General features: G+C 46.6%; 53 protein-coding genes and 4 pseudogenes (2 of these 57 running past the window's edge). 23 read left to right on the top strand and 34 right to left on the bottom strand.

All coding sequences use genetic code 11. The annotated features are described in order from the left end of the window. Both rstB and rstA read right to left on the bottom strand, forming a co-directional pair. Positions 1 to 1296, bottom strand: partial view of a two-component system sensor histidine kinase RstB gene (gene rstB / locus HA49_RS04490; RefSeq protein WP_038020725.1) — the 5' portion only. It extends 24 nt beyond the left edge of the window; 1296 of the gene's 1320 nt are visible here — the first part of the coding sequence; it begins with the start codon at positions 1294 to 1296; the stop codon falls past the left edge of the window. Continuing rightward, positions 1293 to 2024, bottom strand: coding sequence for a two-component system response regulator RstA (gene rstA, locus HA49_RS04485; protein ID WP_038020927.1), 732 nt, complete (start codon positions 2022 to 2024; stop codon positions 1293 to 1295). Before rstA ends, rstB begins: the two co-directional genes overlap by 4 nt. A gap of 168 nt (positions 2025 to 2192) precedes the next feature. On the opposite strand from rstA, the gene HA49_RS04480 reads away from it, so the two are divergent. Then, a complete protein-coding gene (locus HA49_RS04480) occupies positions 2193 to 2600 on the top strand; it encodes a hypothetical protein (RefSeq protein ID WP_038020724.1) in 408 nt (135 codons plus the stop codon). 24 nt (positions 2601 to 2624) lie between these two features. On the opposite strand, the pseudogene HA49_RS04475 reads toward HA49_RS04480, so the two are convergent. From HA49_RS04475 to HA49_RS04460, 4 genes and pseudogenes are all read right to left on the bottom strand, one after another. After that, a pseudogene (locus tag HA49_RS04475) lies at positions 2625 to 4018 on the bottom strand (basic amino acid/polyamine antiporter). 217 nt (positions 4019 to 4235) lie between these two features. Next, positions 4236 to 5189: a DUF1471 family protein YdgH gene (ydgH, locus tag HA49_RS04470; protein WP_038020721.1), complete on the bottom strand. Its 954-nt coding sequence runs from the start codon at positions 5187 to 5189 to the stop codon at positions 4236 to 4238. A gap of 280 nt (positions 5190 to 5469) precedes the next feature. Continuing rightward, the gene (uspE, locus tag HA49_RS04465; protein WP_038020719.1) at positions 5470 to 6426 is read right to left on the bottom strand and encodes a universal stress protein UspE; all 957 of its coding nucleotides are present in this window, start codon (positions 6424 to 6426) and stop codon (positions 5470 to 5472) included. Between the two features lie 124 nt (positions 6427 to 6550). After that, on the bottom strand, positions 6551 to 7306 hold the full coding sequence (locus HA49_RS04460; protein ID WP_038020718.1) for a fumarate/nitrate reduction transcriptional regulator Fnr: 756 nt from the start codon (positions 7304 to 7306) through the stop codon (positions 6551 to 6553). 340 nt (positions 7307 to 7646) lie between these two features. On the opposite strand from HA49_RS04460, the gene smrA reads away from it, so the two are divergent. From smrA to HA49_RS04445, 3 genes are all read left to right on the top strand, one after another. Beyond that, positions 7647 to 8207 (top strand): DNA endonuclease SmrA, encoded by a 561-nt coding sequence (gene smrA, locus HA49_RS04455; RefSeq protein WP_038020716.1) that lies wholly within the window; start codon positions 7647 to 7649, stop codon positions 8205 to 8207. Between the two features lie 140 nt (positions 8208 to 8347). After that, on the top strand, positions 8348 to 9271 hold the full coding sequence (locus HA49_RS04450; protein ID WP_038020715.1) for a LysR substrate-binding domain-containing protein: 924 nt from the start codon (positions 8348 to 8350) through the stop codon (positions 9269 to 9271). Between the two features lie 86 nt (positions 9272 to 9357). Further along, entirely contained in the window at positions 9358 to 9696 is a 339-nt protein-coding gene (locus tag HA49_RS04445; protein ID WP_038020714.1) for a YegP family protein, read from the top strand. Between the two features lie 37 nt (positions 9697 to 9733). Here HA49_RS04445 and HA49_RS04440 read toward each other — a convergent pair whose 3' ends face one another. The 3 genes from HA49_RS04440 to HA49_RS04430 form a co-directional block, all read right to left on the bottom strand. After that, positions 9734 to 10954 (bottom strand): sugar transporter, encoded by a 1221-nt coding sequence (locus HA49_RS04440; RefSeq protein ID WP_038020713.1) that lies wholly within the window; start codon positions 10952 to 10954, stop codon positions 9734 to 9736. Positions 10955 to 11068: 114 nt separating this feature from the next. After that, positions 11069 to 11626: a cytochrome b561 gene (gene cybB / locus HA49_RS04435; protein ID WP_038020711.1), complete on the bottom strand. Its 558-nt coding sequence runs from the start codon at positions 11624 to 11626 to the stop codon at positions 11069 to 11071. Positions 11627 to 11808: 182 nt separating this feature from the next. After that, entirely contained in the window at positions 11809 to 13071 is a 1263-nt protein-coding gene (locus HA49_RS04430; protein ID WP_038020710.1) for an MFS transporter, read from the bottom strand. A 92-nt stretch (positions 13072 to 13163) separates the two neighbouring features. Here HA49_RS04430 and HA49_RS04425 point away from each other — a divergent pair, with 92 nt between their 5' ends. The 3 genes from HA49_RS04425 to bioD all read left to right on the top strand — a co-directional run bounded on the left by HA49_RS04425 (position 13164) and on the right by bioD (position 16175). After that, positions 13164 to 14054 (top strand): LysR family transcriptional regulator, encoded by an 891-nt coding sequence (locus HA49_RS04425; RefSeq protein WP_038020709.1) that lies wholly within the window; start codon positions 13164 to 13166, stop codon positions 14052 to 14054. 117 nt (positions 14055 to 14171) lie between these two features. Beyond that, positions 14172 to 15395: a sugar metabolism global transcriptional regulator Mlc gene (gene mlc / locus HA49_RS04420; RefSeq protein ID WP_038020708.1), complete on the top strand. Its 1224-nt coding sequence runs from the start codon at positions 14172 to 14174 to the stop codon at positions 15393 to 15395. 99 nt (positions 15396 to 15494) lie between these two features. Then, a complete protein-coding gene (gene bioD / locus HA49_RS04415) occupies positions 15495 to 16175 on the top strand; it encodes a dethiobiotin synthase (RefSeq protein ID WP_038020707.1) in 681 nt (226 codons plus the stop codon). A gap of 51 nt (positions 16176 to 16226) precedes the next feature. Here the strand turns inward: bioD and HA49_RS04410 are convergent, their stop codons facing one another. From HA49_RS04410 to ydfG, 3 genes are all read right to left on the bottom strand, one after another. Continuing rightward, positions 16227 to 16487, bottom strand: coding sequence for a DUF1161 domain-containing protein (locus HA49_RS04410; protein ID WP_038020706.1), 261 nt, complete (start codon positions 16485 to 16487; stop codon positions 16227 to 16229). Between the two features lie 44 nt (positions 16488 to 16531). Further along, the gene (locus HA49_RS04405) at positions 16532 to 16876 is read right to left on the bottom strand and encodes a DUF1283 family protein (protein WP_038020705.1); all 345 of its coding nucleotides are present in this window, start codon (positions 16874 to 16876) and stop codon (positions 16532 to 16534) included. A gap of 137 nt (positions 16877 to 17013) precedes the next feature. Next, complete coding sequence (gene ydfG / locus HA49_RS04400; RefSeq protein WP_038020704.1) at positions 17014 to 17760, bottom strand: bifunctional NADP-dependent 3-hydroxy acid dehydrogenase/3-hydroxypropionate dehydrogenase YdfG; 747 nt, start codon at positions 17758 to 17760, stop codon at positions 17014 to 17016. Between the two features lie 513 nt (positions 17761 to 18273). Here ydfG and guaD point away from each other — a divergent pair. Further along, positions 18274 to 19596, top strand: coding sequence for a guanine deaminase (guaD, locus tag HA49_RS04395; protein ID WP_038020703.1), 1323 nt, complete (start codon positions 18274 to 18276; stop codon positions 19594 to 19596). A 90-nt stretch (positions 19597 to 19686) separates the two neighbouring features. Here the strand turns inward: guaD and hpxO are convergent, their stop codons facing one another. From hpxO to HA49_RS04365, 5 genes are all read right to left on the bottom strand, one after another. Then, complete coding sequence (hpxO, locus tag HA49_RS04390) at positions 19687 to 20844, bottom strand: FAD-dependent urate hydroxylase HpxO (protein ID WP_038020702.1); 1158 nt, start codon at positions 20842 to 20844, stop codon at positions 19687 to 19689. A 1111-nt stretch (positions 20845 to 21955) separates the two neighbouring features. Then, positions 21956 to 23173 (bottom strand): lactonase family protein, encoded by a 1218-nt coding sequence (locus HA49_RS04380; RefSeq protein WP_052752433.1) that lies wholly within the window; start codon positions 23171 to 23173, stop codon positions 21956 to 21958. A 373-nt stretch (positions 23174 to 23546) separates the two neighbouring features. After that, complete coding sequence (locus tag HA49_RS04375) at positions 23547 to 23840, bottom strand: hypothetical protein (RefSeq protein ID WP_038020701.1); 294 nt, start codon at positions 23838 to 23840, stop codon at positions 23547 to 23549. 778 nt (positions 23841 to 24618) lie between these two features. After that, positions 24619 to 25110 (bottom strand): M48 metallopeptidase family protein, encoded by a 492-nt coding sequence (locus HA49_RS04370; RefSeq protein WP_038020924.1) that lies wholly within the window; start codon positions 25108 to 25110, stop codon positions 24619 to 24621. 219 nt (positions 25111 to 25329) lie between these two features. Then, the gene (locus HA49_RS04365; RefSeq protein WP_038020699.1) at positions 25330 to 26286 is read right to left on the bottom strand and encodes a GlxA family transcriptional regulator; all 957 of its coding nucleotides are present in this window, start codon (positions 26284 to 26286) and stop codon (positions 25330 to 25332) included. 84 nt (positions 26287 to 26370) lie between these two features. Between HA49_RS04365 and HA49_RS04360 the strand changes: the two genes are divergently transcribed. After that, the gene (locus HA49_RS04360; protein WP_052752432.1) at positions 26371 to 27315 is read left to right on the top strand and encodes an alpha/beta hydrolase; all 945 of its coding nucleotides are present in this window, start codon (positions 26371 to 26373) and stop codon (positions 27313 to 27315) included. Between the two features lie 302 nt (positions 27316 to 27617). Next, the gene (locus HA49_RS04355; protein ID WP_038020698.1) at positions 27618 to 28631 is read left to right on the top strand and encodes an alpha/beta hydrolase; all 1014 of its coding nucleotides are present in this window, start codon (positions 27618 to 27620) and stop codon (positions 28629 to 28631) included. A gap of 377 nt (positions 28632 to 29008) precedes the next feature. On the opposite strand, the gene HA49_RS04350 is transcribed toward HA49_RS04355, so the two are convergent. Together HA49_RS04350 and HA49_RS04345 are read right to left on the bottom strand one after the other, a co-directional pair. Then, entirely contained in the window at positions 29009 to 29275 is a 267-nt protein-coding gene (locus HA49_RS04350; protein WP_038020697.1) for a DksA/TraR family C4-type zinc finger protein, read from the bottom strand. 337 nt (positions 29276 to 29612) lie between these two features. After that, positions 29613 to 30470, bottom strand: a complete 858-nt coding sequence (locus HA49_RS04345) for an oxidoreductase (RefSeq protein ID WP_038020696.1) — start codon at positions 30468 to 30470, stop codon at positions 29613 to 29615. A 95-nt stretch (positions 30471 to 30565) separates the two neighbouring features. Here HA49_RS04345 and HA49_RS04340 point away from each other — a divergent pair, with 95 nt between their 5' ends. The 3 genes and pseudogenes from HA49_RS04340 to HA49_RS04330 form a co-directional block, all read left to right on the top strand. Next, positions 30566 to 31489: a LysR substrate-binding domain-containing protein gene (locus HA49_RS04340; protein ID WP_038020695.1), complete on the top strand. Its 924-nt coding sequence runs from the start codon at positions 30566 to 30568 to the stop codon at positions 31487 to 31489. 103 nt (positions 31490 to 31592) lie between these two features. Next, a complete protein-coding gene (locus tag HA49_RS21405) occupies positions 31593 to 31892 on the top strand; it encodes a hypothetical protein (RefSeq protein ID WP_156994549.1) in 300 nt (99 codons plus the stop codon). Between the two features lie 347 nt (positions 31893 to 32239). Beyond that, positions 32240 to 33550 (top strand): annotated as a pseudogene (locus HA49_RS04330) (ISNCY family transposase); the annotation flags it as partial. 301 nt (positions 33551 to 33851) lie between these two features. Here HA49_RS04330 and HA49_RS04325 read toward each other — a convergent pair. The 4 genes from HA49_RS04325 to HA49_RS04310 all read right to left on the bottom strand — a co-directional run bounded on the left by HA49_RS04325 (position 33852) and on the right by HA49_RS04310 (position 36001). Continuing rightward, positions 33852 to 34280, bottom strand: coding sequence for a WapI family immunity protein (locus HA49_RS04325; RefSeq protein WP_038020692.1), 429 nt, complete (start codon positions 34278 to 34280; stop codon positions 33852 to 33854). Between the two features lie 8 nt (positions 34281 to 34288). Then, the gene (locus tag HA49_RS04320) at positions 34289 to 34963 is read right to left on the bottom strand and encodes a hypothetical protein (RefSeq protein ID WP_245610152.1); all 675 of its coding nucleotides are present in this window, start codon (positions 34961 to 34963) and stop codon (positions 34289 to 34291) included. Between the two features lie 292 nt (positions 34964 to 35255). Beyond that, positions 35256 to 35549 carry a DUF1493 family protein gene (locus HA49_RS04315; RefSeq protein WP_038020691.1) on the bottom strand — a complete coding sequence of 98 codons (294 nt, stop codon included), beginning with the start codon at positions 35547 to 35549 and terminating at the stop codon, positions 35256 to 35258. After that, positions 35543 to 36001: an STM2901 family protein gene (locus HA49_RS04310; RefSeq protein WP_038020690.1), complete on the bottom strand. Its 459-nt coding sequence runs from the start codon at positions 35999 to 36001 to the stop codon at positions 35543 to 35545. Before HA49_RS04310 ends, HA49_RS04315 begins: the two co-directional genes overlap by 7 nt. 507 nt (positions 36002 to 36508) lie before the next feature. On the opposite strand from HA49_RS04310, the gene HA49_RS04305 reads away from it, so the two are divergent. From HA49_RS04305 to HA49_RS21735, 4 genes and pseudogenes are all read left to right on the top strand, one after another. Next, on the top strand, positions 36509 to 37036 hold the full coding sequence (locus tag HA49_RS04305; RefSeq protein ID WP_245610151.1) for a DUF2946 domain-containing protein: 528 nt from the start codon (positions 36509 to 36511) through the stop codon (positions 37034 to 37036). A gap of 179 nt (positions 37037 to 37215) precedes the next feature. After that, positions 37216 to 39276, top strand: a complete 2061-nt coding sequence (locus HA49_RS04300; protein ID WP_038020689.1) for a TonB-dependent copper receptor — start codon at positions 37216 to 37218, stop codon at positions 39274 to 39276. 321 nt (positions 39277 to 39597) lie between these two features. After that, positions 39598 to 39753 (top strand): annotated as a pseudogene (locus HA49_RS22050) (hypothetical protein); the annotation flags it as partial. Between the two features lie 24 nt (positions 39754 to 39777). Further along, the gene (locus tag HA49_RS21735; RefSeq protein ID WP_072055911.1) at positions 39778 to 40023 is read left to right on the top strand and encodes a hypothetical protein; all 246 of its coding nucleotides are present in this window, start codon (positions 39778 to 39780) and stop codon (positions 40021 to 40023) included. A 125-nt stretch (positions 40024 to 40148) separates the two neighbouring features. Here HA49_RS21735 and HA49_RS04290 read toward each other — a convergent pair whose 3' ends face one another. The 8 genes and pseudogenes from HA49_RS04290 to HA49_RS04260 all read right to left on the bottom strand — a co-directional run bounded on the left by HA49_RS04290 (position 40149) and on the right by HA49_RS04260 (position 46346). Beyond that, positions 40149 to 40451: a DUF1493 family protein gene (locus tag HA49_RS04290; RefSeq protein ID WP_038020688.1), complete on the bottom strand. Its 303-nt coding sequence runs from the start codon at positions 40449 to 40451 to the stop codon at positions 40149 to 40151. Continuing rightward, positions 40445 to 40552, bottom strand: a pseudogene (locus HA49_RS22045) (STM2901 family protein); the annotation flags it as partial. The pseudogene HA49_RS22045 and the gene HA49_RS04290, both read right to left, overlap by 7 nt. Positions 40553 to 40661: 109 nt before the next feature. Then, positions 40662 to 40994 carry a DUF1493 family protein gene (locus tag HA49_RS04285; protein WP_046791671.1) on the bottom strand — a complete coding sequence of 111 codons (333 nt, stop codon included), beginning with the start codon at positions 40992 to 40994 and terminating at the stop codon, positions 40662 to 40664. Next, on the bottom strand, positions 40988 to 41446 hold the full coding sequence (locus HA49_RS04280) for an STM2901 family protein (protein ID WP_038020687.1): 459 nt from the start codon (positions 41444 to 41446) through the stop codon (positions 40988 to 40990). The genes HA49_RS04285 and HA49_RS04280 overlap by 7 nt, the downstream gene beginning before the upstream one ends. Positions 41447 to 41956: 510 nt before the next feature. Beyond that, positions 41957 to 42994, bottom strand: a complete 1038-nt coding sequence (locus HA49_RS04275) for a carbon-nitrogen hydrolase family protein (protein WP_046791670.1) — start codon at positions 42992 to 42994, stop codon at positions 41957 to 41959. A 16-nt stretch (positions 42995 to 43010) separates the two neighbouring features. Further along, positions 43011 to 44852, bottom strand: coding sequence for a solute symporter family protein (locus tag HA49_RS04270; protein ID WP_038020686.1), 1842 nt, complete (start codon positions 44850 to 44852; stop codon positions 43011 to 43013). A 6-nt stretch (positions 44853 to 44858) separates the two neighbouring features. Beyond that, positions 44859 to 45179, bottom strand: a complete 321-nt coding sequence (locus HA49_RS04265; protein ID WP_038020685.1) for a DUF485 domain-containing protein — start codon at positions 45177 to 45179, stop codon at positions 44859 to 44861. Positions 45180 to 45428: 249 nt separating this feature from the next. Then, positions 45429 to 46346 carry a LysR family transcriptional regulator gene (locus HA49_RS04260; RefSeq protein ID WP_038020684.1) on the bottom strand — a complete coding sequence of 306 codons (918 nt, stop codon included), beginning with the start codon at positions 46344 to 46346 and terminating at the stop codon, positions 45429 to 45431. Positions 46347 to 46613: 267 nt separating this feature from the next. Between HA49_RS04260 and HA49_RS04255 the strand changes: the two genes are divergently transcribed. The 5 genes from HA49_RS04255 to HA49_RS04235 all read left to right on the top strand — a co-directional run bounded on the left by HA49_RS04255 (position 46614) and on the right by HA49_RS04235 (position 54521). Beyond that, the gene (locus tag HA49_RS04255; RefSeq protein WP_084706365.1) at positions 46614 to 47726 is read left to right on the top strand and encodes an ABC transporter substrate-binding protein; all 1113 of its coding nucleotides are present in this window, start codon (positions 46614 to 46616) and stop codon (positions 47724 to 47726) included. A gap of 292 nt (positions 47727 to 48018) precedes the next feature. Then, positions 48019 to 49167, top strand: coding sequence for an efflux RND transporter periplasmic adaptor subunit (locus tag HA49_RS04250; RefSeq protein WP_038020683.1), 1149 nt, complete (start codon positions 48019 to 48021; stop codon positions 49165 to 49167). Positions 49168 to 49169: 2 nt separating this feature from the next. Next, positions 49170 to 52328 (top strand): efflux RND transporter permease subunit, encoded by a 3159-nt coding sequence (locus HA49_RS04245; RefSeq protein ID WP_038020682.1) that lies wholly within the window; start codon positions 49170 to 49172, stop codon positions 52326 to 52328. Position 52329: 1 nt separating this feature from the next. Further along, positions 52330 to 53757 (top strand): efflux transporter outer membrane subunit, encoded by a 1428-nt coding sequence (locus HA49_RS04240; RefSeq protein ID WP_038020681.1) that lies wholly within the window; start codon positions 52330 to 52332, stop codon positions 53755 to 53757. A 161-nt stretch (positions 53758 to 53918) separates the two neighbouring features. Further along, the gene (locus HA49_RS04235; RefSeq protein WP_046791669.1) at positions 53919 to 54521 is read left to right on the top strand and encodes a TetR/AcrR family transcriptional regulator; all 603 of its coding nucleotides are present in this window, start codon (positions 53919 to 53921) and stop codon (positions 54519 to 54521) included. On the opposite strand, the gene HA49_RS04230 is transcribed toward HA49_RS04235, so the two are convergent. Then, complete coding sequence (locus HA49_RS04230; protein WP_245610150.1) at positions 54475 to 55065, bottom strand: TetR/AcrR family transcriptional regulator; 591 nt, start codon at positions 55063 to 55065, stop codon at positions 54475 to 54477. The two genes, HA49_RS04235 and HA49_RS04230, sit on opposite strands and share 47 nt — an antisense overlap. Before the next feature lie 201 nt (positions 55066 to 55266). Continuing rightward, positions 55267 to 55575, bottom strand: a complete 309-nt coding sequence (locus tag HA49_RS04225; protein ID WP_038020680.1) for a hypothetical protein — start codon at positions 55573 to 55575, stop codon at positions 55267 to 55269. Between the two features lie 442 nt (positions 55576 to 56017). Between HA49_RS04225 and HA49_RS04220 the strand changes: the two genes are divergently transcribed. Next, entirely contained in the window at positions 56018 to 57505 is a 1488-nt protein-coding gene (locus HA49_RS04220) for a PhoPQ-activated protein PqaA family protein (RefSeq protein WP_084706363.1), read from the top strand. 154 nt (positions 57506 to 57659) lie between these two features. Here HA49_RS04220 and HA49_RS04215 read toward each other — a convergent pair whose 3' ends face one another. Further along, positions 57660 to 57671: the final stretch of a pyridoxal phosphate-dependent decarboxylase family protein gene (locus tag HA49_RS04215; protein ID WP_038020678.1), read on the bottom strand. The gene runs 1455 nt beyond the window's last position; 12 of the gene's 1467 nt are visible here — the last part of the coding sequence; the start codon falls outside the window, past its right edge; its stop codon occupies positions 57660 to 57662.

The raw sequence follows: 57671 nt of genomic DNA, 5'->3' as shown, positions 1-57671 counted from the left end.
AGAAAGATAAGCCGCGTCTGGCGATGTAATTGGCCAGCAGAATCGTACACTGGCACCACCCAACGGGCTACTGTCGATAGATACCGTACCGCGAAATGCCTGTGCAATGGAGTGAACAATAGCCAAACCCAGGCCGCATCCGCCAGTGGCCCGGTCGCGGCTTGGATCAAGCCTGACGAAAGGCTCAAACACATGTTCACGCTCTTCGGGAGGAATCCCGGGGCCGTCATCTTCAACCTGGAGTAATCCGGTATTACCGTCAAACCACAAACTGATGCGCATACGTTGTGAGGAATAACGTAATCCGTTGTTCACCAGATTATCCAGTACCCGTTCCATCAGACGTAAATCAGCGTAGCCACGGTTTTCCTGCTGGGGAATATCCAGTTCTATCTGATGATCAGGGTGCAAAGATCGGGCATCTTCAACCCGCTCAGCCAGCCAGTGCGCCAGGTCAAATTGCTGTAATTTCATATCCACCTTGGGACGGTCAAGGCGGGCATAGGTGAGCAATTCCTCGATTAATCCTTCCAACTGACTGATATCACGGTTTAGCGCTGCCGCCTCGCTTTCGCTCAGGTTATCACTCATCTCCAGCCGGTAACGAAGCCGTACCAGCGGGGTACGTAATTCATGGGCGATACCATCGATCAGCTGTTTTTTACTGGCAACCAGGACCTTAATATTCTCTGCCATCTGGTTAAAAGCAATTCCCAACCGGTAGAGACTGGAAGTGTTATCAAAATTAGTTCGTGAGTCCAGATTTCCCTGGCCGAAACGTTGTGCGGCACGTTCCAGTCTCTGCATCTCTTTCCAGTGAGGTCGCATCCAGATAAAGACCGGTAATGCCAGAGACATACCGATAAAGGCCAGTAAGGCAATATCCAGTAATCGCATCTGATGCAGATAAAACAGGTAAGGGATGGGGCCGACAGATAAGACATAATGGCTGCGTGGAATGTGTTGCAGGAAAGTGTACTGATCATCCAGCGCGACGATTTCGCCTGCCCGCAGGCGGCGCATTTCATCCGGAGGCAAATCAAAGCGATTCATAGGTTCAATATGTAACTTGAATGACAGATTCAAATCCAGATTATCGATAGTCTTGTTCCAGTCCCGCGGTGGGATCTCCCGTAGTTCACTGCGCATCAGATAGAGTGAACTGGCCATCAGGTCATTCATAGACTGGCGACCAGCACGTTCCGCTGTCATTTTATAGACCAGTCCGACCAGCAGCGTCATTACCAGAAAACAGGCAAATAATAACAGATAGAACTGGATAAACAGTTTCTTCATTCGGAGTGGGTATCCCAGGCCTGTGGCGCAAACAGATAGCCTTTGTTACGGATGGTTTTAATCCGGAAAGGTTCTGTCGCATTATCATGAAGTTTCTTACGTAACCGTGAGATAGCCACATCAATACTGCGATCCAACCCGTCATAACTCACACCACGCAATGTTTTCAGCAGCGCATCGCGGTTGAGTATCTGACCCGCATGGCTGGCTAGTTCCCAGAGCAGATCAAAATCAGCGGTAGATAATGGGATTTGTTCATCTGCCAGAGTCACTTCCCGGTTAAGCATATCAATGGTCAGTGTTCCAAAACGAATCAACCGTGCGGGCGCAGAACCAGACGGCTGTTGATCTTCACTGGTATTGCTTTGCATAGCCTGACGCAAATGAAGTCGTAAACGGGCTAACAGTACCGCCGGTGGCGTTGTTTTTAAAATATAGTCATTGGCCCCCATTTCCAATGCCAGAATATGGTTCATATCACTGTCAAGGGATGTCAGCAGGACAATAGGCCCGGACCAACGGGATCGTAGGTCACGGCAGAGCGTCATCCCGTCTTTGCCGGGAAGCATGATATCCAGCATCACCAGATCAGGATTTTCTTCTACAATACGCTGCTCAGCACGATCTCCGCGGGTTTCAACCACCACGTCAAAATCATGTTTTCCGAGGTAAGCAGCGATCAATTCGCCAACTTCAGGTTCATCTTCTACGTAAACAATTTTATTCATAATTAACAATAATTATTAATATTTAACAACGAAATTACCTGGCCCTTTAACAACGGCTACGTTATCACGAAAAAGGCATCTGTTGCTGGTATATCCCCTACTAAATATGTCATTATAATTCCCGGAAATATAAGTTTCCCAGGGATCATACCAACAGGGGGAGTTTGAGTGTCGGATGATAAACTGACTTCAGGCGCGGATAACCAGCGCATTTGCTTTAATTACAGTGATTATCTTTCAGCTTCCTGTAAGAAGCACTGGAGTTTTGTCGATGCGATCTATGGTGTGCTGCCTATTTTCGGGATGGTAACACGCAAATCTGCGCGCAGCAGCAATTCAGAGACCGAGGCCGAACTGTTCAAAGCAATGGCCTTGCAGATAATTTCGACGCAGGTCAGTGACGAAATTAATATTGCGCGGTTGATTTCTTTAGCCGAGCAACAAAAAATCGTTAGCTTTGAAATTCAGTTGCCATACCCTCTCTCCGAACTTCAGCTGGCCGGTATTCATGCCGAATACCGGAAGCCACTGACTCTCAGACAGTACGATGACTGTCTGAACATCGTACTTCCTTAAGCTTTTGGGTGTTACTGCTGACCCTCAGGTCAGCATCAGCCTGATCCCCGTAGTGACCGCCGCCAGCAGAATGATTACGATCATCACTGATTCTTTTCCTGTCAGTGGCAACGGTTGTGGGGCTGTGGCCCGTGCAACCATAAACAGCAACAGCCCCGGTGCATACAACATCAGCGACATTATCAGATTTTCAGGTCCGGATGCGTATAACAGCCATAGCCCGTACAAGGACGCGCCAGCTCCTGTCATCATTTCTTTTGAAAATTTTTGGTTTGCCGTTTTCATTAAAAACAACCCCACCAGCAAATAAGGGACCAACACCATCTCAGAGGCAATGCTCAACAAATTGTCATAATCGGCATGGGTGATACCGATAATAAGCAGACATAACTGGACACTGCCATTGGTCAGCCACAACGATGCCGCAGGAGCATCGTGACGGTTTTGCCGACAGATAATCCGCGGAAATGCATCGGTTTTTGCGGCAAGGAAAGGGATTTCTGCGGCCATGATCGTCCAGCTCAGATAGGCTCCGGATACCGACAATATCAGCCCCCCGACAATCACTACCTTTCCCCAGGGACCAATGATACCTTCCAGTAGTCCCGCCATTGAAGGGTTATGCATGCCTGCCAGTTGTTCACGGGGAACAATACCTAACGATAAAAGCGTGACCAGCAGATAGACCACCAAGGCTGCCAGTACGGCGGTTAAGGTTGCCCGACCCACGTCACGGCGTTGCCGTGCTCTGGCGGAAATCACAATTGCGCCTTCTACACCGATAAATACCCACAAGGTAATCAGCATGGTTTGTTTGATTTGATACCAAAGCGGGTGGCCCAGAGTCAGGCCACGAAAATCATCACTGAAATTAGCGAACCGAAAGGCCAGCAGTGCCACAACCATAAACAAACATAATGGCAGAAGTTTACCGAGGGTTGCCAGAATATTAATCATGGCAGCAGTTTGTACGCCACGCAGTACCAGGAAGTGGACCAGCCATAACAAAAACGAGGCTCCGGCAATGGCAGGCCAGGTGTTTCCGGACCCGAAAAAGTATGCCCCGGGGAATCGGTAAAAAAACTTAACGCTGAAAAAACAATCACCAGATAGGAGACATTGGCAATGACCGCGCACAGCCAATATCCCCAGGCAGAGCAAAAACCTGTGACTTCACCGAAACCTTCACGGGCATAGGTAAAAATTCCACCATCGAGATCAGGGCGCAGACGCGATAACAGCAGCATCGCGACGGCCAGGAAGAGTATTCCAACACCTGTAATTAGCCAGCCTGCTAACAATGCAGCAGGACCTGCAACTGCAGCCATATTCTGTGGCAGACTGAATACTCCCGCACCGAGCATCGAACTGAGTACCAGAGCGGTCAGTGCCGGTAGGCCTAATTTCTTTTCAGACATGTCGTTCCTGAGTATTACGTCAGCGGGTTAGCGCTGACTGGTACGTAAAACCAGCAGAAATTGCTGAGATAATAGATTCAGATGGGATTATCCACCAGAACAGCAGGGCGGAGATTCTACGGAGAGGCAGGGAGGAACGCAACGCGTAAAATGTGGAGGCAGGTCTTGCAATAAAGATCACGGATAACAGAACATTATCCGTGATCATCGCCGTGATTTATTTAAACAGTTCAGCCGTCACGGTCAGGTTACCACCACTCTGGTTTTGCCACTGACGGGTAATGTGGTAATACTTAGCACCTTTCGCTGCCGCCAGACGTCCGATGGCTTCAGACATTTCTGTAGGTGTTCCGAAGTGATCTGTGATTGTCACGGTTCCAAACGGGGTCATCTGAGCTGCGGTGATATCACTCAGTTCCTGCACCGATTTCCCGCCAGGCAACTGAACGGTATAGCGTTGACCCGTAGTATTTTGTGTCTCAAAGAAACGACCGACACTTCTGTCCGGGGCTTCTGAGGAAGCCACGCCCGGAATTTCTACTTTAGCAGCTGCGGCACCGCCGGCGGCCAGTGCTGCTTTGCCGGCTTCTGAATCAGCAGGGATAGCGTCCGGACTCTGAACACGGCGTTCTTTCGCATCTGCTTTATAAACGTAAGCAGTGATAAACTGGTTGCCACCATTATTGGTATCAATCTGACGAACGATGAAGAAAGAGGCTGCTCCTTTATCTTTCGCTGCACGGGAAATAGCATCAACCGCATCCGGCTGGCTTGGGAAATAACCGCTCACCGTGACGGTATCAAAGGGTTCTAACCGGTAAGCCACATTCTTTGGTAATTCATTCACACCATTGTAACTGCTGTAATGCACTTTTTTGGCCGCGGCAGGTGCGTCACTACGATACAGGTCGGCTGTTACCCGTGAGTTACCACTATTGCCGGTAGCATCGTTGACACCCTGAATATAAAAAGAGGCTGCCCCCAGTGCATCTGCGCGTTTTGATACAGCGTCACTGACATCAATGAGAGAATTAAAACGTCCAGTGATATTAATACGTTTAAAAGGCTGTAACTCCGCTGCCTTTTGTGGTGACAGCTCCTGGGCTGCAAATGCATTAACAGCAGTAACAGAAAAAAGAGCCGCTGCCAAAAGGGTGTACTTTAGCTTCATAAAAATTATCCTTCGCCTTGCTCAAAAGAGTACGAAACCGTCCCGGACGTTGATGTGTAACCTGTTTGGCTTCGATTATTACATGTAATAATTGTGCTGTCTCAGTCAATTTATGCATTTATCCTGGCAGAGATAAAAAAAGAAGATTCAAAAGATTGCTGAAATAAGATGACATTGCGATGAAGCCGAATGGAACCTACTTTGGCGGGATAAATGAGAGGCCGAATGATAAACTGGCCGCTGCTGCAGCCATTCCGGCAGCAGCAGGGCAGAGTGAAAATCAGGCTGAAGGTGTTTCTTCTTCACTTTCCAGTTCCGGAGCCACGAAATCATCCGGTTTAAACACCAGCAAATCACAACGTAAATGATCGATAACCTGTTCCGCAGTATTTCCCAAAAAAGCGGCTGACAATCCGGTTCGGCCAACCGTTCCCAGTACCACAACCCCCGCATCCAGGCTGCTTGCCAGCGAGGGGATCACTTCTTCAGGTTCGCCTTTATCGACATGAGTAAATTCATCTGCAATAGAGAACTTTTGACGCAGGGCTTTCATGGCAATCAGATGCTGGCCCCGGATAGCGTCATTGTAAGTTTGCGGGTCAAAGTCAGGAAGTTCGATTGCAATATTCACCGGAGTAAGCGGATAGGCTCCTACCAGATGAACTTCGGTATGATTAACCATATCGGCCAGTAACTGGCTCTCTCTGACCAGTTTCTGGTTTAGGGCATCATGCTGCGGTTCTTCGCTGGCAAGATTCACCGCCACCAGTGCTTTACCCCCCTCTGGCCATGGTTGATCTTTGACCATCCAGACAGGGCTCGGACACTTACGCAGAATATGCCAGTCGGTCGGCGTGAAAATCACTGACTCGAGTCGATCATACTGGTGAGCCATTTTCAGAACCAGATCATGCTTAAACTGCAAAACCTCCTGGATAATGGCTTCGTGTGGCCGGTTATGCCAGACCACTTTAATTTCAATATCGACGCCGGACTCGATATAGGCTTTTGCCTGTTGGCGGATCCATTCAGTGCGTTGATTGATCACCCCCTGACGCATGCTGGTTCGTTCGTCAGGAGACAGCAGGGTAGTCATCTCATACGAAAAGTCATAAATAGCGAGGAAGGCTTTTATCTTGCCGCCGATGCGTTGATTCAGATAAACCGCACGCCGCAGTGCTGGCTGGTCATCCTGTTCTGAGTCAATAGCTACCAGGACATTTTGATATCTGGACATAATGACATCTCCTTGCAAAAGACTTAATTGACTTAAAGATAGCCTAAGTTTTGTTGCGGGAGAAGAGAAGATATTAAAAGCAGAGCAGGGCGACGTCTGCCGCTCTGCTCTGTGTATCTAAGGGTCAGGAGTGGCAGGGAACTGTCTGTCCTGCCAGCTCGGTAAGCATCGGATGATTTTCGATGGTGATATATTTACCCTTCACTGCCAGCATGCCGCTTTTCTGAAAACGTCCCAGCAGACGACTGATGGTTTCAACGGTCAGCCCCAGATAGTTCCCGATATCCCCCCGGGTCATGGTCAGACGGAATTCACGCTGTGAGAAACCACGCTGAGCGAAGCGACGGGAAAGGTTCCAGATAAACGCAGCCAGTCGCTCTTCTGCACTCTTTTTCGAGAGTAACAGAATCATGTCCTGATCACTTTTAATTTCCCCGCTCATCAACCGCATCATCTGCTGACGAAGTGCCGGCATTTTCCCGGACAGGTCATCCAGCGTTTCAAAGGGGATTTCACAGACCATCGACGTTTCAAGTGCCTGAGCAAAGCTGGGGTGGTGGCTACTGATGATGGCATCAAATCCCACTAAATCACCGGCCAGATGGAATCCGGTAATTTGCTCATCGCCCTGTTCGGTAATGGTATAGCTTTTTAACGTACCGGAACGAATAGCATAGAGGGATTTCAGCTCATCGCCGGCCTTGAACAAAGACTGGCCTTTCTGGATAGGTTTCTTACGTTCAATAATATTATCCAGCTGATCCAGTTCATGCTCGTTGAGTGTGAAAGGGATACATAACTGATTAATACTGCAATCCTGGCAGTGAATGGCACAACCGCCTGATTGAACGCGACGAATAATCCTTTTTTCTGGAATCATAATTCAGTTCCGGTAGTTATTAACTTGTACGAATTTTAACATTTTTCGCGAAGAAAAACAGGCTTACATTACACTGTTTATAAAATTTTTTTAGAATTTCAAATAATTTTGTAAACACTCTGTAAATTCATATTCTTAGCTGCTGAACAGTATAAACTAATTTGTTACCACAAGATAAATGTGGTTATACAAATGATGACGATTGTTGCATGTCTGCTCACAGTATCCTGGTGGAAGCGCGGGTAATTCACCGATAAAGAGCGGTTCAGTGCTGAAAATCGGCGGAAGAAACGCTATTCTTAACCGGGCGTATCGTGTGACTTACCTTACAGGAGTGGTTATGACAAATCCTGATGATCACGCATTATTTAGCCAGGCGGTTAATGATGTAAATCCAATAAAAAACAATCAGAAAATTCATTTTCCCCGTTCCCGAAACAAGGCAGATCCGCATCGTGAAGTGGTTAATACCAACTTCTTACTCGCCGACAGGATTACCCCTTTGTCACTGATGACTTCGCCATCCTTCAGGGCTGAAGGTTTGCAAACCGGTGTTGTTGAAAAGTTGCGCCGTGGCTCCTATCCGCTGGACGGCAGTCTTTTTCTGATCCGTCAGAGCGTCGGGCAGGCCCGGCAGTCAGTTTACGAGTTTATGACTGAAATTATCCGTCGGGGAGGCAGAAACGTACTAATCATTCATGGTAAATCTCGTGAGGAGACCAGCCATAGTAATATCATCCGCAGTTATCTGACCCACTGGTTACTTCAGTTTCCACAGGTTCAGGCATTCTGTGTCGCTCATCCGCGCCATGGGGGAACGGGTGCAATGTATGTCTCTCTGCGGAAACCGGAAGAGTTACGGGAACAAAATCGTGAGTTTCATGGCGGCCGGAGCAAATAAGGCCATCGAACAGTTTACTTCAGCCATGGCTGTGTTTCATCAGTCAGGCTGAACGGTTTTTTGTTAATAAACCCCAGTGACCGCTTCCGGCCAGCCACAGGGGTGACATATGACCATTATCACGTGACTAAACCTACTTAATTTCCGGTGAAACAGGAGTTACATGCGTAAAAAAACTCCCCGGCACTGCGTCTCTGCTGGCATTTGAGGCGGCCGCCAGACACGGCAATTTTGCACGGGCAGCCGCCGAACTCTCTCTGACAGAGGGGGCGATTAGCCGACAAATTGCGCGTCTGGAATCGTTACTGGAGTGCAGGTTGTTCGAGCGTACAGGAAACCGGGTCAGCCTTAACGCTGTCGGGGCCCGCTATGCACAGTCTGTCCGCGAAACTCTGCAACGTTTCGAGAAAGACAGCCAGTCAGTAAGTGGCAGTTCAGCCGGTCAACGCCATCTGGAACTGGCGGTTTCACCGACCTTTGCCAGCCGCTGGCTGATCCCCCGCCTGAAAGGTTTCAGGCAACAATATCCTGACATCACCCTGAATATTACGGCCAGGAGTGACCCGTTTATTTTGAGTGGTAGTGGACTGGATGCGGCGATTCATTTCGACCACCCAGCCTGGGCTGGAATGCAGGTCCGGCCTTTGTTCCGCGAAAGGTTGATCGCTGTTTGTCATCGGCAACTGATCAATGGAGAAGACCCCGGGTTATTACTGAATAAACTTCCGCGGATTCATCGTCGCCAGAATCCTGAGGCCTGGGCCCGGTTTTCGGCAGCAGCGGGTATCCCGCTGGACTATCCGGCACAGGGTACCCTCGTGGATTTACATGAAATGGCGATTGCTATGGCACTGGCTGGTGACAGGGTGGCGCTGGTACCGGAGGTTTATGTCGAAAGAGAGCTTGCCTGCGGGCAGTTGGTCTCTCCCTGGAGCCAGTCGACCTTACTCAGTAAAACATTCTGTCTGATAATGCCTGTGGTTGACGGGCAGGGTAATTCAGCTTTGCATGATTTTTCCGGTTGGCTGATTTCTCAGACCCGTGAGATGATATTTTCAGAATGACCGGTGAATTTTTGAACTGATAACATTGCATTATCCACCATTCGGGAGAACACTTATCGGGACACATCAACTTCGGAGATTCAACGATGAGTGGAAAGTATGAAGTTTTCCTGGGTAAAGATCAGCAATACTACTTCCGGCTGAAAGCGGCTAACGGAGAAGTGATTCTGAGCAGTGAAGGCTATGTTAATAAAAGCGGCTGTCTGAATGGCATTGCCTCGGTACAAAAAAATAGCCCCGAAGATCATAATTACGAACGTTTGACAGCCAAAAACGACGCGCCTTATTTTACACTCAGAGCGGCGAATCATCAGGTCATTGGCCGCAGTGAGATTTACAGCTCTGTCGCTGCACGTGAAAAAGGTATTGAGTCGGTGAAAAAGAATGGCGCCAGTGCCACGATTAACGAGTTACCGGCACATTAAAGGTAACGGTATTATCCCCGGCGTGCCGGGGATAATTTTACAGGTTTGAACGTAACTGCGGATATTTTTTCAGGCTGTAAAGGCACCATGCGAGACTAATCAGGGCAAAAGCAGACCCTACATAGCCCACCAGACTCATTCCAAGATGGCTGATGACCTGATTACCAATTAACGCGCCGGCACCAATACCAATGTTATAGATCCCCGACATCAGAGACATTGACACATCCGTGGCATCCGGTGCCAGAGACAATACCCGAACCTGCATTGACAGGTTAATCAGCATCATGGCAATACCCCACACAATACACACCGTCATAATCGCCGGCGCATGAGTTGAGGTGACTAAAAACAGGCCCATACACAGGGTAATTGCGGCTATGGCTACCGAAAGAAGTGCCGAGGGAAAGCGTTTTCCCAAAAAACTAAACAACAGGCTGCCAAAGATACCCGCGGCACCAAACAGCAGTAACAGCAGGGTAGTAAAATTAGCCCCCTGTTGTGCAAGCTGCTGCATAAAGGGTTCAATATAGCTGTAAGCAGTGTAGTGGGCGGTAACAACCAGTGTCACCAGCAGATACATGCTCATCAGAGCCGGGCGGCGAATCAGCATTGGCAGGCTTTTCAGCGACCCCGTGTGTTCACTCGGCAATTTGGGCAGTAGTCTGGCCAGCATGACCATCAGCACCAGCGAAGATACCGCAATTATCCCAAAGGTGGTTCGCCAGCCCATGGTCTGCCCAATAATCCGCCCAAGCGGCACGCCCAGCACCATAGCCAGTGCAGTACCTGTAGCAATCATACTCAGGGCCTGGGTTTTTTTACCCGGAGGTGCAATCCGGATAGCCAGGGAGGCGTTAATCGACCAGAACACGGCATGGGTTACCGCAATACCAATACGGGAAACCAGCAGCGCATTGAAGTTCCAGGCCACAGCAGAGAGTACATGGCTGGCAATGAAGATAGTGAACAGAATTACCAGTAAAATACGCCGTTCAATATTACGGGTGAGCAGCATTAATGGCAGAGATAAAAGTGCAACACACCAGGCATAAATTGTCAGCATAATCCCCACATCGGCAGTTTGCATACCGAAACTGGTTCCAATATCGGACAACAAACCGACGGGGACAAACTCCGTGGTATTAAAGATAAAGGCAGCGACAGCCATTAACAGAACCCGTAACCATGCTGTTTTACGGGAAACGGGAGGAGAATGTAAAGGACTCTCAGTGACGGAGGGAGATTCGGCGGTCATAAGATAATGGATTTTCCTCAGCAAAAAGTGATCTGGCTCACATTGTGCTGCTATTGTGACGAAATTAACGGCAGGATTAAACCCTTAATTCACCTTATCTCCTGCAAAAATGAGTTACTGACGCGGAGAATGACGTCGCGCAGGCACCATTCTCAACAGCGTATCATCCCGGAACAGAAAATGGTGCGCCAGAGCAGCCAATGCATGAACACCGATAAGCCAGTAGCCGAGGTTAGCCAGTGTTTCATGCCAGTGGATGATCTGCCGGCTAAGACTAAAGTCCGGATGATCAGAGACCGGCATAGCAACACCAAACACTAACCATTGCTGTCCCCGGACATAGCGGGAATAAACCCCAAGCACCGGCAAAATCAGAAATAACAGATACAGGAGTTTGTGGGCCAGAGATGAAAGTAGCTGTTGCCATCGTTTTAGTGGAGGGGTTACCGGTGGTGCAGGGTAACGATAGCGGAGTAGCAGCCGGGCACACATCACCGCAAATACCAGCACACCGCAACTAAAATGAGTCACTATAATCGCTTTACCTTGCCACGAACCGCGGATTGCAAACCCTCGTAACTCAATAGTGCTGTAAACGATGATGAGTAATAGCAGTGTCAGCCAGTGCAGACGAATTTGCCAGAGTTGATATTTATTCGGGAAAGCCGGCATAACGCGTTCTCCGTCTGCACTGAAGCAGTGCCAGTATGAATGTTATAGACATGTTACATTGAACGGGGCAAGGAAAGGTATAATAAGTAGTATAATTTTAATCAAAATTATTCCGCGGTGAAATTACCGGCAGCAGCAGTTTTGCTGCCGGTAATCAGAACATCACCGGCAGCAGAACATTATCAGTGGGCAGGCTGTACTCTGTGCATCAGTTTGTAACCGACACACAGTGCCAGAATCAGCAGGACAGAAATAAATCCGCTGACGCCCGCCCAGCCGAAATGGCGCCAGAAGATCCCCCCGGAAGTTCCTGCAACGCTTGAACCCAGGTAGTAACTGAACAGATACATTGAAGATGCCTGACCTTTAGCCCGCTTAGCACGAACACCAATCCAACTGCTGGCAATAGAGTGAGCCGCAAAGAATCCCCCGGTGAACATCAGCAAGCCTGGCAGTATCATCCACACTGAGGAAAACAGAGTGATCAGTACGCCGGCCAGCATCAGACCGGTCGAAAATAAGAATACCGGCCCACGCCCAAACCGCACACTCATCGCACCTGCTTTAGGAGAACTCCATGACCCGGCCAGATAAACTACTGAAATTAATCCGACGGTAGCCTGGCTCATAGAATAGGGCGCATGTAATAACCGGTAACCTATGTAATTAAACAAAGTGACAAACGCCCCCATTACCAGAAATCCGATAAGAAACAGTAACGGTAAACCTTTATCACGGAAATGGAGTCTGAAGTTAATCAGCAATACTTTCGGCCGTAAGCGCACTGCTCTGAAATGCCTGGAATCAGGTAAGATTTTCCAGAACATAAACGCGGCTGCCAGAGCACAACAACCAATACTGAGGATAGCTATCCGCCAGTTAAAAAAATCGGTAATCACACCCGTTAGCAGACGGCCACTCATCCCACCGATAGAGTTACCGCTGATATAGAGCCCCATGGTAAAGGCCAGCACGCCGGGGTGAATTTCTTCACTGAGGTAGGTCATCGCCACTGCAGCCACCCCACTGAGAGACAGACCAATCAGTGCCCGCATGATAAGTATGCCTGTCCAGCTGGTCATCAGCCCTGATGCCAGAGTACAGCAGGCTGCTAACAGGAGTGCACTTACCATCATCGGTTTACGCCCAATCGCATCGGAAATGGCTCCGGTGATTAACAGGCCCAGAGCCATAAAAGCCGTTGAAACAGAGAGTGATACTGAGCTAAGTGCAGGAGAAATATCAAACTGATGGGAAAGCACCGGCAATATTGGCTGAACGCAATAGAGTTGGGCAAAAGTGGCAAGGCCGGCGGAAAAAAGTGCTACGGTAACCTGGATAAAAGACGAAGTGCCGCGGGTGATATAAGGGGATTTACCGCTGCGTTGGGCAGGACTCTCTTCTTCCGCTGACGGAAGCGTAGTCGCCCGGGTCGTGCTGTTCATGAACATTCCTCAGTGATTGATATCCGTTCACTCTAGAAAAAGCTAAATAAGTTGTCTAATATATTAATAATCTCAAATAATATTCTAAACATATGAATCTTGAACTGAGGCACTTACGTTACTTCATCGCCGTGGCAGAAGAGCTGCATTTCGGACGGGCGGCCAGTCGGCTGAATATTTCACAACCACCGCTGAGCCAGCAAATACGCCAACTGGAAGAGACCGTTGATGCACGATTATTTGCCCGTAATAACCGGAAGGTTGAACTGACATCGGCCGGTAAACAATTTCTGAACGATGCGCGTGCCATTCTTGCCCAGGTGAAACAGGCCAGCGAACGAGCCTCCCGGTTACATTATGGCGACAGCGGTGAGTTGAGGCTCGGCTTTACCTCATCAGCCCCTCTGATTAAGCGTATTTCCGAAGTGGTTTATCAATACCGACTGGCATATCCGGATGTGCATCTTCATATGCAGGAAATGAACAGTCGTCAGCTCCTGGTGCCGTTACAGGAAGGCAGACTGGATCTGGCAATCATGCGTAATACTGAACTCCCGGATGATATGCAGTATTGCCTGCTGCAAAAGGAAGCCATGTATGCGGTTGTTCATCGTGACCACCCGCTGGCAGGACAGCGTAAAATCTCAGTGACCGATTTGCGCGATGAGCCTTTTGTATTCTTTGATCACCAGGGTGGCACGGCACTTCACGGAGAAATTCTCGGCTTATTGCTTCGTTATCAGATTACCCCAAATATCACTCTGGAAGTTGAAGATGCGATAGCCATACTTGGCCTGGTGGCGACCGGGCTTGGGGTTTCTATACTTCCAGCGTCATTTCGCCGTGCCAAGCTCAATGAAATTGTCTGGCTGGAATTGACGGAACCGGATGCCCGTTCTGAGGTTTGGTTAGTCTGGTCAGCACAGCGGCAAATTACAGCACCTCTCCGGCATATGTTGGAACTCATGTCCTCGGTAAACTGACTGTCTCAATTCTTCTGTGAACTCAGTCACATTTACACTGCTCCCTGACGTATACGTTAGCAGAAAACCTCATACTCTTTTTATTTCGGTTAGTGAATAAAAACAAAGGGGCGGTGAGTGTTTGAAGAAAGCCAGCCTGGACATATTGATCATATCAAGCAGATTAATGCGGGCGTCGTATATCGCCTGATTGATCAGCACGGGCCGGTATCACGAATTGAACTTTCGAAACTGGCCCAACTCGCTCCGGCAAGTATTACTAAGATTGTCCGTGAGATGATGGAAGCACATCTGGTCCGTGAATGTGAAATGTCTGATCCGGGTCACCGGGGGCGACCCGCGACAGGACTGGAGCTGGACTGTGAAGGCTGGCATTTTCTGTCTATCCGTCTGCAAAACCACAGTCTGTTAATGACTCTGCGCGATCTGAGTGGCAAAACGGTGACCGGAGGGGTAATTGATTTCCCTGATGATCCTTCCACTCCACTGACAGTGGTTATGATCAATGCAGTTGAACATTTTTTTAGCCGTCATTATTCCGTGCTGGAAAGACTGACCGCTATCACTATTACGCTCCCCGGGCTGATTAATGCCCGCAGTGGGGTGGTGCACCGGTTACCCGATTATCAGGAAGAAGAGATTCCTCTGGCACAGAGTCTGAGCCGCCGTACCGGGCTGAAAGTCTACATCCAGCATGACATCCCGGCCAGAATGCTGGCGGAGCATTACTTCGGTGCCGCCAGAGGTGTCCGGGATGCTATCCTGCTGGTCCTGGACAAACAGGTTGGTGCCGCAGTGATCACTTCCGGGCAACTTTTACATAAAAACAGTTCTGCGCTGGTGGAGATAGGTCATACACAAGTCGATATCCGTGGCCGGCCATGTTATTGCGGAAATCAGGGGTGCCTGGAAACGGTGGTGGGCACTGAAAGTTTGCTGCAACAGGCAGAAGAACAGTTGCACTCGATGCCTGACAGTCTGTTAAACCAGCACTGCGAGGAAAGGGATATTCGCTGGCTTTGTCGTGCTGCCATGGACGGTGACCCTCTGGCCTGTGACATTATAACTCAGGCTGGGCAGCATGTTGGCCGCAGTCTGGCGTTTATGGTCAACATCTTCAATCCACAATATATTCTTATCGGTTCTCCCTTGAATAGTGCAGCAGAAATTCTGTATCCGGCGATCACTGCCGCGATTAGCAGTAAAGCCTTACCTGCTTACAGTCGACAGGTGAGCCTGCGGGCTGCCGAATTCAACACCCCCGGAACCTTGCCGGGTACGGCCCTGATTAAGGATGCCTTATACAGTGGCGAATTATTGCTCAGGCTTTTGCAGGGATAGCTGGCTTAAACTTGCGTTAGCGCAATTCATGATGTTGTTCAGTAACCTAGAATGCGTTCTGTATTTTTGAAAACGTACTGGTGAATCCTGGGAGCATACGTGAAAAGAGTGTTTATTACAGGCACGGATACCGCCGTGGGTAAAACCGTTGTATCACTGGCATTATTACAGGCGGCGACACAGCAGGGGATAAAATGTGTCGGTTACAAACCGGTCGCGAAAAATGCCAGAAGGACGGACGAAGGGATGCGTAACAATGATGCACTGTTGCTGCAACAGGCGTCTTCACTGGATTTGCCATACCAGAGTATTAACCCATTTGCGCTGGAAGGCGATGAAATCAGTACCAGTCCGGGCTGCCGTGTCGACTACAGTGTGCTGAGCCGGGGTCTGGCAGATTTAAGTCGGCAGGCTGAGCAGGTGATAATCGAAGGTACCGGTGGCTGGCATTGCCTGATGAATAATGAACAACCACTTTCTGACTGGGTGATCAGTCAGAACCTACCGGTGGTACTGGTGGTGGGCATCAAACTGGGTTGTATCAACCATGCTTTGTTGACCGCGGAATCGATAATTAGCGATGGATTATCATTATGTGGCTGGGTGGCTAACCGCATTAACCCGGGGCTGGCCGAATATGCCAGTATTATTGCTGTATTAAAAAAACATCTTGGGGCACCACTGCTCGGAGAAATACCCTATTTGCCCAGGGCTGAGCAACGTGATTTAACTAAATATCTTGATTTGTCACGGCTTCACGAGCCGACGTATCGTATTTAAAGGCAGGGCGGAGGTCAGCAGGAACACCGGCGATGTTCCTGCTGGCTGCTGTCAGGATGACGGAGTACCAGCGTCATCGGCCAGACGTTTATAGACAATTTTCTGGGTATCATTCTGGCAATGACCCACGACCTGACCATCCTGTTGATCGGCCTGATCACTCGGCACAATATCCAGGCTGAATCCCGATTCAGGAACTCCGTTCGCAATAATCTTTTTACTGATATCCGCTTTCACTGATTCACAGGATGCCTGTGCCAGCAACGGGAAAGCCAACAACAACGCACTGGTTAACAGAACTGACTTTTTCATACTTAGCTCCTTTATGCTGATAAAAACTGCCCCCCAAATAAGGATTATGGAGTGACAGGACGCCCGGTACGACGATCAAGACATCGCAGAGTATTAGGTTCCCAGTAGGCGTTAAGATTCTCGCTTTGTTCACATTTATCACGGGTATCAAAAGCTTTATCAGCTTTATTAAATTCTTTTTCTGCCCGCTGGTTTATTTTATGGCGCAGTGCCTGTGTATCATCCCACTGCTGTTGGCTTTGACGGGCTTCCTCTTTCGTCATCGCATTATTGCCGTTATCGATAACAATATGCTGGGTTGCCGCCAGGCTTTCCGTGACAGTGGCCAAAAATCCACCCCCAAGGACTGCACTGAGAATAACAGGCAACATTTTTGAGGTTATTTTCATATTGGTTTCCTTTTATCGTTTTTCGGAAAGCTCATCATTGCTGTTCCGGCCGGCAAAAGTATAACACTTTTACCGGCGATACTATGACCAGGCATTTTACAATGGTTAATCACAATGCAGTGAACCACTGTCAGAGGTTACTGTTTTGCAACCTTCAGCCCACCATAGGTTTGACAGACGGGCATCATTTCCAGAGTATTGATGTTTACGTGGTCGGGCAGGGAAGAAACCCAGTATACCGCTTCCGTGACATCTTCCGGTGTCAGCGCCTTAGTACCGTCATAGACAGAACTGGCTTTACTGTCATCGCCTTTGAAACGCACATTGGAAAACTCGGTACCACCCACCAGGCCGGGTTCGATATTGGTCACACGAACCGCAGTGCCATGTAAATCAGTACGCAGGTTCAGGCTGAACTGACGCACAAAAGCTTTTGTCGCACCGTAGACATTGCCTCCCTGGTACGGCCAGCTACCTGCAGTAGAGCCAATATTAATAACATGACCTTTATTCCGGGAGACCATGCCAGGTAATACAGCATGGGTAACCAGTACCACTCCTTTAGCATTGGTATCAATCATAGTTTCCCAGTCATCCGGGTTGGCTTTCTGTGCAGGTTCCATGCCCAGTGCCAGACCTGCATTATTGACCAGAATGTCTATTGCCTGCCATTCTGCAGGTAGCTGGCTGATAGCCTGTTCGATGGCCTCACGGTCCCTGACGTCCAGTTGTAGTGGTAACACCTTGTCGCCATATTTTTCTTTTAGTTTTTCCAAACGTTCCGTCCGGCGGCCCGTCGCGATAACTTTATGGCCTGCGTCGATAAAACGGGCAGTAATCGTTTCACCAAATCCTGCTGTTGCACCTGTGACAAGAATAATCATATCCACACCTATTGTTCAGTTACTTGATGACAGATTAAAACATAGCATTGATAGACCAACTATGCTTCTTAATCGTTATTCATTGGCGGTAAACGGATGTGGGCGAATGCCCCATAAAGGTGCGGAAATTAACGCAATGGTGCGTAACTGATAGGTTTTTTAGTTATTACGGTAATGATTTTTTAGTGATTACTGTAATTATTGTTCACAAAATAATCGCAATGCTCTGTTGCAGAGAGGCGCAAACGATTGCACATGAATCAGTGGAGAAAAATTGATTTATCCGAAGAAGAAAATCATATCTTAATGAATTATAGAGAATTTTAAAAATTACTGGCTGGCACAGTGATTGCAATACTGATGACTGTAGTGAATAGATTGGTGATTACAGATGAGGGGGAATCCGCCACTGTCAGGGAACCCTCATCAGCATTCTCGCCGGGTAAACCGGCACTTATCGTATTTTAATTTTACCCATCCACGAAGGTTATCGTGGAGTTACAGAGGGAATATATGTTTCAACCAGGATTACAGGCGATACGCGGCGCATTCGTTGATTTTGCAGATATTGCGGGCGAAAACCAATCTATATCGGAACAATTTCGTTATCTGCCAGACGGACTACTTCTGACTGACAACGGTAAAATATGTTCACTGACTACCTGGAGCGATACCACTCAGATCCCCGCAAATGCGGCATTCACCGATTTACAGGGCAAGCTTATTATGCCCGGATTTATTGATACTCATATTCACTATCCACAGACTGAAATGATTGCTGCTTATGGGGAACAACTGCTGGAATGGTTACAGCAATACACTTTCCCCGTAGAGAGCCAGTACGGTGACCCGGAACATGCAGCGGCGATGGCTGAATTCTTTATTCGTCAGCTGTTCAGCCATGGAACCACCACTGCTCTGGTATTTGCTTCCGTTCATCCCCAGTCTGTGGATGCGCTGTTCGCAGAGGCGGAGAAATACACGATGCGGCTGATTGCAGGGAAAGTCATGATGGATCGTCATGCGCCGGAAAATTTACTGGAAACCCCAGAACAAAGCGCCGCACAAACACAGACCTTAATAGAACGCTGGCATGGTAAAGGCCGACTGGGATATGCCATTACCCCTCGCTTTGCACCTACCTCATCACCGGAATTATTAAAAAAAGCCGGCGATTTACGTAACAAATATCCGGGGGTATGGATGCAAACCCATCTGAGTGAAAATCTCCGCGAGACGGAATGGGTCAGTGAACTTTTCCCGGAGCAGAGCAGTTATCTGGGGGTCTATCATCATCATAAGCTGACAGGTAAACGTTGTGTGTTTGCGCACTGTATTCATCTGCAGGATTCAGAGTGGGATTGCCTGCAGGAAACGAAATCATCCATCTCGTTCTGTCCGACCTCGAATCTGTTTCTGGGGAGTGGTTTATTCAATCTTAAACGAGCCCGGCAACAAAGAATACCGGTAGGGATGGGGACAGATGTCGGTGCAGGGACCAGTTTTAGTCTGCTACGTACCCTGGGTGATGCCTATAAAGTTCAGCAACTGCAAAATTACAAGTTTAATGCCTGTGAAGCCTTTTATCATGCCACTCTGGGAGGGGCGCATGCACTGGATTTGCACCAGCAGATTGGTAATTTCGGCCAGGGTAAAGAAGCTGATTTTATCGTGATTGATTTACAGGCAACGCCTTTACAGGCAATGCGGAGCAGTAACAGTAAGGACATTTATGAACAGCTGTTTGTCCTGATGACACTCGGAGATGAACGTAACATTCTTCAGACATGGGTAAACGGTCAGTGTGTTTGGCAGCAAGGAACGACAGAAAACTGACATTGGAATCATCAACAGAGTAATAGTGGACCGGCAGGAAGAGGGTAACAGGCTCCTGCCGGAAAGACCGGTATCACCGGCCGAAATTCATTAGCCCAAAGGACCGCCTTCAATAGTTTCGCACATTCCACCAAGTACCCGTTCACCGGTCTCTTCACGAAGTTCACTGTACCACCCGGCAGTCGCTTGTGGATCTTTACCATGAGTAATATCACATCGCTTGCGCGCCTTCAGGATCAGATCTTTTACCCTGAGATTACGGCGGTTCTGGTAACGAAGCAGACTGTCTTCGATTCCTAGTGAGTGTGAAGCGAGAACCGACGCCAGAACAATCGCATCTTCCATGGCAGCACATCCACCCTGACCGATATCCGGGGTCGTGCTGTGGGCAGCATCACCTAATAAAGCCACACGTCCTTTAACAAATTCCATAAAGGGTTCAATGTCGTGGATTTCCACACGGTTGGTGGTCTGCGGATCAATAAGCTTAATCAGTTTCTGAACAGGCTGAGCCCAGCCCCTGAAATAGCCACTCAGGTCATCTTTAAGTGTTTCACGGTCTTCAGCAAGACCTTTTTCCAGTGGCACATCAAAAAAGAAATAGAAGCGGTTTCCACTGACCGGCATCAGGGAGACTCGTTTACCCTCGCCGACAAAAGTAGTCCATTGATCGGCCGGAGCTATAGATTCATCGACAGTCACCAATCCATTCCAGTTAACGTAACCCGCATAGCGGCGTTCCGTCTGCTGTCCACGCACATATTCCCTGACTACCGAATGGGTGCCGTCAGCAGCGATAAGAAAATCGCCACGGGCCTCGCTGCCGTCATCAAACCATACCTGTACCCCATGACTATCCTGATCAACGCGGGTGACACGTTTACCAAAATTAACCCTCTCTGCGCCGTAACTTTTAATGAGCATTTGTTGTAACTCTGCTCTGGCAACGGGATAGGGGTACTCACCCACACGCTCAACCAATGGCGACAGACTGAATCTGGTCAGTTGGTTACCACTGGCATAATCGTTATATGCCATCCAGGCCATATTACCGCCAAGCGCCTTAAGTTCATCCCTCAACCCGAGGGCGTTCAGACATTTAACACCGTTTGGCCAGATGGAAATTGCGGCTCCCACAGGTTTCATCTGTTTTACTGCTTCAAAAACTTCGGTTTCATAACCGCAACGACTTAACGCCAGTGCCGAACTCATCCCGCCGATACCCGCGCCAATAATTATTGCTTTCATCTGAATCTCCTTTTTTAAGGCTAAGCAGGTTCTGCAACTTTTGTACCAGTTGGTGATCGTGGCGGGATTTGTTTTATAATCGATAATTATCAATGAGTTATGATGATAACATTCTCTGTTTCCTCCGGGGTGGCATGCACTTAAATTGTGCATTCGGAATAACAGAGCGCTTTTATTGCACTTAAATGATCCTTCATGAATCAACTGTTTCATAAAATAGAGAACTTTTTAGATTCTCTGAACAGTGGCTGGTGGGATCGAAGCCTCAAATACGACATCTTAGGGGGTTGGGGTCCAATCGTGTACAAACCACGCTGGTAAGATATCATGCTGTTTTATCTATCAAAAAATCACCATCTGATGGATGGAATGATCCATATTTTCCCGAAATTTTTGTGTATACTTTGCTCCAGAGAAGTATCTACATTTTAAGGATGGAAGGTGAGATGCTATGAAAGTGAGTGAAGCAGCATTACTGAAGTCTGGTTTTAGCCATGCTGATCTACAAAAAATCAAAAACAATGTAGATAGTTATTGAGGGTGTTTGGGTGAATCCATTCATGACGTTTTAGAATTGTGATGTGGGTATTTTTCGGCTGTATGGTGGTATTTATCTGGGTAATTCTTTCAGGTAACCAACTTTACATTATTTCTACGGGTATAGGCTTGTTAATTACAATGCTCATCGTAATTTTCGTGCAACCGCCAGTCCTGTCTTACAAGTCCTGGCGATACTGTAGAATGTACCGGGCTAACGATGATCCTGGTCAGTAGATAATAAATCAAAGATCACTTTAGCTTTAACGCCATAGCCTAGTATTTTCATAGTTAGTTTCGGCCTGCTCATAGTATCTACTTTTTCTGAATCGGAGCAGAGTAAAAAGAACTCAACTGTGAAATCTTTGCCATAGCGATTACCCATTGATGATTCAGGGATTGGGATATTGCTACAGCCGAAGGTTATTTAGGGTAGGGAAGAGTAGTATTTGCTGGCTAACAAGTTTTCCTTGCTTCGGGGCAAAACTCACAACGGCCTTTTCACCTTGCAATTTTAACGACATTAAGCCAGCGAGTAACAATAAAATAAAACCCGCCCGAAAGCGGGTTAATATTAATTAACGAACTTGATATCTGTCGGGGTGCCTATCTGTAAAGTCACGGCTGTGGGCGTTAAATCACCATTTTCGGTGTTTCTTCTCAATTCAACCACATTATTTGAGAAAACGTTAGCGACAATCATGTACTGTCCGGTTTTATCAAAAGCAAAAGCTCTGGGTTCAATACCCCCTGAGGAAAAACGCCTGGTCAGCGTTAATTTTCCGGTAACCGGATCAGCTTTAAACACTACGATTTGATTAACTTTGCGACGGTTACCTACATACAGGAATTTATGGTCCGGGCTGAAAAGAATTCCGGCTCCTCCCTTATCGTCAGGATTTTTGCTTTCTGTCAGGTCGGCGACCTGAATTTCGGAAAGTTTATCGTGCTCTATACGATAAACATGCACTTTGGCCGACATTTCAGTACTAATGTAGGCGAATTTCCCGTCAGAAGAAAAGGTCATATGGCGGGGACCTTCTCCGGGTTTAAAATGTAAATCGAAATCCGGTTCTGGCGTCAGAGGTTGTGATTTTTCCCCATGATAACTGAAGGCATGCACTGTATCTGCTCCAAGGTCGGCAACGAATAACATTTTTCCGTCAGGGGTCATATTCACCGAATGAGCATGACCACCGTCCTGACGATCTTTAACTACATGCGAACCATCAATAAAGGGAATATGCTGAACTGCATCTTCTATTGCACCATCAGTCCGGAGAGGAAACAGGGTAATTCCCGCATGACCGGGAGCAACAGAGTAATTAGCAGCGATTAAATATTTATCATCTAAGGTGATTGTGGCGTGAGTTGGTTGTGAACCGAGGCTGTCCGCCTGATTAATGGTGCTGAGCTTGCCTTGTTTCCCCACTCTTAATGCAGTGACAGAGCCTGCATCATTTTCATTGGTGGTGTAGGCAAATTTATTGTTGTGGCTGAATACAATCCATGAAGGACTTGCCAGCTTTAACATATCCAAAGGGAGTAATGAACCATCACTATTCAGACGGACACGGTAGATCCCCTGGCTCGGATAAATGGCTTTTTGAACCATTTCACCAGTTGCCTGACCGGTCCATGAACCCACCAGAAAAGTCTGAGTCGGTAAATGATGAGCTGGTTGAGCCAGCGGAGAACTGTTTTCGGCATAACTGATGCCGGTACTCAACAACAGTGGGATTAACGAAAGTTTTAGTTTGTTGGTTATTCGGTTATTTTTTGGGTTTTTCATCTTTTATTAACACAGGTGACTTGAGTTAATAACTTATACATCATTAACCCCATATCTGGTAGCAATTTAACAACCAGTGATTAACATTAAGTGTCAATGTTTATTTTATAATCGATGATGATGAATCTGTTTTGGTAACGAAGAACCAGGAGATACAGTGTATTGTGTTGTTTGCCTGGTAAAGGTTTACCGCACCTTAAAAATTAGATAAAGGTTACAACCGATATTCAAAACATCTTCTGTTCAGACAAGAGAATTGAATGCTAAAATTACCCACAACCGGAGCGAGATAGTAAAAACATGACAGCAAAAAAAATCCACAATCTACTCATGATATTGCTGAGAAACAAAGAGAATAGTGAACTTAATGTCGTTAGCGGTAAGCAATCTCCAGAACCCCCAGGGAATGCTCCCGGTTGATCCATTTAACTTTGCTGGTGCCTAATCCCATAGGAAGATAGCCGTTCCCTGAGGATAACGATATTTTCCTGATGGTTTTATTTTTACCTTGTTGACAACTAAATATCACCGAATTTGAACTAATACTATGCATGCAGGGTGACTGATACAAATATCCGGTAAATATAATTCTACCGGTGTATGAAAAAGCAACTGATGGCAAAAAAAACAATATAATTACAAGCCCAATACCACTAAGTGATTTCATTTATGACTCCCGGAATCGTGTGTTACCCAATATTATTGTGGATCACAAACAATATAGTGAAGCTTATTAAAAATCACATTGATCGTACGTATCAAAATCACTAACAGGCTAAAAAATCAGATTATTACAACTTAACTTTACAGTAGAAAAAAATTCTTGCGACATGTTGTCTGCTTAAAGTTTAAACCGCGGACTGTTACGATTAAATAAATAAAATAAAACAGTACTGTTCGTGGCATATTATGCCCGACAGATTATAACTCATGGGTGTATGATTCGACTGCTGGGTTTAAGTTAGCTCTGTTTATGTTTTTTGGCAATCACTGATTTCGCAATTTTTCAGTTTTTTTTTGCATTACACGCAAAATGCACTAGTGACGGACCTGAGTGAGTACTTCCGAATATCACGAAATCACCATAAGACATTGAAATATATGGTTATAATTTTATTTCTGTATCATTGCAGATTAGTGTCAAGTTAACGTAACCATTATGATGAGCCGTTGTCAGGTAAGTTACAGGAAATTTTCATAATTATGAAAATTTCAGCAGGACTTGCACATTTTAGTCGTCAATCAAAAACTACGGATAAGCGGATGCAGCAAATATCGTCGCCTGCAAGCATCCAATGATTAACTGTTCGTTCTGGCGGTTACCCGGGGAGGAGTCATACAGGATTTAGCGGTTAATCCAGGGAATAATGATGAGCAGACATCAGGACAATGTTTGAGGGGAGTGATAATACGGTTTTCCCCCGTCATATGGCTATTGATATCTGCTACTGTTGATCACGCCAGTTAAGCCACAATCTGAGATCGAATTCAAGCTGGTGGTAGTCTGGCTCCATATGACAACATAGCTGATAAAAGGCTTTGTTATGCTCTTTTTCTTTCAGATGGGCCAGTTCATGTACCACAATCATCCTCAGAAACTCTTCAGGTCCTTCGCGAAACAATGTCGCAATCCTGATCTCATTATTAGATTTTAGTTTGCTACCCTGAACCCGGGATACAAAGGTGTTAGTGCCCAGCGTACCACTGACCGGATTTTGTTTGTTGTCATAGTAAACCTTAGATAAGGCGGGGGCATTTTTCAGGTATCGTTGCTTATATTCGGCAACGAACTGATACAGCAATTTATCACTCTGTATATCGTGGTGGGATGCATACTTTTTTTCCAGCCACCGGCCAAGCTTACCCTGATCAGCCAGATTCTGAACCTGACTGATAATGGAAGCAGGATAACCGTTCAGATATTGCAGTTGTTTCATAAAAATCAAATAAAAAAATGATAAAGAACTAATATAGCATTTTCAGCCTCTGCCTTACAGTATCATTGCCTTACCACCAGTTTTTCTGACATTTTCCGTTAGCAAATTTTGAAGTGGTCAACGGCTTTATTAGCAATGTTCAGGTTGGTCATACTCACCAATAATCATTGACGGATGGACTGACTGACGATGAGTTAATGACCGGAAAAAGGGCGGTTATTACTTAGGAATAGTACAATCATAATCCATGTTTCTTAGCTGTCGCGGGCTGGTATTCATTGTTCTTCGGAAAGCTTTTCGCATCACCGCGATATCTTTGAAACCACTCTCCAGCGCAATTCTGGACAACGACTGGCTGGTGTTTTGAATCTGACTTCTTGCATACTCAAGACGCTGATATTCAACAATTCGGGCAGGAGAAAGTCCCGTATGAGCTAATACTTCCCGCGACAACTGTCTGGGACTGATAAACACCTGTTCAGCCAGAGCCGGCACACTGAGGTCCTTATCCAGATTCTGACTGATATAATCGAGAAGCTTCTGTATTCTGGGTGAAGGTGGCGCTATTGACTGTAGATTCATAAACTGCATTTGTCCGCGAGTTCGTCGGTGAGGTATCAGTAAAATACGTGTCACCAGATAAGCTATATCCTTTCCATGCTCAGCCTCAGTCAGCGCCAGAGCGATATCCATCCCTGCAGTCGCCCCGGCTGAGGTCCAGACATTACCGTCCTCAACCACAATTTCATCGGGCATCAACTGAATGTCCGGGAGCATCCTTTTTAGTTCAGGGGCACGAGCCCAGTGAGTCGTAGCCCTTTTTCCAGAGAGTATTCCCGCAGCAGCCAGAATAAATGCCCCCGTACACACAGACACATAACGTGAAGCTATTCCGCTGTTCAGAACAGCGTGTATGGCCTGATCATTGCTGGCAGCATTAACGCCTCTTCCACCAACAACAATCAATGTATCAAAATTTTTTTCCTTAAAGGATGTTGTACGCATTACTGCGCCACAGGAACTTTTGATTTCGCCAGGGCAGACACTGCAAATATCGAGTGTATAGCGTTCTTCAGGTGTGAGCTGATCATTTGCGGTTTCAAAAACACAAAGCGGGCCGCTTAAATCAAGCAGATTGAAGTCTGGAAAAATAAGAAATCCTATGGATACCGCCATGTCTCAAAAGTACCTTTATATGTCATATGAGACAGAATGATAGTGCATCATAATCATTTCTGTAAACACTCAGGAGGAAACAAGATGAGTTATGTGACTGATAAACAACTGGCCAGCAAATTATCACAACTGACACCTGAAATATTAGAATTCCCGGATTTCGTACCAGGGGATCCTGTTAGTTGGCGAGTGAGAGCAAATGCACTATACACACTGGTCCGCAAGCACTTTCCTTTTCAGGAGGGTGTCAGTACCTGTGAATTTACTATCCCATATAAAAACAGTAGTTTGCCGGCACGCCGTTATACTACCGGCAATGCCTCCGGTGGGGTGGTTTTATATATCCATGGCGGAGGTGGGGTCGCAGGAAATATTGAATTTTATGATAAAATTGTTCGTTATTACTGCTGGCATAGCGGTGTAGATTTCATCTCTCTTGACTACGGACTGGCTCCGGAAACCTGCGGTCTGGAACAAACTGAGCAGGTAGTTTCGGCGCTTATATGGCTAAAAGAGCATAGTGCTGAACTGCTGATTGACCCTGAACGGGTAGTATTGATGGGCGATAGTGGCGGTGGAGGGATAGTGGCCTCTGCAACACTTGTGGCTCGTGACAGAAGTCTCAGTGTTGCCGGTACGGTGATGGTCTACCCGATGCTTGATCATCAGGCAGAAAATGAACTGTCAGAGTTGACACCTTTACTTTCTATTTCCAGGGAAGAAATTCAAACAGCCTGGTCGGCCAGGTTGGGAAAAGCCGTTGACCCGGCATTATTACCCTACATCAGTCCCTCCGCTGTCAGTGATTACTCTGGTCTTCCGCCTTTGTTCATCGACGTAGGGGAGTTGGATTTATTTCGCAGGGAAAATATTCATTGGGCTGCCAATGCGCTGCAGGCAGGTGCCTCAGTGGAATTTCATCTCTATCCCGGAGTTAATCACGGTTTTGAACTTCTGGCACCTGAATCTGATATTGCACTCCAGGCTTTTAAATTAAGGTGCGCGGCTATCCGTAGAATGATTTCATAACCCGCTCCAGTCAGTTCAGTGTTCAGGCTTATTCAGCAGATATTTAAACAGAGAAAATGGACTCAGACAGTGGATGGAGAGTCCTTTTTTCTGAACACGATAGTGCTCAACAGCATTAACTTATTTATGTACTGATCGATATAAATCAGCTTGACAGCTCTTGCGCACCCCTATAATGTACCAGTCGATATATAAATAGCTTATTACGCATCGGTTCTAACTTATCTGACTGACTGAAAACATTCAGAAAAGCAAGAAATCGCCATATTCCTTCTTCATTTCTGTTTAATAAAGAGAAAAAAATGCCTGACAAACAGCAATATAAACCGTGGGAAACTGTTCCTGTACGTACTCTACGTCGTGGGCATTTTTGGGTACCCGGTGAAAAAGTTAAAGATAATGGTTTGACCTATCAATGCGGACCAATGTACGTGGAATGGGAAGCCCCCGAGACCGTTACCCAGCCTTATCCGGTAGTCCTGATGCATGGTGGTGGCTTTCAGGGAACTGAGTGGTTTGATACGCCGGATGGCAGACCTGGCTGGGCGCAAAGGTTTGTTGAAAAAGGCTATGTTGTAATGGTGATTGACAGGCCCGGACACGGGCGATCTCCCTTCCACATTAAAACAATGGGGGCTATGGGGCCTGCATTTTCTTATGAGGGCGGGAAGCAGATTTATTTTCCTGGAGATGATAACAAGCATACACAGTGGCCATTTCCGGCGGAAGATTCTGAGGCCATGGATGAGTTCATAGCAGGCTATGGGCCTCTTCCTGAAGTTTTAGCCTATTCACAAACCATGGATGCCGATCGCATGGCGGTTTTACTGGATTGGATAGGGCCTTCAATACTTATAACACATTCTGCCTCCGGGCCTGACGGCTGGCTCACCGCTGACCGTCGTCCTGATAAAGTAAAAATGATTGTTGCCGTGGAACCCATGGGACCTCCATTTGCAGAAATCCCTAATATCGGATCGATGAAATGGGGGCCTGCAGCTGCACCTCTTAAATTTGTTCCGTCATTTTCTAATCCTGAGGAATTATTACGTGCAGAGCAGGGGAGTTATACACTTCCTTCCATTATGGGTAAACCTGTGTTGATTGTTACCGCAGAGGCTTCAGCATTCGCTGCTGCAAGTCCTCCAACGGCCGCATTTTTGAATGCCGCAGGTGCCTCTGTCGAAATCATGCATCTTCCGGATCACGGTGTTTATGGTAATGGCCATGGACTTATTTATGAAAAAAACTCTGATGAAGCATTAACTCCGGTACTTGCCTGGATTGAACAGCATTTAACGAATCAGCTAAGGTAGTTGTACCACCGAAAATAAGGAGAGCCGGACGGATTGGAGGTGAAGTTTGTCAGTAAAGTCTCTGATACACCGTTCGCTTTAGGGTCATAAAAATCCCCCTGAACACGGGAAAGTAGAAATTCTACTTTTCAATTTAGGGGGTTACCAGGCCTGAGGGTGAGTCTGTTATATGAGGCATCGCGTAATGTTAATTCCTTCATACCGACACTGATATCCTCACAGGTCCTGAGCCCTAAAATACCTCAGCAAATTTAGCGGAGAAAGTCAGAACACTGATCAACCGAATATCTGCCTATATTTTAGTAGCAGAGGGGCCCTGGAGCTCACGTCATATTGTGACACTGTCACGTTAATTGAATGCTTCTTTTAGCCTTATATTATCTCAACTGACTGTCTTTACTACCACGTCGGTTGTATCCGCTGTTGATTTCGTCCTGTTTATCCAGTTTATCCTGACAGTTTACACAATACCTGACACCCGCAAGTGCTTTTCGCCTGGCTTCCGGAATCCGGTCGCCGCACTCTTCGCAGAACTCAGCACTTTCGCCACGGCCAAGATGCTCACGGGCTCTGGCAACCGCGTCTTCTACGGTAGCATCGATTTGTTTATTAACTGCTCCGTCATCAGACCATCCACCTGCCATTTTTTGTCCTTACCTATTAGCCATGAAATAAGTATAGAAGAAAAGTATGCACTTCCTGAACCTGAGTTTGTCATCGTGAAGCAACAGGTCCAAAATCAGGGATAGTTTCCGGCGTCGCTACGTAAAATCTGAGTAAACTCCGGAGGTAGAGTCCACCTTTTTTTGCATAGCGACACGACTTAAACATGCTGTTTAATGGCCATTGGATGATCGTTGTATGTTTCAAAGATTAAATCATTGATTTAACGCACTTATATGTCTGAATATTGTCAGTCAGCGCCTAAAAAAATCAATAGATTTTCACCGGCTATCTGCCGCATATGCCGCAGGTCAGTGTTTATCCAATACAGTTGAGGCTCTGAATGACCTCGGGTGGCAGGACTAAATCGCCACTGGCAAGGTTTTGTTTCAGATGTTCAGGTGATGATGTTCCGGGAATGAGTAATATGTTGGGAGATCGCTGCAACAGCCAGGCCAGTGCGACCTGCAAGGGTGTCGCGTTCAAAGTCTCTGCGATGCCATTCAGTTCCTTTGACTGCAAGGGCGAAAAACCACCCAGCGGGAAGAAGGGCACATAAGGGATTCCATCTGCAGAGAGCTGGTTGATCATTGTCTCATCCTGTCGGTTTGCCAGGTTGTAAAGATTTTGCACACAGGCAACCGGCGTCATTGCACGGGCATCTCTGACTTGCTTTTCCGTTACGTTACTTAAACCTATATGGCGCACCAGACCACGTTGTTTAAGATTTAACAACGCTTCAATTTGTGGCTCAAGTGAGCCTTCTGCTGGAGCATGAACATCTAGCATTGATCGAAGATTCACTACATCCAGCACTTCAAGCCCCAGATTGCGTAGGTTATCTTCCACCGCATTGGTTATTTCTTCAGGGCTTGTGGCCGGTAACCAGCCGCCTTTTTTATCACGTCTTGCACCCACTTTGGTGACAATCACCAGCTCATCACTATAAGGATGAAGGGCTTTTTTGATTAGCTGATTGGTAATATGCGGACCATAAAAATCACTGGTATCGATATGATTAACACCAGCGGCTATAGCATCCCGCAGTACCTGTAAGGCACGAGCTTCATCAGGTGGTGGACCAAATACGCCTGCACCTGCTAATTGCATGGCACCATAACCGAGACGAGAAACCTCACGATCTCCAAGAATAAATGTTTTTGCTGGCTGTGACATAATACCTCCTCATCGTTGACAGGTAAGATTGTAACTGACGAGATGTTGTGCAACTATCCACATTAATCAGAACACAGTGTACGGGGTGGCGGACAATGGCAATGGATATGGCGCTGTTGCATGCAGTTGTTGCAGTGGCTAAAGCAGGGGGATTTCGTGAAGCAGCACGCGTGACTGGCAGTAATCCCTCCCGGTTAAGTGACGCGGTCCGTCGTGCCGAAGAACAACTCGATATTCGGTTATTTAACCGTACAACGCGTACCGTGGTATTGACCGAGGCGGGTAGAGTACTGATGTCCCGGCTTTTACCTGCGATGAATGAAGTGGATGCAGCACTTGATGCACTCAATACGCTACGTAAGACACCCTCAGGAATACTCCGTATTAATGTTCCGGTAAGTGCGGCACGCCTCGTATTACCGGATATTGTTCCAGGATTTTTACAACGCTATCCGGATATTCAGCTTGAAGTGGTCGCCGAAAGTAACGTACAGGATATTTTTCGGGATGGCTGTGATGCCGGAATTCGTTACGATGACCATCTTGAGCAGGATATGGTCGCTATGCCAATAGGTCCGCGCACCCAGAGATTTGCTGCTGCTGCGGCGCCGGCATATCTGAACCAGTTTGGTACACCTCAGCATCCACGTGAGTTAATGCAGCATCGGTGTCTGCATGGCCGTTATGCAACAGGCGTCGTTGCGGAATGGGAGTTTAGTTCCGACGGTGAACGAATTTGCCTGCAACCGAAAGGGCCGCTGATTTGTAGTATTGGAGCCGCAATGGATCTCACGGTTGAAGCAGCTATTGCTGGTGCCGGTGTGGTGTATCTGTTTGAGGACTGGCTTAAGCCAGCGTTTAAAAACAAGACATTACAGCCGATTTTACAAGACTGGTGGCTCAGTTTTCCAGGTTTATGGCTCTATTACAATGACCGCCGGTTAATCCCGGCACCGTTAAAAGCTTTTCTGGACTATGTTCGGGAACTTAATCATCAGGCGTTTGCTATCTTAAAGTGAAACGGAGCGAGCACAGCAGAATGGAAATAAAGAAAATAGTATTCCTTGTTTTTTATTTACCTCCATTTTTACTAAGGCAAGAATAGTAAATGAGATAAAAATCGTGGAAACAGGAGCCTGGGATAGTGATAATCGTGCTGAATATGAAAAGGAAGGCTGTAAGACATTTAATCCGACCAGAGAACAACTAATCCATTATTTCTCTAAGGCCCGGGAATCATCCTCCAGTGGTGACTGGATAAATGAGTATTATTCTCCTTGTATTGCATCTGGTAAAGTTAATTTTAAGGATGGAAGTTCAGGCGACTGGAGAATACATTCTAGTGGGCTTGGATGGGTTGACTTTATTAATAAAGAAAGGCGATATTTCTATTTTGATAACAATGACTGGGAGAAAGAATAGGAATACAGAAAGCCTGTAAAAAACAGGCTTTCTTCAGGTTTTATTTAGAGCAGCGTAACTACTTTATAGTAAATTTTGGCAGTGTGAAAATGACAAGTTTACAGCTAACGTGGATGATTACCTGTCAAGTATGCTTCAGAAAGCGAAGTTGTTCTGGAAGAGCTCAATTGCAAAAAAAAAACAGGGAGATAGGGCGAGTATCAATAGATCATTGATATGACCGAAATGGCAGCCGCGCAGGAATCTATTATTCATTAAAGTCTATTTAACATAATATACATTATGCGTACCAGTGTTGTAGAGGCAAAGTTGTAATGTCCGTTTATGGCAAAGTTCAAATGTCCTAAGAAGCCAATCGCCTCAAAATAATTCAGGACATCATTGATGGCCGCATGAAGACCAGCCGTGCCGCTGAGCATCTTGGTATTTCACCTCGCCAATGCAGACGTCTGATTGCTCGTTACCGTAATGAAGGCCCACTGGGTGTGACCAGTAAACGTACCGGGCAGCCGAGTAATAATCAGTTACCCTTAGGTATGTCTGAGTATGAAATCTCCATCATACGGGAGCATTACTCTGATTTTGGTCCCACGCTCGCGTGTGAAAAGCTAAGTGAAGTTCATGGGGTTTATCTATCGAAAGAAACTGTGAGAAAGCTGATGATCCAGGCAAATTTATGGATACCCCGGCAGCAACGTGCACCAAAGATTCAACAGCCTCGGTATCGTCGCCCCTGTGTCGGAGAGTTGGTTCAATACGTAGATGATGCAACCAGCCGGCTAATGCAACTTCTTTTTGTGAAATCGGAGTCTACATTCACTTACTTCGAAGCTACGCGAGGCTATATAGAAAAACATGGTAAACCGCTTTCACTATACAGTGATGAAGCCAGTATATTCAGAATTAACAACAAAAATGCCACTGGAGGCGATGGTATTACACAATTTGGACGAGCCATGAATGAGTTAAACATTAGCACTATTTGTGCTGAAACCAGCTCAGCAAAAGGCCGTGTTGAACGTGCGCACCTGACTCTTCAGGACCGCCTGGTTAAAGAGTTCCGGCTTCAGGGGATATCATCAATTCAAGATGCCAACTCGTACGCTGAAATATTTATGGCCGATTACAATCGTCGTTTTGCTAAAGTTCCCCGACATGATTTTGATGTCCATCGTCCACTTGAAGCTGATGATGACCTTAATGCATTTTTTACCTGGAGAGAACCCCGTCGGGTATCAAAGTCTTTGACTGTTCAGTATGACAAAGTTCTTTATCTTATTGAAGATAATGAGCTAAGTCGCAGAGCTATCGGGAGATACATTGAAGTATGGCACTATCCAGATGAAAGAAAAGAGCTTCGCCTTAACGGGGTTTCACTTCCCTACTCCACTTATGATCACCTTTCAAAGATTGATCAAGGTGCTATTGTTGATAATAAACGGCTTGGACAGACTCTTGAATTTATTCAACTGGTGCAAAACAATCGTGATAATAACCGCTCTCAGTCGGCCCCCTCCGGAAATGGTCCTTCCCGTCGGAAAAACGCGGCAAAGACTAAGAAATCACAGCGTTCACTCAACGGAAATGACATGCTGAATGCACTAACGGAATTACAATCAAGATCTACAGAAAGATTCTCCTTTAGAATGACCATATAGTCCGGGAATAGGTCCTGTTTCTTTCAGTCTTTAAAGGTCTAACCTTGATATGCGTGTTTAAATTTCAGTTTCAAATTGGCACTCGAATCATAAAGCATTTTCATACTTCGTTGCCACATGATCAGTTACCTAGATTGAAATTAGTTGTGCGTTATCTAGCTGTATTAGCTCAGGTCTCTAAGCCAGTGGCAGCAGATGCTATCTGAACTGGATTTGAAGGTTCTAAACGGACACTGCAACTTTGCTGAAAGGCGGACATCTGAACTTAGCCTTGACAAGTGTGGCGGAGAACGAAAACTGGTCAGTTCTGCCAGTTAATCATCTCATCAAGACCGGAAAGCAATGCATGAAAATAGCTCTGGTCAAGGTAGAACGTGTCGATGATTTTAACGCTGTCCGCATTATCTTCAGGTTTCATCATGATAGTTATTTCCGCAGTATCATGATGACCAACCTGGCTGACCTGTAAACTAAAATGACGTTCTAAGCTGTCAAAAGATATATCAGAATGAGTTTTTTGTTTAACTAAACTATCATAAAAAGATTGAAATTTTCTCCTTAAATCAATGAGTTCAGTCACAGTGAAAGCAGTACTATACTGTGCCGTTAATACAGGTAACTTATATTCCACAAACGTTTTTATCCAGTCGTCTGATAGTTCATCTTCTGCAAATTCTCTTTCATAAGGCGATAACTGAAATTTCAATGTCCCAACGCTTATATCAATCATGATTACCCCTAAAAATATTTGAAATGGCTGATTGTCCAATCCTTTTCCCGAACAAGGACTTCAAGAGTATATTTTTTGTAATAATAGGTTCCTTTTGCCTGCTTGTTCTCAACAAGCCTATACATTTCAGTTTCATAGCGAAAAACCCCCTGTTTTTTCTGTGGATCTGGCATACGTCTACCATAGCGAATGGCTTTTTCCTGAAGCTGCAAAGGCACATAGCGCCCAGGGTTATACATATGCTTTGCTGCGGTTTCTGTCATTTTAAGATTACGGGCTGACAAACCCATTTTTAACCGACCTCGTAAGAAAAAGACGGTACTTTGACTAAGTTTTACCGTGACAGCCGATCTGATCCCACTTTGCAATAATGCCCTGCCTGCCAGAAAAATGCGAAAAACACCGGCTGCGAGTAAAGCAATATCAAGTGGATCAATCAGCGGCGATTCCAGTGGGGCTTCTTCCAGTCTGACAAAAGTGCCATCAGTATCATAAATTCGCCACAGACCGGGAGCCTGTGAAACAGAATAACCAATGCACATTCCGCTTTCGTCATCAGTTATTGGTTTTGCATTGTGGGGTAAGATTTGGGGTCGGATTTCAAAAAATTCCCCCCGAGGCAACCGTGACGGAAAGGTATAATAACGGCCGGGTTCTTCTCTGGCTGCAAGTCCTGTTGTCATAAAAAGATTCCTTCTGGTCAATCAGATGTGCAGGGATCATATAACACTTTTTTCAGCACTACATCACCATTAACACTGACCGTCAACTGGCTACTATCGACGATGATTCTACGTTACCCGTTTCTCCAGACAAACCAGAATCAAATGCAGTAAATGAACAGCCTGACTTCATCACCCCATCACTCGCCCTTTATCGTTGGTAAATCTGTACCTGACACACGCGAATCAAACACAATTTCTTTATTACCATCAATAATGTAGCGGAGAGCCAAAATCAGCCCTCAGGTGTGTGTCAGTCATACAACCAGCGGCCAGCTTTAGCTGATTCGATAATCATGTTGATGGTTAACGGTTTTTCGTCTTTACGGTGTTTCGAGAAATAAGACTGGAAGCTTAAGTCTTCAAAGTTAAGATTGAATATCTCAAATATTTCCAGCAACAGCTCCGCTGCTTCCATGGGATCCATATTCATCGAATGATTCAATGATGTTTCGCCGGTTAAAGGTTTTACCCTCAAGGCTGACCATGTAATGCCATTCCATGGCTCAATAAGCTCATAAATTCGCTTTTCAGTAGCATCTACCATATTTTGTCACTTCCCCTGGCAATACGGTTGTAATCTCTTACCGTTCTGTAAGAGATTTGTGAAACATCTGACGCCAGAATAACCCAGCCTATTACAGGAACAGCTCTCCCAGCGAAAGTGCCAATTCTGTTTACCATTTTGATTCTAAGTATTGACGGTGGATAACCACCTATGACGGAAGGAAGCCTGATAGGTCTGGGGAAACGAGCATTGCCAAAAAATCTACGCGCCCCTTTTGAGGCAATAGATGTATCAGGTATTGCTCCAGCAAGTTTTCCACTTACTGGCAAAACATTCAACCCAGCCACGATAGAAACAATCGCCCCAAAATCCTGCACGCCCAGCTGAATGGCTGTGTTTTCGCAGAAAATCATAAACAGCAACTGACTGGCAGTCAGGTTTGAACGACCTGCATAAAAATACGTGTTATTAAGTTCCTCGACTGTATCCATACTGTCATCTCCTGATTAGAAACAGAGTTATGTCCTTTTTTGAGCACCTAATACCCAGAGTTGTTATAACACTTTTTTAGGAATCGTTCATTATTTGTACCATAGGTAAGGATGGCAGAATCTGGCGTGACCGGTAAGAATTCGGAACGTCGAAATCATCCTGGAGCGGGAGTTACTCTGTACCGTACGCAAAGCGAAGGCCAAAAGCCGCCCGCCGTCGACAATGCCCTACCCAACGCCGAAGTATTAAAGCCCCCTGCTATCTTATGTCCGGATGCAGAGCTGGCAGCAAGTCGTTGATAACTCGCTCAGCCGGAATATTCAGGTCAACTTCTATGAACATTCCCTCACGGTTAAAAGCATCCACCAAATACTGTAAAGGTCAGTATTTGTTAATTTAGTGGGCAATTGTTTTATTTCTCTAGTCCGAATTTAAAAATCTGATTACAATTAATTTCAATTTATTTATAATACGTCCTTCGATTAACCTGTTCTGGATGTTCAGATTTGTTCTCACTTATCCGATTTTCCCGAAATAAGCTACCAGCAGTGCTCGCTATTTTTGCGATTTTGTTGCTGTTTATTGCACCGGTTATATCGAAGAGTCTGGAATATCGTAGAATTGATAATCGAGAAGAACAGGCAGAACACACATCGTCCGAAAACTCACATCAGATGCACATGATGGCAATGAGCGATGATTCTGTGATGGACGACATGGACATGCATGGCATGCACACGGATGCAGACACACCCCACATATCGTCACAGTCTTCAGACACTACGTCTGGTCTGCCTATGATGATGCATGATGGTGGCATGATGGATGATATGGCTTGCGGTTATTGTGTCATGCTGATCCACCTTCCCCTTATGCTGTGGGTATTCGTTGCGATTGTCTGGCTCACGTTTAAGGTTTCACTGGCACCGCCTCCTCCTCTTGTTATCCGATTTTTCATCCTGTTTTTCCCGGGTATTGCCCAGCCCCGTGCACCACCCCGCTGCTTTTTTCTTTGCTCATCCACTGTTATTTAATATCAGCGTTTAGCAACAATAATTCCGTAATTATAATGCGTTCAGCGCAGGACTTTTATTGCCCTAAATAAACTGTGAAATACTCCGGTTTAAAATACAGGCAGTAATAGCTGTGAGAGCCTTTTTATCTTCTGCTATACGCGGAGGATAGGCTTATTATATTTAATTCAGGACAATTTATGTCTATAAAATACTTTCCTCTCCAGGCTATAAGTCTGACAGGTTTTTTGGGCTGTGCTTTACCCGCATTAGTATCGGCAGATGAAGTATCTGCCCCACATAAAGTTCAGGAAAATACGCAGGGGTCAGAACCCGTAATGACGGTTACCGCACCTGTAGTATCACCGCTAACCATATTCACTAACCTCAAAACGCCACGTCAACCTGTGCCAGCCAGTGATGGTTCTGACTACCTTAAGACCATCCCCGGGTTCTCGCAGATTCGTAATGGTGGTACTAACGGCGATCCGGTATTCCGTGGCATGTTTGGTTCACGCCTTCGTATTCTGACCAACAACAGTGAGATGCTGGGTGCCTGCCCGGCTCGAATGGATGCTCCCACCTCGTATATTTCACCTGAAAATTTTGACGTACTCACTTTAGTGAAAGGACCGGAAACTGTGTTATGGGGGCCCGGTAACTCTGCAGGCACATTACGTTTTGACCGGGAACCTCCCCGGTTTGAGGAGCCAGGTATCAAAGGGAATGCAAGCATTCTGGCGGCTTCAAACAACCGCTTTGATGAAAATGCCGATCTCAGCCTGGGCAGTGAGGACGGTTATATTCGTTTCACAGGTAATAAGTCCCGGTCCAGCGATTATAAAGACGGTAATGGTGATCGCGTTCCGTCGAAATGGAATAAGTGGAATAACGATGTTGCCGTGGGCTGGACTCCGGACAAGGACACGCTGTTGGAAATAACTGCGGGAAAAGGCAATGGAGAGGCACGCTACGCTGGGCGGAGTATGGACGGATCGCAGTTCAAACGCGAAAGTCTTGGTATGCGATTTGAAAAGTCTAATATTGGTGATGTGTTCGACAAATTCGAAGCCAGCGCCTACTACAACTATGCCAATCATATTATGGATAATTACAGCCTGCGTTCGCCGGGTACCGCATCAGGTAGCATGGATATGAGTTCATCAATGGATATGTCAGGGAGTTCCATGGACATGGACACCCCGATGGCAATGCAGCTCGATCGCCGCACGGTAGGTGGTCGGATGATGGGAACCTGGTTGTGGCAGGATTACCAGTTACAGAGTGGTGTCGATACGCAGCTTAATACCCACCGTAGTAAAGATGACAGGGAATGGGTGAAAGATGCCCGTTTTCATGACTATGGCCTGTTCACTGAGCTGACCTGGTATGCCAGCGATAAAAGCAAGGTCATTGGTGGCGCGAGGCTGGATCGCACTCTGGTTGACAATTATACCAGTACCGGAGCAGGCAGCCGTAGCGACACACTGCCTGCAGGATTTATTCGGTTCGAACACACGCTGAGTGATTTACCGCTTATGTTGTATGCAGGTGTTGGTTACACAGAACGTTTCCCGGATTACTGGGAGCTGTTTTCACCCACTTATGGCCCGGGCGGTGGCAGTGCCTTTGATAACGTTAAAACGGAGAAAACCACTCAACTGGATATTGGGGCACAGTACAACAATAAACGTTTTACCGGCTGGGTCTCTGCGTATCTGGGCCGGGTGAACGATTTTATCCTCTTTCGTTACAACCCTTCAGATATCAGTATCAGCCAAGCCGATAATGTGGATGCCACGATAATGGGCGGTGAAGCCGGGTATAGTTTTCAACTTAGTGACCATTGGAAAACTGATGCAAGTCTTGCTTATTCATGGGCTCAGAACACCACAAATCACCAACCCCTGCCGCAAATACCTCCTCTCGAAGCTCGTCTTGGGCTGAACTGGGAATCAGGTAACTGGAGCAGTGGTGGCCTCCTCAGACTGGTCAGCGCACAACATCGCCTGGCTGAAAATGAAGGCAATGTTGTCGGTAAAGACTTTGGCAGTAGCAAGGGCTTTGCCATCTTCTCCGCCAACATGGCTTATCAGATGACTAAACAACTAAAAGTGAGTGCCGGTGTGGACAACCTTTTTGATACCGCCTACAGCGAACATCTTAATCTCGCTGGAAACAGCAGTTTTGGATATTCCGCCAATACAGTTGTTAATGAACCTGGCAGAACCTGGTGGGCGAAGGTCAACGTGACGTTCTGATAAGTTCCCGGCCTGAGCGATCGGGCCGGTTGAATGTTCCTGGGTTATAAGGAAATAGAATATGTCTGGCTACGAATTTTTAAAGCGTTGCCAACTCGCAATCACCATCAGCAGCCTGCTAACCGGTTCTGCCCTGGCTGGTGAATCAACACAAAGTAGTAACGATGACTCACAACAGACACTCACCGTAGTGGCCACTCCAGGTGCTTATGGTGAAACTGAGAGTGTTTCTGCTACGAAAACCAGTACTCCCATCACTGAAAACCCTCAGTCAGTTCAGGTCATTAACCGGAAAATGATGGATGAGCAAGCCAGTCATACATTGATGTACTGGAAAACGTTTCAGGTGTCAGGCCCACACATTCTGACGAAGTCCTTTTTGCTCAGCCGTGGGTACGTGGATTTTCTGCTGAAATCTACCTCGATGGTATCCCTGCATTTGGTGGCACCGCTGCGGCTATTGGTCCCGATAGTATTATTGGTGCGGAACGTGTTGAGATTTTGAAAGGCCGGACTACAGCATTGTATGGTGGTGGTATCGGTGCACCGTTGGGTAGCCTGATTAACGTGGTATCTAAACAACCTAACCCCGATATGAAAGGCATGCTCGTCGTGCGCACCGGAAGCGATTCCACTATCAATCCCTATGGCGATTTAAACATTCCCCTCGGTGATAAGTTGGCTGCTCGCCTGTCAGGTTACTATGAACAAAGCAAAAGCTGGTTAGTGACCGTCCTGTACTGTTAAAGGAAACCACTAACGGGCTTATGGCTGCCAATATGGAAGCAATGAGCTGCCTTGCTGACAGAAGGACATTTGAACTTAGCTTTGACAATTTTGACGAAGAGCCAAAATCAGCCCTCCGGTGTGTGTCAGTCAAACAACCAGCGGCCAGCGATGGCAGATTCAATGAGCATATTGATGGTTAGAGGTTTTGCATCTTTGCGGTTTTTCACAGGAAAATAGATACTGAAATTGAGATCGGTATGCCTGAGCTTGAACTCAGTAAAAATCTCATCAAGCAAATCCTGAGCTTCTTCTTCGTCCATGTTCATTGTATGGTTCAGCGAGGTGTCACGATTTAAATGAGGCATTTTAAATGTCAGCCACGAACGGCCATTCCAGGGCTGGACTAATTCGTAAACTCGCTTTTCGACAGCATCTACATCTACCATATTTTATCGTTTCCTCTTGCTATACGGTTGTAATCCCTGACAGTACGATAAGCGATCTCTGAAATATCAGCAGCCAGAATAACCCAGCCTAATACAGGTATCACTCCTGCAAACTACAGAGTATTAGAGGACATTTATACTTTGCCCTGCCCCGGACATATGAACTTAGCCTTGACAAGCCGGAGAGCCAAAATCAGCGCCCGGTGTTTATCAGTCATACAACCAGCGGCCAGCGATGGCAGATTCAATAAGCATACCGATAGTAAAATCTGGTACCTGAGGAATATTGCTTTTACAGAACGGATTGAGCAGATCCCTGAGCGCTGGTTCTGGCGGATAGTATGTTGATATGGAGAAGTTTCCTCTGTCTACCTTAAACGTCATGAAAAATTCATCCATCAGCGCCAGTGCTTCATCATCTTCCAGCCGTAGATCTGAATCCAAATCCGTTGTCGGTGTCAGGTTTTTTTTCTTAAAAAGATAAATGCCATCATGACTTCTCACCAGTTCATAAATTCTCTGTTCAAGAGTATTAATTACCATATTTTGTCACTTCCCCTGGCAATGCGGTTGTAATCTCTGACTGTACGATATGCAATCTGCTGCACATCAGAAGCCAAAATAATCCATCCAACAACAGGTATAGCACGACCTGTAAACGCGCTAATTTTTGCCACCATTTTTATTTTCAATGTTGATGGTGGATATCCACCTATCACCGATGGCAACCGAATTCCCCCGGGAAATTTAGTCGTACCAAAGATTTTACGAGAGCCTCGGGATGCTAATGAAGTACCCTCAATGGCATCGCGTGGTTTTGTGCGTGTAGGCAATATATTCAGACCAGCCACGATAGACGCTATCGCCCCAAAATCCTGCACACCCAGCTGATTGGCTGTGTTTTCGCAGAAAATCATAAACAGCAACTGACTGGCAGTCAGGTTTGAACGACCTGCATAAAAATACGTGTTATTAAGTTCCTCGACAGTATCCATACTGTAATCTCCTGATTAAAAAAACTTTATGTCCTTTTTTGTCACCTAATACCCAGAGTTGTTATAGCACTTTATTTCAGTCAAAAATAGGTACGTAAACGGTGCCATCAAAGAGACTTATATCGTACCAGTGATATGAGATAAGGTCTGTAATGATTTTCTCTGAAGCGAAAATCACACTGTAATTTTCTGAGTTAACTACAGTATTGTATCCGTTAGCAGGTTAATCATATGAATAAAACACGCGCCATAGTTATCGTTACCCCTCCCCTTTAAATTTAAAGCTACCTATCCTTTATGGCGTCATCAGGTCACGACGTGACATATCGTTTGTGCCGGGATCTAAATCATCCCGATGAACCGGTCAGTTTTCTGGTGAGAGGGTTGAAAAACTTTGTCTCAATGGAAGGCGATAATGGCAGTAAGACTAACTGCTACCAGAGTCAGTGATAGTGACTGCATTTCGACTGTGCAGCCACTAATCAGACAACAAGTTAGCAGAAAGACAGGTTAAACTCCGTTTTCTTCAATGCTATTACTGACAATGACCGAATGACTATTGTCGAATGACGTGGGTTCTGTAAAGGTTGCCGGAACCAGACGTCGCCTGTCAACGTTCAGGCTGAATACATCAAACCGATTATAATAGCCAACAACATCATGCAGTTGTTTAAGTTCAATGATTTGAGCCAGCTCAAAAGTCGCATAAGCTATACCTTCATCATGCTGTAACATGTCTCCGATTTGGGTGCCTGTCGGGTCGACAAACATTGTTACCGCCTGGGGGGTATTCTCCAGAATTTCATTAACAGTGCTGTCGAAATCTGTCAGCATCCTTATCATTCCTTCGTCCATTAATGAAGCACTCATAATACCAAAGCATTTAGCTTCAAAGGAATGTGCGCCGGCACGAATACGGTTAGCCGCCAGATTATCAAAATTTCCTCCTGCGGTTGGCTTCCTTGTTGGCCAGACAGAAGGCCATTGCGATATGTGAATTTGTTCGCCCTGAGCCATCAAAGAATAACGAGCCAACGGGTTGGTGTTCTCACCACAAATTAGCCCCCCTATCTTACCTATTTGTGTATCACACACGTTGAGTCCCGCACCATCTCCAGATGACCACACCATCTTCTCGTAGAAAGTAGGAACCAGTTTACGGTGATGGTTAATGATTTTTCCGGTCTGATCGATCAGCACCGATGAGTTCCATAAACATCCGACACTAACGGGGCTACGCTCACTAAACCCGACACACACGAGTAACTCATGGCGGGCTGCCGCACTGCACAACGCCTGAATTTCAGGGCCATCGATCAGCAAACTATTTTCTGCCATCATCCGAAACCATTGATGGTTATAAATTGGTCCCCAAAGCGCAGCCCACACTGGAAATCCAGGGATAAATGATTCCGGAAAAACCACCAGTTCAGCACCATTTGCTTTGGCTTCCGCTATCAGAGTTAATGCTTTTTCAAGTGTGGCCCGGGCGTTCATGTAAACGGGAGCGGCATGAACAGACGCAACTTTAACAGTAGGTAATTGCATTTTTTCCTCAAGGATATTAACGATTATTAATAGTGACTGACGGGATGTGACTTCCTAAGTCCCTGCGAACAGCGAGCTCAGGCCATAAGTTAAGAGCACGTTCATCCCGGAACAGCAGAGAAAAAACGATTACCAGTAAAAATCCGGCAGGTATGGTGATAATTCCCGGATTAATTAACGAAGTAAGTGGTTTCTTCAGGCCAATAATGCTGGTAGCGTTTTCAGGAATTTCGTCAATTTTATGTTGCAACTCAGTACGCAATTGCAGATTTTTTGCAGGAGGATTCTGCTGGTTATCAAGCAAACTGAGCTGACTCACCAATTGTTGTTTTTGTAACTGTGGATAATTCATTCCTGGAGACACCAACACCAGGGCGATTGACAATATAGTGCCACCCACAACGCCAGCTACCACGCCTGCGGTATTACAACGTCGCCAGTAGAGTGACAGGATCAGTGCCGGTAAATTAGCAGAGGCTGCAACGGCATATCCCAGCCCCACAAGATAAGCCACATTTTGACCTTTGGCTGCAATGCCGGCGATAACCGCGACTACAGCCATAATTAGCGTGGCTATTCTGGCAGCGATAACCTGCTCCTTTTCTGATGCTTTTTCATTCCTGATGACTCCCACATAAACATCATGTGCCATTGCCGATGCGGCAGCCAAAGTCAAACCTGCAACGACTGCAACAATTGTCGCGAATGAAATTGCTGAAACCAGCGCTAACAGGAAGTTTCCGCCCAGACTGTCGGGCCCTCCGCCGAGATATTGTGCAAGTAAAGGTGCCGCGAGATTTCCACCTTTTTCCGCGTGCCTTATAGCTTCTGCGCCCAGAAAATGCGCACAGGCAAAACCAATAATCACAATAAACAGATGGCAAACACCAATAAATAACATGCTCCATAGCACCGACTTTCTGGCATCATTCGCACTGCGCACTGCAAAAAATCGCATTAGTACATGTGGCATTGCAGCAGTACCCAGTACTAATGCTAACCCCAGTGAGATTTGCTCTACCGGTTTTTTCAGGTATAAGCCCGGCTCCAGAAAACGCTGTCCGGCCTGTTGCGGGGTCATTGATGAATTATGAAACAAGGATAAAACGTAATGCTGAATTCGGGGATCGCTGGTGATATGGTTAATAAAGCTGACACCATTAAAACCAAATGGTAGCCATGACAGTATCACTAATACAAAGCAACAGCTGATAAGTAATATTGCTTTAGTCACCTGCACGGTGGTGGTAGCGCGCATGCCCCCAAACGCAACGTAAATCATCATCAGTAATCCAACTGCGACGACGGAAATTTCATAGGGAATCCCAATGAGAGCCCTGACTATCACTGCTCCGCCGGCAATCTGAGGAACCATATAAAACAAAGCAACAATCACGCTGGAAAACGCAGCGACTGTCTTGGTGGATCTGAACGAATTTCTCCAGGCCAGCACATCACCAAGTGTAAACTTCCCAAGATGTCGGCAGGGTTCTGCGACAAGAATAAGTACCGGAATAAAAGCAATAAAAAAGCCGACGATATAACTGACTCCGTCAAAACCATACAGCGCTATCAATCCGGAAACACCAAGAAATGCGGCGGCCGAGAGGTAATCTCCGGCAATAGCCAGCCCGTTCTGAACAGGTCCGATACCACCACCGGCAGTATAAAAATCCCCGGCAGTGGCATTCTTTTTGGACGCCAACCAGGTCACCGACAGTGAAAAAAGAAATAAAACAGCGAATATAGTAAAAGTTATTCCTTTATGACTGTTATCCACCAGAGCGTTATCTGCTGCATATGCCGGAAAGGCAATGACCGCAGGCAGAACTGACAATAAAATAGTTTTAGCTTTCATTTAAAATCACGACCTGTCAGTGAGTGATTCAGGCCACTGGTGATTATCCAGTAGCCTCATTTTTTTTACGTAATAACAGGCAATCAATCCGCCTAGTGGATATTGCATAATTACCCAAATCAGACCGATATTTAGGGAACCTGTAACCCGGTAGTTCATCATCCCGGGAGCCAGAAAATTAAGTACCGGGACAGAAAAGTAGAACCCCAAAGTAATTCCAATTAATGTCCAGATAACGATGAGTTTATGCCGTGAATACCGTCGGTATTGTTGGCTGTTATAGATATCATTCACTGATAATTTTTTGCTGCCCATGACGTCATTCATATCCCCCCCTTTGGTAATTTTTGAACATTAACAGAGCTTTTTAGGGCTAAAAAGTTGCGATTTCGCATAAGGCATTGCATTTTTGCAAAGGAAAATTCGCACTATTTTGGTGAATAAATGATTAAAGGAGGCAGTGGGAGAAATGAATAGTGAACACGAGGGGAAGATGGTCTGAAATGATAAGCTAATTGAACAGCTACTTACCGATAAGGACAACATATATATGCACCCCGGAGGTGCATAAGAGAATCAGACGATAGTAATACCTGGCGGATTTGGGTAGTCCTGCCTGAAAGATTCCACCAGAAAATGGATAACGGTTTTAATTTTAGGCAAAAAACGCAACTCTTTATGTACAGAAAGCCAGATGACACGTTCACTAAATAGCGTTTGATCCAATACTTTCTGCATGCCATAACGTTCTGCATGCATAAAGTCAGGTAACATTACCAGGCCACATCCTCCGCTGGCAGCAAACATCTGAGCAATCATGCTACTTGAACTGAATACTACTTGTGGATCAGTAATGATTTCATCCAGCCAGCGTACAGTATCAAGTTCAATTAAATCATCAATATAACTGACAAATTTATGCAGTTTTAGTTGTTCTTTATTTGCAGGAATACCGTGATTGCGGATGTATTCACCAGAGGCATATAAATACAATCTGAATTTACCCACAGGCATGATATCCAGCCCTTTCGCTTCATAAGGATAAAAACTTAAAAATACATCTGCTTCACGTCGATTAACATGAACCTGATGAGGCGAAGTAATCAGCTCAACATGCAACTCAGGATATTGATGACTAAAGTCAGCGAGCTTTTTTGCCAGGTAAAAAGAAGCTATACCTTCCATAGTACCAATCCTGACTTCCCCCTTTAGGTGCTGATTTAAGGATGCCACTCCGGAACTGGCGGTTGCCAGAAGCTGTGATTCCATCGCTTCGACACTGGTTAGTATTTCCTTTCCTTTGAATGTTAGTTTTAATCCGGATGGATGGCGTTCAAATACCGGCGCGGATAGTGACCTCTCCAGACCTGCAATCCGGCGACTTACGGTAGAAACATCGATCCTTAAATGCCTGGCTGCTCCGGATAAACTTCCAGCACGATAGACTTCTAAAAAAATCCGTAAATCATTCCAGTTAAGCGTCGATGGCTGCACTTTTCAGGGTCCTTTGAGGAGATGAGTCTTTGTTTGTTGTTTGAATTTTCGGAAAATAATAACTAGTTACGTGTTTTACGCGTAAAGCATTTTTCTTACCACATGCATCTCAGACCTGCAAGATACCAGGTCATTGCTCTTTATGCTGCTAAAACTGAGGACATAGCAGATGCCGATGGCAATACAAAGGAGAATGGGACGCATTTCTCTATTGTTTTCATCCATGTTATTCCTGATACTGTTGCCCCCGTTATTCCGGAATCCATTATGCTGATGTCAGTTTTCAGAAAAAATCTGCTTGCCGCCACGGTGCTGCTGATTACGCCCTTTATCGCGCAGAGCAAGGTTGTCACCGATAGTCTGCAGCGGCAGGTGACTATCCCCGATAACCCACAACGAATTGTGCTGGGTGAGAGCCGTATGCTCTATACCCTGGCTCTGGTTGAAGAAGGAAATCCGGCAAAACGGGTGGTTGGCTGGCCGGTAGATTTACGTAATCTTGACCATCAGACCTGGCAGCGCTATGTGCAGGCCTGGCCGGAAATCGCAGATATTCCGCTGATTGGAAATTCTAATTTTTCACAGCTTAACAGTGAAAAGATCATTTCACTCAAACCTGATCTGGTCATTCTGCCTGTGTATGCACGAATGCCCCCGGACAGTTCATCGTTATTAGCACAACTGACTGCGGCACATATCCCTGTGATTTTTCTCGACTTCCGTGTTAAACCCTTGGCAAATACTGTCAACAGCCTGCAAACTCTGGGAGAGGCACTGGATGACCAGCCAAAAGCAGAACGTTTTATTAAGTTTTATCAGCAGCATATGCAGCTGATTCATGACCGTCTGGCCGGCTGGCACGGCCATAAACCCCGGGTGTTTTTGCAACTGCATCTGGATCGTAACAGAGACTGTTGTACCACTGTAGCTCAGGGTAACCTGGCGGATATGATGGCCTTCGCGGGGGGAGACAATATCGCCGCCGGCCATTTCCCGTCGGTATTTGGAAAAATCAGCCCGGAAACTTTGCTGGTGGAAAAACCAGACATCTATATAGCGACAGGTTCGTCCGGACCGGATCATCCGGATCAGCTACAACTGGGGCCCGATGTAACGCCCCAACAGGCACAAGCTTCCTTTGCTGTGGCGCTGAGCAAAAACACCACACTCGCCCTGCTGCCTGCAGTTCAGAACCATCATGCCCTGGCATTGTGGCAGAACTTCTATATGAGCCCCTGGCATTTGCTGGCCGTTGAACAGTTTGCCGTCACCTTTCATCCGTCATTATTTCAGGATGTTTCTCCCACCCACACCTTACAGGAGATGAATCAGCAATTTTTAGCGCTACCCGAAAACGGTACCTACTGGACAACCAACTGATCATTATTACCATCACGTTTGCCCGGGTGGGGGCAGATCCCCCTCTACTGCCCACCAAAAACACCAATTAAAACCTATAGTTATCATTGATTTATTTTATTTCATAGCCAATACCTGCACTGATAGCTTAGTGTTTATTGCCGGTCTGCTGGCACTTTCGGGACGATGGGTCACTCTGTTCTTTGCACTATTCGCTGAATTTTATGGGTTCTTTTTCATATTCCTGACATACAGAGATGTGTTGATTTGTTAATCTGCCCAGTGGGAATGAACGTTCACTACAGGATTAATCATGAAGTCAATTCAGCGCAGTGTTATCGCAGGGCTGGTATTATTGTGTGCCGGTTGCGACCAGAGTAGCACTACTCAGAATACCGCAGCTATTACTGAAGTCGGCGTAACTACTTTGCATACGCAACCTGTGGATATTAATAGTGATGTTACCGGCCGGGTGACTGGTACCATGGTTTCAGCCGTTATCCCTCAGGTCGGAGGGATAATCCAAAAGCGGCTGTTTACCGAAGGTGATGATGTTAAGGCCGGTCAGGTGCTTTACCAGATTGACCCGGCAACCTATCAGGCCACTTATGATCAGGCCGTGGCCGAATTAAAATATGCACAGGCCGTGGTCAAAAGTAGCAAATTAAAAGCGCAACGCTATGCCGCACTGGTGAAAGAAAACGGTGTTTCGAAACAGGATGCTGATGACGCCGAGGCCACTTACCTGCAAAATGTGGCTTCCGTTGAGCAGTACCGGGCGGCGGTAGAAAGTGCCCGTATTAATCTGAACTATACGCGGGTTACCGCGCCAATCAGCGGCCGGATTGGTATCTCATCGGTAACACCAGGGGCTCTGGTGACTGCCAGCCAGTCCACTGCGTTGGCGACCATCCGTACCCTCGACCCGGTTTATGTCGACCTGACCCAGTCCAGCATGCAATTGCTGAAATTACGTCAACAGAAAAGTTCTCTCAAGCAGGAAACAGATACGGTTCCGGTCACCCTGAAGCTGGAAGATGGTTCGACCTATAATCAGACCGGAAAGCTGGAACTGACCGAGATTGCGGTTGATGAATCCACCGGTAGTGTCACCATGCGGGCTATTTTCCCCAACCCTCAGCATATCCTGTTACCTGGTATGTATGTGCGAGCCAGTGTGACTAATGGCGTTAAAACGGACGCCATCCTGGCGCCACAGCAAGGTATCACCCGGGATGCCAAAGGTGATGCCACCGCGCTGGTCGTAGATGCAGACAATAAAGTGGAGAACCGCACTGTTTCAACCACTCAGGTCATTGGCAATAAGTGGCTGATTAACAGCGGACTGCAGAACGGGGATCGGTTGATCGTACAGGGTACGGCAAAGGTTCAGGCAGGAATGACCGTAAAACCGGTTGAAGTGAACCCAGATACCACCACTGCGACAAGCGGAGACCACTGATTATGCTGGCTCAGTTTTTTATTCGCCGCCCCGTTTTTGCGTGGGTCATCGCAGTCTGCATTATGATGTTCGGGGTAATGAGCATCAATAATCTGCCGATTGCCCAGTATCCGGATGTTGCTCCACCTCAGATCAGAATTCAGGCAACCTATACCGGTGCCTCCGCTGCAACACTGGAAAGCAGTGTGACTCAGGTCATTGAACAACAATTAACCGGGCTGGATGGGTTGCTCTATTTTAGCTCCACCAGTACAGCCTCAACCGGGCAGGTTGAAATTCAGGTCACTTTCCAGCAGGGAACAGACCCGGATATCGCCCAGGTTCAGGTACAGAACAAAGTACAGCAAGCTGAAAGCCGCCTGCCAACTGCAGTAACCGACCAGGGTGTGACCGTTGAAAAAGCCCAGAGTGACTTCCTGTTGGTTCTTGCTCTGTACGATAAAACCGATAAAAGCACCTCTTCTGATATTTCCGATTATCTGGTCAGTAATATGGAAGATACACTGGCCCGTGTACCTGGTGTGGGAACGGTGCAGGTGTTTGGTGGTGAATATGCCATGCGCATCTGGCTCGACCCGGTCAAACTGGCTTCATATTCTCTGATGCCCTCAGATGTGGCGACTGCGCTGGAAGCTCAGAACACTCAGGTCTCTTCCGGGCAGTTGGGTTCACTCCCTGCCAGTAAAGAGCAGCAATTAGTGGCTACTGTTCAGTCGCGTTCCCGGTTACAAACCCCGGAGCAGTTCCGTAACATTGTGCTGAAAAGCAAGACTGACGGGTCTCTGGTTCATCTGAGTGATGTGGCTCGCGTCGAAATGGGCGATGAAGATTACAGTGCCAATGTACTGGCTAACGGCCATCCGGCCTCAGGGATGGCGGTTCAGCTTGCGTCCGGAGCCAATGCCCTGACCACCGCAGAGAAAGTTAAAGCGGCAGTTGAAACCTTCCGCAGTAGCATGCCGGCAGGATATGAAGTCGCTTATCCGATGGACAGTACCGATTTCGTCAAAATCTCCATCGAAGAAGTGGTCAAAACCCTGGTTGAGGCGATTATTCTGGTGATTATCGTGATGTTTGTTTTCCTGCAAAACATCCGCACCACCTTAATCCCTGCTATCGCGGTACCGGTTGTTTTACTCGGCACGTTTGGCGTATTAGCCGTATTTGGCTATTCCATCAATACCTTGACGATGTTCGGGGTAGTTCTGGCCATCGGGCTGTTGGTGGATGATGCCATCGTGGTAGTCGAAAACGTTGAGCGTGTGATGCGCGAAGAAGGACTGTCCCCCCGGAAAGCTACCCAAAAATCGATGAAAGAAATCACCGGCGCATTGATAGGGATTGCGATGGTATTGTCGGCGGTATTCCTGCCAATGACCTTCTTCAGTGGTTCTACCGGAGTTATTTACCGTCAGTTTTCTATCACTATCGTCTCTTCAATGGTGCTTTCGGTCATTGTGGCTCTGACCCTGACCCCTGCGCTGTGTGCCACTATTCTTAAACCTCATAACCATGAAAGCAGCTCGAAAGGCTTTTTTGGCTGGTTTAACCGGAGTTACGATAAGGTTCAGGCGCGCTATCAGAATGGTGTTGGTCGTGTCATCGCCGGTAAATGGCGTTATATGCTGGTCTATGGCGTACTGGTGATTGGATGTGCTGTCTTATATACCCGTCTGCCAACCAGCTTTCTGCCGACCGAAGATCAGGGTTATATTATGGTGCAGTACCAGCTGGCACCGGGAGCCACGGATAACCGTACCTCTGAAGTTCGTCGCCAGGTGCAGCAGTACTTCGCCACCAAGGAAAAAAATAACGTTAACGTCAGCATGCTGGTCAATGGTTTCAGTTTCGCAGGCAGTGGTCAGAATGCCGGTATCGGATTTATCGCTCTTAAAAACTGGAGCGATCGCCCGGGTGCCGCGAATACCGCGAATGCCATTGCTGCCAGGGCTATGGCAAACCTCTCTTCTATTCGTGATGCACAGATTTTCGTTCTGACACCGCCGTCTGTATCGGGCCTTGGCCAGTCTGACGGCTTTACTTTCGAACTCCAGGGACGCGGAGCAACCAGCCGTGAACAGTTACTGGCCTGGCGTAATCAGCTGATTGCTGAAGCCAATAAAGATCCTGCAATGAGCTCGGTACGTGCTAACACCCTGCCCGACTTACCTCAGTTACAGGTAGATATTGATGACCAGAAAGCACAGGCACTGGGGCTGACAATTAGTGATATCAATACCACGCTGGGCGATGCTATCGGTGGTGCTTATGTCAATGACTTCGTTGACCGAGGCCGTGTTAAGAAAGTCTATATGCAGGGCGATGAACAGTACCGGAGCAAACCTGAAGATATCGACAGCTGGTACGTACGGGGTGAAGATAGTTCCGGCAATTCCACTATGGTGCCATTCTCAGCCTTCTCCAGTTCTCGCTGGACCTATGGTCCGGATGTTCTGTCTCGCTATAACGGCCTCTCCTCTTATGAAATTGATGGGTCTGCGGCTGCAGGTCAAAGCTCCGGCGAAGCAATGAATGCCATGGAAAAACTTGCGGCGAAACTGCCTTCCGGCGCGACTTTCTCATGGAGCGGATTGTCCTATCAGGAGAAACTTTCCGGTGGTCAGGCGATGTCATTGTATGCCATTTCACTGATTGTGGTGTTTCTGTGCCTGGCAGCACTGTATGAAAGCTGGGCGATTTCCTTCTCAGTCATGTTGGTTGTCCCGTTGGGAGTACTTGGCTCGTTACTGTCGGTAACCCTTCGTGGTCTGGAAAATGACGTTTACTTCCAGGTTGCGTTACTGACTATCATCGGACTGTCTGCCAAAAACGCCATTCTGATCGTCGAGTTTGCCGAAGAGAATTACCAGAAAGGCGAAGGACTGGTAAAAGCCGCTGTTCATGCCGCTGTGATGCGTCTGCGACCGATCATTATGACATCGCTGGCATTTACCGCCGGGGTATTCCCACTGGCGATTTCTTCCGGAGCTGGCGCTAACAGCCGAATCGAAATTGGTACTGGCATCATCGGCGGAACCATTACGGCAACATTACTGGCCATCTTTTTTGTGCCACTGTTCTTTGTTTTAGTGCGTCGCCGTTTTCCGGGCCTTCCGCATGATGACGAACCACAAGCCGCTGTTGATAAGGCAGGAGAATGACATGTCAGCAAAAGCCTTAATGCTATTTTTACCCTGCTTTCTGGTTGGGTGTGTTTCTCTGGATCCGCACTATGATCGTCCTGCCGGAGCAGTCAGCAACAAAATGCCGGCCGGTGATGCGTATAAAACACTGCAGGATACCAGTACCAATAACTACCGCTCCCTGGCCTGGCGAGATTATATACTGAATGATCAGTTGCGCCAGGTGGTTGCTATGTCTCTTAACAGCAGCCGTGACTTACGGGAAGCGGTCGCGAGTGTAAAAGCAGCCCACGCACAGTACGGTGAAGAACGTTCTTATCTGTTCCCGACAGTGACGGCCGGCCTAAGCGGCACAAGATCACGGGCATTAACCGGTGAAGGCAACCAGACTGCCCTCACCAACAGTTATAGTGCTGAAGGAAGCATAAGTTCCTTTGAACTGGATCTGTTTGGTAAAAACCAGAGCCTGACCCGTGAACAGTATGAGACGTATTTAGGTACCCTGGAAGGCGCCCGCAGTACACGACTGACGGTTTTGTATAACACCGTCTACTACTGGCTGGTGCTGGCAGCAGATCGTAGTAATCTTGAGATTGCCAGACAAACTGCCGAAAGTGCCCGTCAGTCATGGGAAGTGACGAAAAAACAGCTGGAGCACGGTACCGCATCGATGGTGGATGTTTCTGCCGCAGAAACCACCTACCAGTCTGCAGCGGCCGATGTGGCCAGTTACACCACAGAGGTGGCTCAGGACAAAAATGCCCTGGACCTGGTGGTGGGACAAAGCGTACCGGAAACACTGTTGCCTAAGGATATTGAGTCGATAGGTCAGGCATTGCGGGACGTTGCCGGTGGAATTACCTCTGAAGTACTGGAGAATCGTCCGGATGTTCTGGAAGCAGAACATAACCTTAGATCCGCAAATGCCAGTATCGGTGCGGCCAGGGCGAACTTCTTCCCTTCCATCTCTCTTACCGCCAGTGGAGGTGTTGGTAGTTCTGAACTGAGTTCATTGTTTAAAAATGGCGCAGGGATCTGGTCATTTGCCCCCTCGGTATCTCTGCCCATCTTCAGTGGCGGGTATAATGTCTCTTACCTGAAATATACCAAGGCTGAAAAAGAGTTGTACGTGGCCACCTATGAGAAAACTATTCAGACTGCATTTTCAGAAGTGGCTGATGCTCTGGCCCGACGCGGAACCATTGATGAGCAGTTAGATCGTCAACGGAAAAATGTGTCCGCCTCTCAGACCTATTATCACCTTGCCGATTTACGTTATCGTAACGGGATTGATACTTACCTGAATGCATTAACCGCACAGCGTACGCTGTATACGGCACGGACCAGTCTGGTCACCACTCAGGAGGCCTATTACGTTAACCTGATGACTTTATATAAAGTAATGGGTGGTGGTTCTGATCTAAAAGAGTCGCAAATTAAGCAGTAAATGAAAGACAGCGGGATGAAAAAAAACTCATCCTGCTGTGACTTTTTCTCACAAAAAGAATAAGACATTCACCAGAAAACTAACTATACCTACTGTGTAATGTTTAGTCCGGCAGATAAAAAACCATTAACATCGGAGTTCAACATAATGCAGGTAATCCCTTGAATAACCCTGATAACCATTTAATTAAACGCCGCAGGGAACAGATAATCCTTTCCGCCAGTCTGTGTTTTAGCCGTACAGGGTTTCATGGTACCAGCATGGCAGATATTATTCAGCAGTCCGGACTGAGTGCCGGACAGATATACCGTTATTACTCCGGTAAATCGTTTATTGTAAATGAATCTGTTCGTGGTATTACAGAACGTTGGTGTGCGTTTTTATTAAGAAAACTTCCGAAAGAAACCAGGACAGATAACATAATTGATATTAATTCAGCATTCTGGAATGAATGGCCAGAGGAGCAACGCCGGTTATTAATTGAAACTTATTCAGAAGCTTCCCGTAACAGCAACGTACGGCAGATTGTGAACAGCGCAGAACAAAAACTAATATCTGAGCTGGATGAGAAATTTACAGTCATTTTTCCGGAAAGTTCCCCTCCAACACGCCGTCAGAAAATACTGTTGTTGTTGCTGTTAACAGATGGCGTTATCTGTCGAAGCTTTACGGATAACTCACTGAATGAAAAAGAAATAAACAGAATTAACAGCATATTTACCCATCAAATGAATAGCCTTTTACGTGACAAGGCGTCTGATTAACTTCCCTGGCAATAGCATTGAACAGGTGCATAAACTCATCCGGTACACTCCTCTGCTTCATACAACGGTGAATGATAATTCCGTCGATGATCAATGACATCATATAAAGCCGTGTATTAATAATACTGGCGTCGACCCCGGGATAACGGCCCTGAGTTTGTGCAATATAATTTTGTTTAAGATCAATCCATGCTTCGTCCATAATATGGCTTATCCGCTCATTTCTGGTTGACTCAGCCGACACCTCCATTAAAAGAACAATACTTTGTTCAACTTCTGTCGGCAGAAGATCATCTGCGGAATAGATTTCCGGGAAAGTATGAGATATCTTTTCGAAGTCAGAATTTAATAACTGTTTCATACGCTTTACGACATTCAGCACCAGCGCCTCAATGATGGCATCTTTATTTTTGAAATATTTATAAATCAAGCCGACACTCACATTAGCACTGGCAGCGATATTTTGGACCGAGGTCTGATGGAATCCTTTTTCACGCATGCAACGTTCCGCCGCTTGCAGAATCTTTTGTTCACTGTTCATCATTAACCTCATGCCAGCGGACGAAAATAAGTTCAATATCCACGTGTATCACTTAAAAGATAGAGCATAACCGATTGGCTGTCGAAATAACACCTTGGCAAAATAAACTAAATCACTGTCAGGCGGATATAATAAGAAGTGCCCTGCCTTAATGCAGCCATACAAAACTCAGGACAGGCAACCACCTGCTGCCCAGTTCACGATTTACCGTCGACGCCCTTTGGCCACGGATGCGGACCAGTTAAAATCCGACACTTCGCTGGCTGACAAAGATTCCGGTTTTTTTCTGCGCACTGGTTTTTTGGCCTTATCAGCCAAAGCTTTTTGCTTGATGAGTTTCAGGCTCATCACTTGCTGTCTGGCATCGAGCGTGAATTCTTTTTCCTTCTTACTGTCTGGTTCTTTAGCGGTTCGCTGCCGGTATTTTTCGAGCAAAGAGTGATAAATCACGTCGATTTCCTCACGTTCCTGCGTAGTAAACTGGTCGATCGATATCATTTTTTTCTCGTTCATTACCTGCTCTACTCGCTGTCAGTTAATCCGGTGCTGATCAGCATAACATACAACGATAAAAGAGTGACCAGCGTTATTCATACACCCGGAGACTCTCCGGGCTGTTACACCGATCCCAGCGTCTGGCCAAAGAATGAGTTATTCAGCCGGCGTCCTGCACCTTAATCGCAGATTGCACCGTTAATTATACATCAATGTATGTTGTAACTATATTAACTTAAGGGAAGTTATAAGACAGGACAACTGACTTTTTTGAGCAGGATCGGAGTAAAAAAAACTCAGGTGTGACATGGTTGCCCGCGCTATTACCCTACTGACAACGATCAATTGCCGGGAAGGCAGGCTCAGCCTCACTGACAATATATTGGGCACAAACCGAATGTCAGACTCTCCGGCATAACTGATATGAATGTTTTATTCACTCATTAAAAGGAATTACCTGATGAAAACCAGAAGCTTATATCTGGCCTTGATCTTTATTTCACCGGCATGTCTGGCGTTGTCTGCTGATGAAAACAATAAAAATCCCAGTCTGACACACGTCATTTCAGATTACCGGATTTCACTTGCATCACTCCCGTTGGATTACTCACAACTGGAAAAAGAACAGCGACCGGGTGTTCTCATACAGAGATATAAGCTGAATTCACAGCAATGGTCCCCACAAAGCGTCGTCTCTCCGCAGCGCTGGCAGAATGGGGTGGATATCTATATCCCTGATTCCGCCAGAAAGAAAAATGCACTCGTGGTCATCAATGATGGTAGCAACAATAATGGTTCAGGGAGTCCTGTCATGCCGGACAACTTCAGTGAGGAAGAGCTTTCCCGAATTGCGGTAGCCACACGCACCATTGTGATATCTGTCAGTAACGTCCCTAATCAGGTGCTCAGTTATCAGGGAGTCACGACACCTCTGGCTGAAGACGATAGCGTGGCGTATTCCTGGAAACTGTTTATGGGAGATGTTCAGAAATATCAGAATGCATCCCTGCACATCCCTATGGCTGCATCGGCATCACAAGTTTTCAGGCTGGCGAAGAAAGAACTGACATCCAATGGCATCACTAAATTTATGGTCACGGGCGCCTCCAAACGGGGCTGGGCCGCGTGGCTGACAGCATTGTCAGACCCGGACGTTGATGCCGTGATTCCTTTTGTGATCGATCTGCTGGGGACTAAAAAGGCTCTTGAGCACATGTATCTGTCATATGGGAAAAACTGGCCTGTCGCCTTTTATCCGTATTATAAACAGGGCGTTGACCAGCAAATTGGTACGAATGAATTTGCAAGTCTGATGACTCTGGAAGACCCGCTCACTTATCTGAATACTGACCTGGAAGACCGTCTGAATATTGATAAATATATTATTAATGCCAGCGGTGATGATTTCTATGTCCCTGACAACACTCAATTTTATTACGACCAGTTACCCAGCGTAAAATCTTTGAGGGTTGTACCCAACTCCACGCATAATGGAATCCTGTCCGTGACAGAGCAGTCACTTATCACCTTTGTTAACCGTTTTCAGGAAAAGCAAAAGATTCCTGAAATGACAGAAACAGTACAGAATAGCCGGGATGGAAAAAAAACGCTGGCGGTCAGCTTCACGGAGCGACCGGCAAGCGTTTTACAATGGACAGCCACCAACCCGGCAGCGAGAGATTTTCGTTATGCCTGCAATATTAAATACAACTCAGTTCCCGTCAGGCTGACTGGCGGAGATGATACCGTCAATATTCCGCTGGTCACCCCCGACAATGGATGGCAGGCTACTTTTATTGAAGCCACCTTCAGTGACGGATATATCGCCACAACACAGGTGTATATTACGCCTGACGAAAAATATCCGGAAACTGCCCCACCTTCTGCTGGTGCGGCCTGTCAAACTCTTCCGGGACGGGGACTGACTCCGATGTCCGTGACACAGTAATAACGCAATGACAGCCCTGATGTGGAAACCTGGTGGTATTAACTGCCAGGTATGTCGAATACCAATGTCGTATTTTGTATCATTGGTACACCTGCCCAGCCTGCAGCCAAAAAAAAACCGGCAACGTCTGTCACCGGCTTTATTCACTGAGTGATTATTGATTTAG

It is taken from the genome of Tatumella morbirosei (assembly GCF_000757425.2).
GTDB lineage: Bacteria > Pseudomonadota > Gammaproteobacteria > Enterobacterales > Enterobacteriaceae > Tatumella > Tatumella morbirosei.
The sequence above is the reverse complement of the archived record's forward strand: the minus strand, read 5'-3'. Positions and strand labels throughout refer to the sequence as shown.

Excerpts from the sequence above, each read along its gene's own strand:
- HA49_RS04325 (WP_038020692.1), bottom strand. The coding sequence starts at position 34,280 with ATGATTGATATAAGCGTTGGGACATTGAAATTTCAGTTATCGCCTTAT.
- hpxO (WP_038020702.1), bottom strand. The coding sequence starts at position 20,844 with ATGAAAGCAATAATTATTGGCGCGGGTATCGGCGGGATGAGTTCGGCA.
- HA49_RS04345 (WP_038020696.1), bottom strand. The coding sequence starts at position 30,470 with ATGTCACAGCCAGCAAAAACATTTATTCTTGGAGATCGTGAGGTTTCT.
- HA49_RS04225 (WP_038020680.1), bottom strand. The coding sequence starts at position 55,575 with ATGAACGAGAAAAAAATGATATCGATCGACCAGTTTACTACGCAGGAA.
- HA49_RS04340 (WP_038020695.1), top strand. The coding sequence starts at position 30,566 with ATGGCAATGGATATGGCGCTGTTGCATGCAGTTGTTGCAGTGGCTAAA.
- cybB (WP_038020711.1), bottom strand. The coding sequence starts at position 11,626 with ATGCCGGCTTTCCCGAATAAATATCAACTCTGGCAAATTCGTCTGCAC.
- HA49_RS04445 (WP_038020714.1), top strand. The coding sequence starts at position 9,358 with ATGAGTGGAAAGTATGAAGTTTTCCTGGGTAAAGATCAGCAATACTAC.
- HA49_RS04320 (WP_245610152.1), bottom strand. The coding sequence starts at position 34,963 with ATGACAACAGGACTTGCAGCCAGAGAAGAACCCGGCCGTTATTATACC.
- ydgH (WP_038020721.1), bottom strand. The coding sequence starts at position 5,189 with ATGAAGCTAAAGTACACCCTTTTGGCAGCGGCTCTTTTTTCTGTTACT.
- HA49_RS04350 (WP_038020697.1), bottom strand. The coding sequence starts at position 29,275 with ATGGCAGGTGGATGGTCTGATGACGGAGCAGTTAATAAACAAATCGAT.
- HA49_RS04310 (WP_038020690.1), bottom strand. The coding sequence starts at position 36,001 with ATGGATACAGTCGAGGAACTTAATAACACGTATTTTTATGCAGGTCGT.
- HA49_RS04230 (WP_245610150.1), bottom strand. The coding sequence starts at position 55,065 with ATGATGAACAGTGAACAAAAGATTCTGCAAGCGGCGGAACGTTGCATG.
- HA49_RS04405 (WP_038020705.1), bottom strand. The coding sequence starts at position 16,876 with ATGAAAATAACCTCAAAAATGTTGCCTGTTATTCTCAGTGCAGTCCTT.
- uspE (WP_038020719.1), bottom strand. The coding sequence starts at position 6,426 with ATGTCCAGATATCAAAATGTCCTGGTAGCTATTGACTCAGAACAGGAT.
- HA49_RS04370 (WP_038020924.1), bottom strand. The coding sequence starts at position 25,110 with ATGAAACAACTGCAATATCTGAACGGTTATCCTGCTTCCATTATCAGT.
- HA49_RS04265 (WP_038020685.1), bottom strand. The coding sequence starts at position 45,179 with ATGAATGACGTCATGGGCAGCAAAAAATTATCAGTGAATGATATCTAT.
- HA49_RS04410 (WP_038020706.1), bottom strand. The coding sequence starts at position 16,487 with ATGAAAAAGTCAGTTCTGTTAACCAGTGCGTTGTTGTTGGCTTTCCCG.
- HA49_RS04270 (WP_038020686.1), bottom strand. The coding sequence starts at position 44,852 with ATGAAAGCTAAAACTATTTTATTGTCAGTTCTGCCTGCGGTCATTGCC.
- HA49_RS04245 (WP_038020682.1), top strand. The coding sequence starts at position 49,170 with ATGCTGGCTCAGTTTTTTATTCGCCGCCCCGTTTTTGCGTGGGTCATC.
- HA49_RS04355 (WP_038020698.1), top strand. The coding sequence starts at position 27,618 with ATGCCTGACAAACAGCAATATAAACCGTGGGAAACTGTTCCTGTACGT.
- HA49_RS04280 (WP_038020687.1), bottom strand. The coding sequence starts at position 41,446 with ATGGATACTGTCGAGGAACTTAATAACACGTATTTTTATGCAGGTCGT.
- HA49_RS04460 (WP_038020718.1), bottom strand. The coding sequence starts at position 7,306 with ATGATTCCAGAAAAAAGGATTATTCGTCGCGTTCAATCAGGCGGTTGT.
- HA49_RS04290 (WP_038020688.1), bottom strand. The coding sequence starts at position 40,451 with ATGGTAGATGTAGATGCTGTCGAAAAGCGAGTTTACGAATTAGTCCAG.
- HA49_RS04380 (WP_052752433.1), bottom strand. The coding sequence starts at position 23,173 with ATGAAAAACCCAAAAAATAACCGAATAACCAACAAACTAAAACTTTCG.
- HA49_RS04360 (WP_052752432.1), top strand. The coding sequence starts at position 26,371 with ATGAGTTATGTGACTGATAAACAACTGGCCAGCAAATTATCACAACTG.
- HA49_RS04220 (WP_084706363.1), top strand. The coding sequence starts at position 56,018 with ATGAAAACCAGAAGCTTATATCTGGCCTTGATCTTTATTTCACCGGCA.
- HA49_RS04285 (WP_046791671.1), bottom strand. The coding sequence starts at position 40,994 with ATGGTAATTAATACTCTTGAACAGAGAATTTATGAACTGGTGAGAAGT.
- smrA (WP_038020716.1), top strand. The coding sequence starts at position 7,647 with ATGACAAATCCTGATGATCACGCATTATTTAGCCAGGCGGTTAATGAT.
- HA49_RS04275 (WP_046791670.1), bottom strand. The coding sequence starts at position 42,994 with ATGCAATTACCTACTGTTAAAGTTGCGTCTGTTCATGCCGCTCCCGTT.
- HA49_RS04255 (WP_084706365.1), top strand. The coding sequence starts at position 46,614 with ATGCTGATGTCAGTTTTCAGAAAAAATCTGCTTGCCGCCACGGTGCTG.
- rstA (WP_038020927.1), bottom strand. The coding sequence starts at position 2,024 with ATGAATAAAATTGTTTACGTAGAAGATGAACCTGAAGTTGGCGAATTG.
- guaD (WP_038020703.1), top strand. The coding sequence starts at position 18,274 with ATGTTTCAACCAGGATTACAGGCGATACGCGGCGCATTCGTTGATTTT.
- HA49_RS04315 (WP_038020691.1), bottom strand. The coding sequence starts at position 35,549 with ATGGTAGATGCTACTGAAAAGCGAATTTATGAGCTTATTGAGCCATGG.
- HA49_RS04440 (WP_038020713.1), bottom strand. The coding sequence starts at position 10,954 with ATGACCGCCGAATCTCCCTCCGTCACTGAGAGTCCTTTACATTCTCCT.
- HA49_RS04300 (WP_038020689.1), top strand. The coding sequence starts at position 37,216 with ATGTCTATAAAATACTTTCCTCTCCAGGCTATAAGTCTGACAGGTTTT.
- HA49_RS04365 (WP_038020699.1), bottom strand. The coding sequence starts at position 26,286 with ATGGCGGTATCCATAGGATTTCTTATTTTTCCAGACTTCAATCTGCTT.
- HA49_RS04240 (WP_038020681.1), top strand. The coding sequence starts at position 52,330 with ATGTCAGCAAAAGCCTTAATGCTATTTTTACCCTGCTTTCTGGTTGGG.
- HA49_RS04425 (WP_038020709.1), top strand. The coding sequence starts at position 13,164 with ATGAATCTTGAACTGAGGCACTTACGTTACTTCATCGCCGTGGCAGAA.
- HA49_RS04375 (WP_038020701.1), bottom strand. The coding sequence starts at position 23,840 with ATGAAATCACTTAGTGGTATTGGGCTTGTAATTATATTGTTTTTTTTG.
- HA49_RS04250 (WP_038020683.1), top strand. The coding sequence starts at position 48,019 with ATGAAGTCAATTCAGCGCAGTGTTATCGCAGGGCTGGTATTATTGTGT.
- HA49_RS04430 (WP_038020710.1), bottom strand. The coding sequence starts at position 13,071 with ATGAACAGCACGACCCGGGCGACTACGCTTCCGTCAGCGGAAGAAGAG.
- ydfG (WP_038020704.1), bottom strand. The coding sequence starts at position 17,760 with ATGATTATTCTTGTCACAGGTGCAACAGCAGGATTTGGTGAAACGATT.